We start from the raw sequence: 51,354 nt of genomic DNA on the forward strand, positions 1-51,354 counted from the left end.
TGGTCGGCTACGAACGCTATGACCGCACGGAACAGGTGGAGTGGCTCAACTCCATCTATGCTCTGCATGATCGGTACTTCAATTGCTGCTTGCCCACTCGCAAGCTGATCGGCAAGGAGCGTCGCGGGGCTCGTGTAAAGAAAACATTCGACACGGCCAAAACACCCGTTGCCCGGTTAATCGAATTGGGCGTGCTACGACCAGAACAAACCCAACGGTTACAGGCGTATCAGACTTCCCAAGATCCGCTTGCATTACACAATCAGTTGGAAGCGCTGCTTTCCCAACCCGTGACGTCTGCCTCCGCTACGCGCCCAGTGGAGGCTATGTAACAGCCTCCACTGGGTAACAAAATTACGTGAGTGAACCATTATCCTTCGGTAACATTTTATATGAGTTGACACGGTCATTACACGAGAAAAAACAAAGCAGGAGAGTTACCTCCCCTGCTTTGTTTACTTGTTAGGCGTTAATCCACGGATTCCGGCGTCCATTCGAGCTATTGGTACGTTGACGATTTTTTTTGCCTGCCGCTCCGTTACTCGATTTACTTTGTTTCTTCGGACTTGGCTGCGCGTCAGGGTTGCCCGAAATTTTCACGTTTTTTTTAGATGAGTTAGGCGTTTTTGATTTTGCCTCTGTTTTCTGGGACTCTCTCTCCTCCGTCTCGTCGCCGGAAGTAGAAGACTCCACCTCCCGATTAAAGTGCCCCTTCATGTTTTCGATCCCGCCTACTTCACCCTTCAAAGGTTCGTTAGCTAGCGGAGCCATGTTATTCGCTCCTGGATAGGCCATCGGATAATAGGATGACGGCATAACCGATGTTGGATAGCCTGGCACAGGTGGACCATAACAAGGCATCATTCCGGGATGATGTCCCCAATCCATCGTTTGTGGATAGAATGGATTGTTATTTGCTTCAGGAGATACGGATTGCGGTGATACTGCCTGAGGCTGCATATTCGGATTCGGATTTGCGTACGGGCTTACCGCTCCCATGTTCGGCATTTGTGAGACTGGCGCATTAGCATTAGATATCCCCGGATACTCCCCTTCCGCTGGTGACAATGCTGTTGGTGCCGGATTGCCATAATACCCAGATACGGGTTCAGCGGCAATGGGATACTGATAAAAAGGCGGATAGGCTTCCTGGGTCGTATACGGGTAAGGAGACATTGTTCCCGAGCAGCCACAAGGGGATGGAGCGTAACCCATGGCCGGAAGTGTATACTGTGGCATAACATGACCTGGATAGGATAAGTTCGGGGATGGGTTCGGGCCATAGGTGTAAGGACTGACTCCTGTCGGTTCGCCCTTCATCGGTTCATAACCATATGGGCTGACCCCTGCCGGCTCGCCCTTCATCGGCTCATAGCCATAAGGACTAACTCCTGTCGACTCACCCTTCATCGGCTCATAGCCATAAGGACTAACTCCTGTCGACTCACCCTTCATCGGCTCATAGCCATAAGGACTAACTCCTTTCGACTCACCCTTCATCGGCTCATAGCCATAAGGATTGACTCCTGTCGGTTCACCCTTCATCGGCTGATAGCCATAAGGGCTGACTCCTGTCGGTTCACCCTTCATCGGTTCATGCCCATAAGGGCTAATTCCCATTGGCTCGCCTTTCATCGGCTCATAGCCATAAGGACTAACCCCTGTGGGTTCTCCCTTCATGGGCACATGGCTATAAGGGCTGACGTTCTGCGGCCCATAATTTGCAGGAGAAATATTCGGTTGGTAAGGATAGGGCTGAATCTGAACAGGTTCATGCTTTTTCGGCTCGTGATGAATCGGTTGGAGTTTCGTGGATTCATATTGGATTTGCTCTACTTCCACTTTGATCTCCATCGGTACGACTTTAGGCGGTTGAACTTGCACCGGTTGTTGCTTTGGCGGTTCCACATTGATCGGTTGTTGTTTCGGTGGTGCCACGTTGATCGGCTGCTGCTTCGGCGGTTCTACGTTGATTGGCTGTTGTTTCGGTGGCTCTGTTTTCGCCGGGGCTTCCTTCGGCTTCTCGGTTTTCACCGGCTCCACCTTCTCCGGCTTTGGTGCTGTCATTTCTGGCTTGACGCCGGTTGGAGCTTTCTTTCCAGAACCGGCGATGGGAGCCGTGTTCTTCTTACCAGTTTGCACAGGAGACATCCCTACGTTCGGCGCAGAAGGGTTGTCGGCACCACCTGATGGATTTCCCATGCCCGTAGGTATGTTGACGATGTCCCCAACCTTCAATTGATTCGGGTCGCTAAGCTGTGGGTTTGCATCAATCAGACTTTGCAAAGGTAATCCCCAAGCTTTGGACAGCTTCCATAACGTGTCCCCCTGCTTGACGACGTGCTTGTAAACATTGCCCGTTTCACCGCCAATCGGTACGGCCACAGCTGGAATCTTTACTTTGTCACCGATGTTCAACTGATTTGGATTGGCGATCTGCGGGTTAGCTTCGATCAGTTTTTCCAGAGGCACGTTATACTTTTTTGAGAGCTCAAACAAAGTATCGCCTTTTTTCACAATATGGATTTTCACGCGATAAAGACCTCCTAGGTTTCTTCTCCGGTACGTGATGATCGCCCGGGGCCCATTTATTACATCCTATGCAGGAGCCCGGTTTTTGACATCCTAGAAAAGAAAAAATCCTATCTTCCTCTTAGACCAAGGAAAATAGGATTCTTGTCGGCCTTGTCAGATTATTACCAAACCTTCAATCCGTCCTTATCAACAATCGCGCGGAATTCTTCCAGCAGCTTCAGCGTAATTGGGCCCGCATGCCCTTCACCGATGATGCGGCCGTCAACTTCGCGTACTGCGATAACTTCGGCAGCTGTCCCCGTCAGGAACACTTCGTCGGCGACATAGACATCATGCAGCGTAAATGGCTGCTCTTGGATGTTGTAGCCTTTTTTGCGGCAAATTTCGATGATTGCTTGGCGGGTAATGCCGTCCAAAGCGCCTAAGTAGCATGGAGGAGTCGTAATAACCCCGTTCTTCACGATAAAAATATTATCGCCCGACCCTTCCGTAACGTACCCTTGCGCGTTCAGCATGATTGCTTCGCCCGCACCGGACAGGTTCGACTGAATTTTCACCAAGATGTTGTTCAAATAGTTCAGCGATTTGATCTTCGGATTCAAAGCGTCTGGGATATTGCGGCGCGTCGATACAGATACGGTCTTCAACCCTGTTTTGTAGGCTTCTTCCGAATAGATCGCCAGCTGCTCTACAATAATGATCACCGAGGCTTTCGGGCAACGGTTTGGATCAAGTCCGAGGTTGCCGGGACCGCGGGAGACAACCAGACGGATATAGCCATTACGCAGATCGTTGCGGCGAAGCGTCTCGACCAGCGCATCTTCCATTTCCTGATACGTCAGCGGAATGTCCAACATAATGGATTTAGCCGAATCGTATAGGCGGTCCAAATGCTCTTTGCATTTAAAGATGTTTCCGTTATAAATGCGGATGCCTTCAAAAATCCCGTCCCCATACAAAAAGCCGTGGTCATATACGGAAACCTTTGCTTGATCTTTTGTTACGAATTGTCCATCTAAATAAATCCATTGTTCTGCCATTATTTTGGCACCTCCGCTTTTTGTTCTCCAAATGACAAGCTGGGATAACTCCCCAGCACACGTACTTGACAGTTGAGCGCTTCGATTTCACCAATCGCTGAACTCAGCAGCACGGAATCAACCGCTTCGAGCACATCCATAATAAAATAGTAACTGCCCAGCCTCTTCTTCGTAGGGCGTGACTCGATGCGCGACAAATTCAGTTTACGCCATGCAAATGCAGACAATACCTGATGCAAGGCGCCCGGAAAATCCTCAGGCAACGTTACCAGCAGACTTGTTTTGCTTTGGGCTGCCGGGTGATTCAGTTCAAGCGGCCGCGGGCCGATCAGAACAAACCGGGTATAGTTATTATCGTGATCCGTCACATGGCGAGCCAGGACATCCAGTCCATGGCGCTTAGCTCCTAGTGCCGTGCCGATTGCCGTCCAGCCTTGTCCCGGATTTTTCTTCACCAGCTCTACCGCTTCTGAAGTGCTGCCGGTATGCTCCAGCTCCGCCTTAGGCATCTGCGAACGAATAAATTGCAAGCACTGCGCCATCGCAACCGGATGAGACAGCACCTTCGTCACTTTGCTGTAATCGATCTCGTCCGATGGATCGGCCGCTTGGAACTCTTCCTTCTTGCCAATCAAATTCTGCACGGAAGGGTATATCCATTCAATCTGCATCGGAATATCCACTTCGTGAATCAGCCAATCCATATGAAGGCTGACGGAGCCTTCAATTGTATTCTCCATCGGAATGACGCTGTAATCACTGTGTCCGCTGGCCGTGGCTAAGAAGACGTCGGATATCTGCTTGAAATGCAGCAGTTCCACAGGCTCATCGCCAAATAGATGCAGCGCCGCTTCATGAGATACCGAGCCTTCCGGCAGCAATGCTATTCGTTTCATCTCCTGACTTCCCCTCATAAGGTGCTTCAACCATTAATCTTAATCGATCACGAAGCTCTCACAAACCGTAGGCTTGAATGTGATCCAGAAAAGAACCTTCACTCTCCATAGTAAGCTCCACAGCCCCCGATGTGCAAGGTTTCAGCCGCATGGTCTGCGCAGAGATGCCTTCCCCGTTCAGCACTTCCGATAAAAACGACTCCAGCTGTTTGTCCGCTCCCTGACGGCAATCCGTCAGACAGAGCAGCGTCGGGCCGGCTCCGCTTAAGGCAGCCCCCAAAGCTCCATGGGCTGTCGCTTCCTCAAGGATCCGGGCCATTCCTGGCACGAGCGCAGCTCGGTACGGCTGATGCAGGCGATCGCGCATGGCAGCCGGGATCAAATCCAGCCGGCCAGCGGCTAACGCCGCAGTCAGCAGGGACGTGCGGCTGACATTGTACACCGCATCCTGCAGGCTGATCTGCTTCGGCAGCGCCTCACGCGCCTTGGAGGTGGACAGCTGGAAATCAGGAATGGCTACGAGCACCTCCAGATCGGCCGGCGGCTCAATACGCAGCACATCCGCATGCGCCCCGTCCCAGACCGCGGTAATAATCCCGCCGTACAGGGAGGCACCCACGTTATCGGGATGCTTCTCCAAGGCCGTAGCCATATCGAACAGCTTAGCCTTGCTCAAAGGCTCGCCAATCAGCAAGTTGGCTGCAAACAGCGCCCCGACGATCGCCGAAGCGCTGCTGCCAAGCCCGCGGGTTAACGGAATATCCGACTTCATCGAGATTTCCAGTTCCGGTAAAGCCACGCCGGCTTCAGCAAACACCGATTGCGCGACTTGATACACCAGATTGCTTTTATCGGTTGGCAATCCCTCCAGGTTCCCCCCATGCAGGGTGATTACCGTGGAGGTTGCCGGTTTCATTTCAATCCAAGCATAGAGGTTAAGTGCCATACCAAGCGTATCAAAGCCGGGCCCCAAATTCGCTGTGCTCGCCGGCACCTTGACCCGGACGCCTTCCCGGCGAATCATGCCCGTGCTCCTTGCAGCTTGGCAATCGCATCCAGTACCGCTTCCTCCGTATCCTGTACGACAAGCGGTTCGCCGCCAATGCTCTTAATCGCGATGTTTGGATCCTTCAAACCATGCCCGGTCAATACGCACACGACAGTCTCGCCGCCTTTGAAATATCCTTCCCGATGCAGTTTATATACGCCGGCGATTGAAGCAGCGGATGCTGGCTCAGCAAAGATACCTTCCTTGGCTGCGATGGTGCGATATGCATCAAGGATTTCGTCGTCCGTAACGTAGTTGATTTGCCCGCCGGATTCCTCCGCAGCGGCGACCGCTGTCTTCCAGCTGGCCGGATTGCCGATCCGAATAGCGGTTGCAATCGTCTCCGGCTCGCGAATAGGCTCGCCTTTCACGATCGCCATCGCGCCTTCGGCCTCGAATCCAACCATCCGCGGCAGGGAAGTTGATTTGCCACGCTCATAATATTCTTTGAAGCCTTTCCAATAGGCCGAAATGTTCCCCGCGTTGCCGACGGGGATCGCAAGGACATCCGGCGCTTTCCCCAGTTGGTCGCACACTTCAAATGCCGCTGTCTTCTGTCCTTCGATACGGTACGGGTTCACCGAATTGACCAGCGTGATCGGATGCTTGGCGGTGATGTCGCGTACGATTTCGAGCGCCCGGTCGAAGTTCCCTTCAATGGCGATCACTTTCGCCCCGTAAATCATTGCCTGTGCCAGCTTCCCAAGGGCAATATTGTTGTTCGGAATCAGCACGATGCAGTCGATGCCCGCCCGAGCCGCATAAGCCGCTGCCGCTGCCGAAGTATTTCCCGTGGATGCACACATGATCGTCGTGCTGCCTTCCTCCACTGCTTTCGCGACGGCCATCACCATGCCGCGGTCCTTGAAGGAACCGGTTGGATTCAGCCCTTCATACTTGAAATACAGGTCCAGGCCCAGCTCCTTCGAAAGGTTCTCCGCGCGAACCAGCGGGGTATTGCCTTCCTGCAGCGTCAGCTTCGGCGTCTTGTCGCTCACCGGCAAATATTCCTTGTACGTTTCCAGCAATCCGAGATATCTCATGCAAAAAGAACTCCTTTATTCTGAATTAATGTTATTATCCCTCTACGCGATACACACTTTTGATCCGATGAATGACGTCCAGCGATTCAAAATGGGCCAACACCTTATCCATGCTTGCTTTGCTCGCATTATGCGTCACGATCATAATTTCAGCGCCTTCCAAGTTCGTATTCGGCGACTGTACGACCGACTCCAAGCTCACCTCGTATTCGGCGAACACCTGGGTGATTTGTGCAAGAACGCCAGCTTTATCGTCAACGTGGAGCAATAGGAAGTTTTTATAGGCGATTTGATCGTCCGTTTTCAGCTTTTTGGGCTTATATGGGACGATGGCCTTCAAGCCGTTCACGCCAAGCTTCAGGTTCTTGACGACAGCGACCAGGTCCGCAACCACGGACGTAGCTGTCGGCATTTCGCCGGCTCCCGCACCGTAGAACATCGTTTCCCCTACAGCTTCCCCATACACATACACCGCATTGTATACGCCGTTGACAGCTGCGATCGGATGCGTCTTCTTCACCATCGTCGGTTGAACCGTAATGCTGAACTCGTCATCCTGCCGTTCCGCGATGCCGAGCAGCTTCATTTCATACCCCAGACGCTTCGCATACAAAATATCTTCCTTCGATACCGAAGTGATGCCTCGAACATGGACATCGTTCAGTTCCACATTGGTGCGGAAACCGAGGGTTGCGAGAATCGCCATTTTACGAGCGGCATCCAATCCCTCCACATCGGAGGTCGGATCGGACTCGGCGTATCCGAGCTGCTGCGCTTCCTTCAGCACATCTTCGTAAGAAGCGCCTTCCTGGCTCATTTTGCTCAAAATATAATTGGTTGTTCCGTTGACGATCCCCATAATTTTCATAATGCGATCCGAGGAAAAGCCTTCAATCAATGTGCGGATGATCGGAATACCGCCGGCCACGCTGGCTTCATAAAAAACGTCGCATTGATGCTCCATCGCCTTGGCCAGAATCTCTGAACCATACAGCGCCATCAGATCCTTGTTTGCGGTCACGATATGCTTGCCGCGCTCGAGCGCCTCCAAAATATAAGCCTTGGTCTGATCCACGCCGCCCATGACTTCCACAATTACGTCAATCTCCGGATCGCGGATGACCGACCAAGGGTCCTCTGTCAGCTTATGGGGCTCCACATGGATGCTGCGCGCTTTGTCTAAGGTCTTAACGGCAATTTTCTCAATGACGATCGGCGAACCCACCTGACTGCTGAGATCCTCCTGATGTCCTTCCAAGATCCGGACCACACCGGTCCCTACCGTGCCAAGTCCGAGCAGTCCTACTTTCACAGGCTTCACAGCCGTCCCCTCCCGTTATCCAATTACGGTTTTTTTCGTCTCATTTCTCCTCTTACCTTGTTAACCTTGACCAACGATCTGTGTTCTCCTTACGCCCGGAATGCTTTGTAACGAATCCAGCATCTCATCCAGCTCCTCAGTTAAGCGCGAGGTTTCCACGGAGATCACGACATTGGCTTTGCCTTGCAGCGGAATGCTCTGATTTATCGTCAATACGTTGCCGCCAGAACCGGCGATCAGCGCAAGCACCTTCGATAAGATCCCAGACCGGTGCTCCAAATCAAAGGAGATGGTCACAATGCTTTCCCGTTCGAATTGATTGAGTTGATGAATGCCGTCTTTATATTTATAAAAAGCGCTGCGACTTAACCCCACTTGAGCAACAGCCTCATGGACTGTTTTGGCGTCGCCGGAGGCTAAGAGCTGCTTTACCTGCAATGTCTTAACTACCGCTTCTGGCAAAATATCCTCACGAACCAAATAGTAATGCTCCTTCACGAACGTCCTCTCCTTAGAGACTTTTGTTTTCATATAGTGGACATTATAACGGATATGACGCAGGGTGGCAATGATTTTTTGTCCTGACCCATAGCAAAAAAAGCACCTAAAAGGTGCTCTTTTCCATCCTCAGTAGTAGCTGCTGCCTTCGACGAACTCAAACTCGAAGTCCCCGATGCGGACCAACGTACCATCCTTGGCCCCCCGCTTGCGAAGCTCATCGTCGACCCCCATATGCCGCAGCGTGCGAGCCAGCTTCAGGATGGCGTCATGCGAATTTAGCTGCATCCGTTTCATCATCCGCTCGATCTTCGCACTTTCCACCACGAAGGTCTCGTTCTCGCGGCGAATCGTGAAGCCTTCGTCTTCCTTCTTGTCCAATTTGTAGATTTTACGTTCCGCCAGTTCGGTAACTTCTTCAATCGCAGGCGCCTCCGGAATTTGCTCCAGCAGCTCCGCCACGCGGTAGAGCAACTCTTGGATCCCCTGACGAGTTAAGGAAGATATCGGCATAATCTCCAAATCCCCGCGCACCTTGGCGACTTCCGCTCGGAATTTCTCCAGGTTCGCTTCAGCTTCAGGCATATCCATCTTATTCGCAGCTACGATCTGCGGGCGCTTCTCCAAATCGGCATTGTATAGCCGCAGCTCGTCGTTAATTTTCTGCCAATCGTCAAAAGGATCCCGTCCTTCCGAACCCGCCATATCAACGACGTGGACGATCAATCGCGTCCGCTCAACGTGCCGCAAAAACTCATGACCCAGACCAACCCCTTCATGGGCCCCTTCGATCAAGCCAGGCAAATCCGCCATCACAAAGCTCCGTCCGTCACCTACATCGACAACCCCCAAATTCGGGGTGATCGTGGTGAAATGGTAGGCGCCGATTTTCGGTTTAGCTGCCGATACAACGGACAACAACGTCGACTTCCCGACGCTTGGGAATCCGACCAGGCCAACATCGGCCATCACCTTCAGCTCAAGCACGACCCAGCGCTCTTCGCCCTCTTCGCCATGCTCAGCCAGTTCAGGCGCCGGGTTGTTTGGCGTAGCGAACCGGATATTGCCTCGGCCTCCACGACCTCCGCGGGCAACGACAACCTCCTGCCCATGGCGCGTCAAATCGGCAATGATCTCTTGGGTATCGTCGTCGATGACAACTGTTCCCGGGGGAACCCGGACGATCATATTCTCCGCATTCGCACCGTGCTGGCTCTTATTCCGCCCCTTCTCTCCGCGCTGCGCCTTAAAGTGCCGTTGATAACGGAAATCCATCAGCGTTCTCAAGCCTTCATCCACGCGGAAGATCACGTCGCCGCCTTTGCCGCCATCGCCGCCGGCCGGGCCGCCTTCGGGCACATATTTCTCCCGGCGAAAAGCCACCAGCCCGTCGCCGCCGTCGCCTCCCTTAACATAAATTTTCGCTTTATCTACAAACATGCGTTCACCTCGTTTATTTTTCCACAAGCCACCCGGAGCCGCAGGGAACCGTCTTCCTCCTCACCACGGTCAGCTTTCACCCGCATTCCTGCCATTCCTTCATCAAGAAGACGAACAAGCACCTCCGGATTCCCCTTCGATCCGACCTGTTCAAACCGAACGATGACTTCGCCGTCCTCACGGTACATCGACATCTTTAATTGAAGCGTCTCTCCCCAAGAGGAACGCCCTTTATACTGGAAGATCCGCACCGTTTCCACGATGGCTTCCGTCAGTTCTTCCGCTTGCTCCGCAGTAAGCAATTGATCCAACTGCAGTTCGTCCTCAATCTCAACGTCCAGATGAACTGAACCATTGACCTCGCGGAACGATTGCAAATAGAAAACTAAGGCCGGAATGCCTAACCTGGAAATTTTACTTTCTACGGCCATTCGTTCTTTTATTCTTTCCACGCAATCCGCGAGTTTATCAATTTTCCGTAGTTGGATATACCCATACAAAATCTGCAGATCGTTCATCCAATCGTGGCGATGATGACCCAGCGTCGCAGAGGCCGTTCGTTGGACCGATTCCAGCAAATGCTTCCGCTCGATCTCGGCTCCTTTCCGAAGATGCCGTACATATAGCCCAAACAACACGAAAAGAGCCCCGCACAGGAGGACCTGTCCGATCGGCGACTTCAGAAAATAAGCAAGTGTTAGGCTAACGACCGCGATCAATCCGATCATTGCCCTCACCATGAACCGATGTTTCATATCTTCCCCGTTCCTCTAACAGATTGGGCGGAATGAGCTTCCCACCCTGGCATCCCTACCCAGTATAACATACCTCAACCAAGTTGGCTTCCGTTATGTATGTAAAAAAGTAAAGCCCTGACACCAACGTGCCAGGGCTCTTGATTCATAGCTCTTAAGCTTCGACTGTAGCCGCTACAGGAGCGGTTTCCACAGGGTAGACGCTCACTTTTTTGCGATCGCGACCCCAACGTTCGAATTTCACAACGCCGTCGATTTTCGCAAACAGCGTATCGTCCGAACCGATGCCTACGTTTGTACCTGGGTGGATTTTCGTACCGCGTTGGCGAACGAGAATGCTTCCGCCCGTTACCACTTGGCCATCAGCACGTTTCACGCCGAGGCGTTTCGCGATGCTGTCGCGTCCGTTCTTTGTGGAACCTACGCCCTTCTTGGAAGCGAACAACTGGAGATCCAATTTCAACATTGTAGTCTACCTCCTTCTTTAAATAATGACGTCCTGTATCTGAATATACTTCCCGTATGATTCTTCGATACTCTTCAGCATAACGACAAGCGAGGCAAGTAACAATTGCGCTTGCGCTCCAGCTTCTTCCGTATCGACCGTATCAGGAAGATCCGCGCTAAGAAAGCCGTTCTTCATCCTGGAGTCCATCACAATGCCCGTCAACGCCTCGATCGAGTTGACCGTTCCCACGGTCACAGCCGACACGCCCGCACAGACGATGTCCTCACCGGCTTTCGCATAGCCGGCATGGCCTTCCACTTTGAAGCCTGCAATATCATTATTCTTCCGGCGTAATATTGAAACGATAATCAAGTTATCGCACCTTCTTACGCTTGGATTTTCTCGATCGTTACTTTCGTGTAAGGTTGACGATGACCTTGTTTCTTGTGGTAGTTCTTCTTCGGCTTGTATTTGTATACGATCACTTTTTGGCCTTTGCCATGCTTCTCGACTTTCGCCGTTACGCTAGCGCCGGATACCAATGGAGTTCCCGTTACCAAACCTTCACCTTTCGATACTGCCAACACACGGTCGAACGTTACGCTTGCACCGTCTTCTGCGTTCAATTTCTCGATGTAAAGCACATCGCCTTCTTGAACACGGTATTGTTTACCGCCGGTTTCGATAATTGCGTACATTTGCTTGCACCTCCTCATGTCTCAGACTCGCCTGATTCAGGTGCCGTTAGACGCTTTGGTCCAGCGAACTTGTTAACCCGATCGGAGCGGTTGCAGCATGTGCACAAGCTAACTCATGACACATACCCTAATATACTATCATGCACCTTGCAAAAAATCAACTGATTACCGTAATCTCTTCCCGCATTCTTTTGCGTGTCATTTCCAGCAGGCCAAGCTTGGTCCATCCTAAAATATGGTGTTGCGTACGGTCGCCGGCCATCGCCTGCTCCAGCCGCTCCCAAACCGCCGATCGATGCTCGTCGCTGCTCATGTCGATAAAATCCACGATGATAATGCCGCCGGTATCCCGCAGCCGAATCAGTCGAGCCATCTCCTGCGCCGCCTCCAGATTGGTGCGGAAGACCGTATCCTCCAGGCTGTCTCCTCCGGTGAACTTACCGGTATTCACGTCGATCACGGTCAACGCCTCCGTCGTGTCCCACACGAGGTAGCCGCCACCCGGCAGCCAAATTTTTCGCTGAAAATCCTTCTCCAACTGCGGTCTCACTTCATAATAATCGAAGATCGGCACTTCGCTTTCGTGCACAATGATGCGCGGCGTCTCTCCCGGCAGCATCGCCTGCAGAAAAGCAAGCGCCTCCTCTGCCTGCTCCGGACAATCCATGATTAGCTCGTCCGTCTCCGGGCTATACACGTCGCGCATCAAACGTTGGATCATGCTCAAATCCTGGTGCAGCACAACCGGTGCTGACGCCTGCTTCGCCTTCTCCTGGATAGCAGCCCATTGCTTACGCAGCTGCGCAAGATCTTCGGCGATCGCCTTGCCGTCCTCTTCCTCGGCGACCGTGCGCAGAATCAATCCTTCCTCCTCACTGCGCAACTCCTCGCCAAGTTGCTTGAGGCGTTGCTTCTCCTCTTCACGTGCGATCTTCTTGGAGACCGCCACATACCCTGCCGTCGGCATGTAGACCAGCCAGCGCCCCGGCAAAGAATAATGCGTCGTCACCCGCGCACCTTTGTTGCCGATCGCTTCTTTCACCACCTGGACAACCAGCTCTTGCCCTGGCTTCAGGAGCTCTGAGATCGACGGTTTTGGCTTCGGCTGCTTCTCCAAATGAGGGTGCAGCACATCGTCGATATAGAGAAACGCATTCTTTTTTTGACCGATATCCACAAAAGCGGCCTGCATCCCCGAAATGACATTCGCCACTTTGCCTTTCACAAAGCTGCCAACCAATCCCCGATGTTGAGAACGCTCCGCCGCATATTCCACCAGTTTGCCGTTTTCGAGAAGCGCAATTTCGGTAGAGCCAGGTCCGCAGTGAACAATCATCCTCTTCATGATCTCACCCTTCATACTTTCGTCATCCATTGATCATGAACTCGCTCATTATCAAGTAACATGCCCGTTCCATTATATCACGTCTGTCGCGCTTCAAGCCCCGGACCCTCCCTGTAAGAAAGAGGAAATCACTCGTTGTTCCGGAACGACCGCCACGATATTCCCCTGTTGGTTCATCACATAGATGAAATGGTATTTTTCTCTCTTAAATAGACGCAAAATATGATCCAAAGGTTTCGTTTTCTCCGCGACGATTGGTTGGGCCAATGTCCCGTTCAGCAGATGTCTGGAAAAGCTGCGATCCCGGTTCACCAGGAAACGGATAAAACGATAGGGAATGTTCCGATAATCCATCAGATTGGAATATAGCAAGAAGAGGCCAATCAGCAGAAGATTCAGCTGCATCCCGCCTAATCCGAGCCATAGCGGTAAGAATGAGTAGGCGACCAGCAAGACGCTGAACAACAGACTGATACGATAAGACCAGAGCAACGTGGCATAATAAGGCATCACCAGGCTGCATAATGCCTGCGAGATTTTCCCGCCATCCAGCGGCAGGATGGGCAGCAGATTAAATAAAGCGATAAGCAAATTACTTTGAATAAAATAGCTCAAAAATGGCCCGTCCCAGATTCCGATAGCATGAAGAAGCAAGGAGGCACTGATCAGCATCAGGTTCTGCAGCGGGCCAGCCAAAGCGATGACGATCTCGCGACCCGCTGTAAGATTCCCGGAATCCTCCATGACCGCTACGCCTCCAAAGGGAAGCATTTGAACGGACAGCACTTTAATGTCGTACATGCGAGCGGCAAACACATGGCCCATCTCATGCACGAACACGATTGTGAACAAGGCAAGCAGCTCCAGAAAGTGGCCGGTCAGTACAGACATCAGCATAATGATGACGAAAAAAGGGTGGAACGAAATCGCGATGCCGCGCCACTTAATCAAACGGAATCACATCCGCCGGGTCGATATACCGGTCATCTTTTTTGATTGCAAAATAAAGCGTCGGCAAAGGCGACTGCGTTCGCGGCGGAAGGCTGCCAAGAACATCGCCCCCTTCCAGCCAGTCCCCTTTTTCCACGGAGATCTGCTCCAAATGTCCATACACCGAGAGGTATCCCCCCGCATGTTGTACCGTCACAGTTTGTCCGGTCTCGGCTTCCCGGGCAACGCGAACCACCCGTCCGGTATCGATGGCTTTGACCTGTAAGCTGCCGGTGTCAGGAATAATTTCAACCCCTTTAAGGCTCAAGGCAAATGGACTGGCAAGGCTTCCTTCAATCGGCAAGGAGAAAGCGGCTGTCGCGCCTACTCTCAGCCCATGATCTTCATTGGTTTTAAAAATGGGAATAAAGGATGGCGCCCCGCCGAAATACCGTTCATACCAGGCTTGGGCCGCTTGGAAATCCATCTCCACGGTCAGCGACTTAGCAATAAATGCGCGGATGGGCGTCGCCCAGGCTGGCTCATAGCGGTTCATGCCCCAGATCGCCGCAAACAGCAACGTACTGATCACTAGGCGAACGAACATCGCGGACCAGAACGTCGGACGTCTTCCTGATCCAGGACCCATGAGCTCGTCGTCACCTTTTCCGCCCCCATAGGCGCCTGCATAAGGATCCTGCCAGCGGCCTTGCCCGCGCTTCCATAACAACTCAGGATCGGGATCGCTGTCGTCCTGACCTGAACTCGCAAGCCGTGGCTTGCTTCTTGGAGGCGCAACTGCTCGTCCAGGAGCAGATCCCCAGCCCGGATCCGTCGGCAACGGCCCTACGGCGTCTTCCATCGTCAGTTGCCGGATCCGCTCCGCTCTCCGCTTTTTGACATTTGACTTCACGTCCATGCTCTTAACCCCCCACTCCGCTCCACAATATCGTGGTTGTCCCATAAGTCATCCGTTCTGCCGCTGCCTGCTCTCTGGCAGGGCCTGTACTTCATACTTATGAGCCACAGGAATGGAATATGAACAAGCTTGGGGTTATCGAATCGCACCTGCGAAATCACCCAGAAGTCGGTAGCCCAGCCCATCAAAAAAACCGGTGCTCCCGGCACCGGTTTATCCTAATCCACCTTATATTTCTCCTGATGCAGCTTAATGCTGAACACCAGTCCGATACATAACATATTGATCAGCAGCGAAGTTCCTCCATAGCTGATGAACGGCAGTGTAATCCCGGTAATCGGCATCAGACCGATCATCATCCCGACGTTCTCGAAAATTTGAAACAGAAACATCGCTACGATCCCCACAATCATGTACGCGCCTCGTTTATCGATACAATGCAGGGCGATTAAGATCATCCTGTAAATGAACAAGAAGTAGAGCAGCAGCAGCACGGAAGCCCCGATGAACCCAAACTCCTCGCCAACGACAACAAAAATCGAGTCCGAATACGGATACGGAACGAATTTCTTATTCTTTAAGTCGCCTTTCATGTAACCGTCGCCGAGCAGTCCCCCGGAGCCGATAGCGATCTTGGCGTAGTTGGATTGGTGCCGATCGTCGCTCGACGCTTGATCCGGGTTGATAAACGTGTTGATCCGCTGGTACCAGTGAAGCTTCCGATGTTTCTCCAAATAGTCTTGAATCTGCGTATTATAGGCGTTAAACAATGTGACAAACAATATCAATCCCGCGACCGCCGCAGCTAAACCGATCAAAACATGGCTGTATCTGGCATTGCCAATCCACAGCATCCCTACTAACACGACGAGATAAATGATCGCATTTCCCAAGTCCGGTTGAATCAACACCAAAAAAAACGGCAGCAGCGTCACCAGCGTGATCGGAATAATATCGCGCCGGAAGTGAAGCGGTTGCCCCATTTTTTTGCCTAATAAATAGCCTGTCGTCAAAATGAGAATAACTTTAACCAATTCGGCCGGCTGAAATTGTAACCCGCCAATCTTGAACCAGCTGCGCGCCCCGTTGATTTCCGGCGCAAACAGGTAGACGAGCACCAGCAGCACGCAGCCTGCCCCGTACACATACCAGCTGTACCGAAGCAACGTACGGTAATCCACCAAAGCCATACCGAACACGACCACGAACCCTAGCAAGTAAAAGATGATCGTCTTCAGATCATTCCCCTGGAATTCCGTCTCATAGGGAGCAATGGCACTGCGCACCAGGAGGGTACTAAACACCATAAACAATGCGAGTATCCCTACCATCAGCCAGTCCACATGTTTAAGTTTAAAAAACAACGGTTATCCACCCATTCCAAAAAACTTCTTAAAGCGCGTAAATACACCCTTCTTCTGATCCAGCAGCATCAGCGGCACCGTGTCGCCCAAGATCCGCCGCGCGATGTTGCGATAGGCGATCGCCGCCGGAGAATCCGGATTCATCACCGTCGGCTCCCCGCTGTTAGCCGCTTTGATGACCTTCTCATCGTCTGGCACAATGCCGATCAGATCGATGTTTAGTACCTGTAAAATGCCTTCAATATCCAACATATCCCCGGATTTCATCATATTGATCTTAATCCGGTTCACCACCAGCTTCGGTGAAGAAATATGCGAGTTCTCCAAGAGCCCGATAATTCGATCCGCATCGCGTACAGCAGCATGCTCCGGTGTCGTGACCACGATCGCCTGGTCCGCCCCGGCAATCGCGTTTTTGAACCCTTGCTCGATTCCGGCCGGGCAGTCGATAATCACGAACTCAAATTCTTTCTTCAGCTCCAGAATAATATCCTTCACCTGGTCTGGCGAAATCGCGTTTTTATCCTTCGTTTGCGCCGCCGGCAGCATATACAGCTCATCGAACCGCTTATCCTTCACCAGCGCTTGATTCAGCCGGCAGCGGCCTTCGGCCACGTCGATCAAATCATAGATGATCCGATTTTCGAGCCCCATGACCACGTCCAAATTCCGCAAACCGATGTCCGTATCCACTAAACATACTTTTTTCCCCAGAAGCGCAAGCGCCGTGCCGATATTGGCTGAGGTTGTCGTTTTGCCTACCCCGCCCTTACCGGACGTAATTACGATAGCTTGTCCCATGATTCACACCCCTTTAAACACGTTAAGGTCCGGTCTCACCCGGGTGATATTGATGATTTTGTCGATCTGCATCTTCCCTTCCCGTAGAAAAGCGAACTCCATGCTTGTCTCCCGGTTCTCCCATTCATCCGGGGGGCGGCTGATCGTTTCCGCGATTCGAAGCTGCGTTGGAGACAAGTACGAAGCTGCAATGATCGAGTTCTCATTGCCCTCAAAGCCTGCATGAGCCATCCCGCGCAGAGCGCCGAGAATCAGAATGTCGCCGGTACAGCGAATCGTCCCCCCGGGATTCACATCGCCAATAAACAGCAGATTGCCCTCATGATGCAGCACCTGACCCGAGCGGACAATCCCCGCAATCGTCGTCAGCGCTCCCGGCGCATCTGCCCGAACAACTTCCGGCATCTCAAAGGAGCGGACAAGCAGATTGCCTTTTTGCTTCAATATATCAAGAATCATTTCCTTTTGATCCTCAGTGACGAGTCTCATCCCCAGCTTCACATCAACATGGATGATCGGCCCGGTTAAAATATGTTGATGGCTAAACTCCAATTTATACTTTAATTCCTCTAGAAGACTCGAAAAATCACATTTGTCGTCCAGCAGGAAAACCAGGCCATCTTTTACGCCTTTAATCGTCACGTGGTTGGATTTTACTGTCATGAGCCTGTCCCTCCCCCCTAATCAATTCGCGCCGAAGCAGAAAAGTTCCTGCTTACGGCAAGCAAAATAAGCGGGAAGTCAAGCGTTCTCCTCGGGAGAGCGTCTGCGGGTAATGATTTCGAGCTGCCGTCGCAGCGGTACGTAGATCGCCAAAGCAAATCCAAACTGCACGAGTACGTTTGGGATAATGTGATTTTTCAACGCCCATGTATACGGCTGGTGAATCAGTTCAAACAGCGTGTATGTCCCGAACAGAATCGAATCCAGCAACAGGCCGCCCAGCAGCACCACGATCATCATCAGCGGCAACGGTGCCCGCTGGTTGCGGGACAAGAGCCCCAGCAGATACCCGGACAACCCCATCGCGAAGGAGTAGGCTCCGATCAATGCTCCGTAAAAAACGATATCGTGCAACATCCCAAACACCAGGCCAAGGATTAACCCGGAATGCCGATTCTCATAAACCGAGAAATAAAGAATAACGACGAAAACCAGATGCGGGGCAATCCGCGTCTGCCATGCCGCAGGGATTAGCCAAGGAACTAAAGTTCCCTCCAGAATAAACAAGAGGAACAGCAGCAGGAACAAAATCAATTTGCGCTTGTTCACTCGCCTTCACCTTCCGGTTCGAACACGATAAACAGTTCCTTCCAGTCAGTAAAGTTCGCAGCCGGTTCCACTGTAGCCGTATACGTCAGCCCATATTCGCCAACCTGAATGTCCTTCACCGTGCCAATCACCATGCCGCGCGGAAATACGCCGCCAATCCCGGAGGAGACGATCGTATCTCCTGTCTTTAGCGGAGTCGCATCTTCAATGCGTGTCATGAGGAACATTCCCTGCTCGCGATCGAACGTTTCGATCATGCCAAAGACGTCGTTCTCCTTCCCTTGCGCCGTCACGGCAATGCCGTTGGAATTCGGGTCCTTGGCATCCATTGAAGTGGCAAGTCGGACCGTGGACGTAAAGTTGCTGACATGACTGATCACGCCAACCAACCCTTTCTCGGAGGTCACGGCCATCCCCTCTTTCACGCCTTCCCGAGCCCCTAAATTAACCACGATCGTGCGATTGACGGGATCGTCATTCACACTGATGACCTGGGCAATTTTCCAGGTGTAATCATAGAGCCTTTTTTGCGCTTCCGTGAAATCGAGCTTATTCTGCAATCGTTCGTTTTCTTGAGCGATCCAGTTATACGTCGCTTTGTCACGTGTATAGTGAGCTAAAGCAATCTTGAGCTGCTCGTTCTCCTCCTGCAGCGCACGCAGGTTCGAAATATCTTCAAAGAAGCCCGCTACATAGCTAGCGGGCTTGTAAAACACGTATTGCACGAAGCCAACCGTGTCCTTGACGAATTTCTCCGGCCAGGACAAGTTGGTTCTTGGCCCCAGCGTAAACCCCATCACCGCAATAAACAAAATAAGTCCCATCAACAAAATAAATAATCTTTTGTTGCCAAGCAGCTTAAACAGTTTTCGCACCCTCCAACCATACATGATTTCTTGGAAAAACGGCATTGGCCGTCCAATTCAGGACGGCGCCGCTTTGATATCAGGGGTGCCTTCTTCCGTGCGAATTATCGCTTGGAACGAAGGGCTGAACTACTTTTTGATTTGAATAAATGGATATTATCCAAAGCCCGGCCCGTACCGATCGCTACACAGTCGAGTGGATTCTCCGCCACAATCACCGGCATGCCGGTTTCGCTGGCCAGCAGTTTATCCAGATTACGCAGCAACGCGCCGCCGCCAGTCAGCACGATCCCCCGGTCCATAATGTCTGCCGCGAGTTCCGGCGGACATTTCTCCAAGGTGACCTTCACCGCGTCTACGATCGCACCAACTGTATCGCTCAGCGCTTCGGAGATCTCATCGGAAGTGATCGTGATCGTCTTCGGCAGTCCTGTCACAAGATCGCGACCGCGAATCTCCATCGTTTCGACCTTCTCCAAGGCAAGTGCGGAGCCGATATCCATCTTCAGCTGCTCGGCCGTTCGCTCCCCGATCATTAAATTATATTGGCGCTTGATGTATTGAATGATAGCCTCATCCATCTCATCACCTGCTACGCGGACGGATTTGCTCGTGACGATCCCGCCCAACGAGATCACCGCAACTTCCGTCGTCCCGCCGCCGATATCCACGACCATGCTGCCGGTTGGTTCCCAAACCGGCAAATCCGCACCAATCGCCGCGGCGAACGGCTCCTCAATCGTATAAGCCTCGCGTGCGCCGGCTTGCTTCGTCGCGTCCTCAACTGCCCGCTGCTCAACGGCTGTGATGCCCGACGGTACGCAAACCATGACGTTCGGGTGGCGCTGGAACAACGAACGCTTCTTCTGCGCTTGACCAATAAAATATTTAATCATCGTTGCCGTTGTATCGAAATCCGCGATCACGCCATCCTTCATCGGACGGATCGCCCGAATGTTGCCGGGGGTTCTGCCGATCATCTTCTTGGCCGATTCTCCGACGGCCACGATGTTTTTCGTGTCGGTATGGATCGCTACCACCGAAGGCTCGCGGACGATAATGCCCTTGCCTCTCGTATATACCAACGTATTTGCCGTCCCTAAATCAATACCCAAGTCTTTTGTAAAGCCACCCAACATGCTGCTTCTTCCTTTCCTTCTGTATCTAACCTATTATATTAGAGGTTGTTCAAAAAGTCATCTTCCGATCACGGTGTTTTATCTTCGATGCAAGCTCGACGGCGAATCTTGAATTCAGCCGGGACTTCCGTTGCTCACGTACCTCTATGTACGCTCCGCTACTCAGTCCCTAGCTTCATCCAACCTTCTGATATCACATTAAGCCCCGCTCTTTCAAACTGACGAACTTGCCGTCCCCGATGACGATGTGATCGAGCACATCGATGCCGATAATTTCCCCCGCCTCACAAAGCCTCCGCGTCATCCGGATATCCTCCGGGCTTGGAGTAGGATCCCCGCTGGGATGATTGTGGGCACAAACGACAGAAGCGCTGCTGCATTTGATCGCAGCCCGAAACACCTCACGCGGATGCACAATCGATGCGTTCAAGCTTCCGATCGAAAGCGTCTCTTGAGCAATAACATGATTTTTTGTATTCAAAAAAAGACATACAAAATGCTCTTTCTGCAAATAGCGCATTTGCTCCATTAATAGCTCGGCCGCATCGTGCGGACTGCGGATGACTGCTTGATCCGGCAGCCGCGATTTGGCCAGTCGCTGCCCCAACTCAATCCCTGCCTTCAGCTGGACCGCTTTCGCAGGTCCGATGCCTTTCAGGCTCGTCATCTCTTCCAGGCTGACATCAACCAGCCCGCGCAGCCCGCCTAATTCGGCGAGCAATCGCTGGGCCATATGAACTGCCGATTCCTGGCGTGTTCCTGTGCGGAGCAGGATCGCCAGCAATTCCGCATGGCTGAGCGCCCCCGCTCCGTATTTGATCATTCGTTCCCTTGGCCGCTCCTCAGAAGGAAGATCACGCAGCATATAGGGAGTTTGTGCTTGCTCCATCGCTATCCCTCGCTTCCGAAATAGTATCAGGCCGCTCCCGGTTATTCCGAGTCCGCCCGTCCTTGGTTTCGGAAGGATATGCTTTATCACTTCCCGATGACCTGCCAAACGCGGCAAGCTCAGTCCCCTGCTTACAGTACCTGAATGTCGAAATCCTTCAACATGTCCACAAGCAGCGAAACCGGCAAGCCCACAACATTAAAATAACATCCTTCAATTCCAGTAACGATCGTAGCGCCAAGGCCTTGAATCGCATACGCTCCAGCCTTGTCCAATCCTTCCCCGCTACGAGCATAGGCTTGAATTTCCGCTTCGGTTAAAGCCTTCATCCTTACGGTCGTCGCTCGGTAATCCACGTGGCGTCGCCCCGTTAAGGCGTCTATGCAGGCTACGCCGGTATACACCACATGCGCGCGTCCCTGCAGGCTTCGCAGCATATCCGCTGCCTCTTGGGTGTCCTTCGGTTTACCCAATACTTCGCGGTCTCGGACCACGATCGTATCGCTTCCAACGATCACTGCATTACGGTCTGCCGAAGAATCAAGCTCCCGGTAAACGGCTTCCGCTTTGCGCCCGGCAAGCTCCATCACGATTTGCTCCGGCGATAACGATGCTTCGAAGGATTCCTCGGCATGGCTCGGAACCACTTCGAAAGGAATCGCTAGAGACGCGACTAATTCACGCCTGCGAGGTGAAGTGGAAGCAAGAATAATCCGGCGCAAATTTGCGGTATCCATTATGGAACTCTCCTTTGTAGAAAACGAATTGATGTCCTGAATGGTTACATGCATAAGTTGGTAAAAAATAGATAAGAATCGACAGCGGTTTGCTGTCATCCCCGCCATTTTTTGACACTAACCTATTATAAGATTATTATGGCCCCAGGCGCAAACACAAAAAGGACAGGGGAAACTATTTCCAGCCCCTGTCCTTGGTCCTATTTTTCTACTGCATATTTATGCTCCGGCGTGAACGAGGGATTGCTCGGCCATAATGAAGCGCATCATCTCATTTTGCACTTCCCAGAGCAGCGTTTTCGCCCTGTTTTTCTGATATTCGCTCATGGCCTCGACCGCCCCGTTGATCGCTTTCTCCATTTCCCCGGCTAGGGCGGCTCCCTCCGCGGACCATTTGCCGCGGATCGCCGAAGCCCTTTCTGTCCAAGCTTGGTGCTTGGCACCCAATTGTTCCAATTCCGGATGCTGCTGCGGTTGCGGGTCCGCTTCGGTTAATAGCGCAGCGGATGAAGTGCTAAGCAGATCAACCAGCTCTGCACTTTGCGCCATAAACCCTTCCAAAGCTTCACGTTCGCCGGCAAAAGGAACATTGGCCACTGCTGGTAACGAAATCTCGTGCAAAATCAGCTCCACGCCTGCCGCCTTGAGTTGGCCGGTCAGCAGTTTCGACTGCTCACGATCCGTGGAAACCCCGGCATATACCCGCTTCTCGTCGACCGTATCCCGCGCCGCTGCAATGCCGGACGCCTGCAGCTCTTCTTGTGCCAGCTGTACACCCTGGGCTGTGCTAAACACGCCATATTGCAAAAAGTAGTAGGTCTGTTCCGGCAATGCGACACTAATGAGCGGAGCGTTGTCCTCTTTGGCGGGGTCCTCTCCTTCAATCTCCCCCATGGCCGGCTGGCTTGCGGTGTCTCCCTTTTCCTCCTGCTGCGTCGTGTTCGTATTGATTCCCGGAAGAGGGAGCTCGACCTCCTGATTAAATAAAGATAGCACGACATACCCAAACAGTGCGCCCGTAACAATCGCTCCGGTCAAAGAGCCGGCCACCTTCCACCAGGAGGTTCGGTGTGGACGGGTATAGATAGGAGGGGCATCTTCCTGCCACTCTGTTTGCCAAGGATCATTGCCGTAAATCTCTTCCCACGCCTTATCAGCCGCAGATGCAGTAGAGTAAACAGACATATCCGCCTTCTCCATTGCCCAATCATCCCGATCGGTTACCGTCGGATCTTGGCGTCGTCTCTGGTCTTGACCGCCCGGGAAAACAGTGAGCCCCATCCCGGTATGGTCTGTGAAGGGATCTCCCCATTCCTCCACCGTTTCTACCGCGCGATATTGGGGTGTCGTCCTCCGCATTGGCTCCTCCGCAATCTCCCGTTCTGGCCGGATTTCCCGGCCATCCCTGTCAAACCGGAATGTCATTTTGGCTTTGTTCACGGTCCGCACGCTCCTTGTCCATTCTTCTACCCTATCCATATGAGAGCGATCCAACGGTTATGCCAAGCCTGTACAAGGGTGAAGCTTCTATTTGGTCAGGAACGAAAAAACGGTCTTTACCGGGAACCTCATCCCGGTAAAGACCGTTCATATTAAGTGTCAAGCTGGGGATTTAGTTAGACAACCCTTTGGCCAGCTCGTAACCCACTTTGTAAATGTCGCCTGCTCCCATCGTCAGCACGAGATCTCCAGGCTTCAGCCGGTGCTGTAAATCGGCAATCACGTCCTGCTTCGTTGGCAAGTAACGGGCGCCGGCATTGCTGTTCTGCTTAATCAATTCAACCAGCTTGGAGGAGCTTACACCTTCGATCGCTTTCTCTCCGGCCGGTGAATAAATGTCGGTGATGATCACCTCATCCGCATCTCCAAACGCCCGGCTAAACGCATCCAACAAGAAAAAGGTCCGCGTATACCGCTGCGGTTGGAAGACGGCGATAATTCGCTTGCCGGTTGCCTTGGCCGCTGCGATCGTCGCTTGGATTTCCGTTGGATGGTGTGCATAATCGTCGATAATCAGAATTCCGTTCTTCTCTCCAAGCACCTGGAAACGGCGTTTCGCGCCATGGAAGTGGCGCAACGCTTTGACAACTTCATCAAACGGAATGCCGGCCTCCATGCATACGATCACGGTAGCCATCGCATTGTAAACATTATGCCGACCAGGCACAGACAATTCCACTGTTCCGAGCTCCCGGTCATCTTGATACATTTTAAAGGTAACACAGCGATCTCCAAGCTCGATCTCCCGGGCCGTATAGTCGCAGTTGGTTTCGATGCCGTACGTAATCGTCGGACTTTGTACCCGAGGAAGCAATTCACGTACGTTTGGGTCGTCTCCGCATACGACCGCCTTGCCGTCCGGTTTGATCTGATTCAGAAACTGCACGTAGGCTTCCTTCAAGCGATTGAAGTCACCGCCGTAGTTTTCCAAATGGTCGGCCTCGATGTTGGTCACGACGCCAAGTGATGGATAATACTGCAGGAAGGAGCCGTCGCTTTCGTCAGCTTCCGCAACCACGCATTTTCCTTGTCCGGCTTTGGCATTTGTGCCCATGTCCACAATTTCCCCGCCGATAATGTAGGTAGGATCGGTACCGCAAAGCTCCATCGCCAGCGCGATCATCGACGAGGTTGTCGTTTTGCCATGAGCTCCGGCAACAGCAACACCGTTACGCTCATTCAAAAGGCGGGCCAGCATCTGAGAGCGATGCAGCACCGGTATGCCTTGCTCTTGCGCTTCCAAACGCTCCACATTATCCTGCGGCAGCGCGGTAGAGTAAACGACCAAATCCGCCCCATGCACGTGTTCGGCGGTATGGCCGATATAGATTTTCGCTCCCTTCGCGGCGAGCTTCTCCGTCAACTCTTGGGAGGCAACGTCCGATCCCGTGACGGTATACCCCATTTCCAGCATCACGCGGGCAATGGCGCTCATGCCATATCCGCCGATACCGATAAAATGTACGTGTTGTTCGGTCGTATTTAACAAAATGGTCACCAGCCTTTTTCAGAATCGGTTTGATGCAAAAGGGCCGCCCGCACGTCCGAGATCAGATACAACGTGCCGGTGACTACCCCAAGATCCTCCCGTTCCGTCCGTGACTCCAAAAGCGAAAGGGCTTTTCTCCAGTCACGTTCCACGATGATTTCCAAATCCGCTTTCGCTTCTGTCCCCTGTAGTTCGGCCACGAGTTCATACAACGCATCGGCGTCCATTTTCCGGCGAAAATCGGGCTCGGTCAGAATTAGCGTATCCACTATTGGTAATATATGCTTCAAGTAGCCCTGATGATGCTTGTTGGCCAGCATCCCCATCATCAAATGCAGCTTACGGTATTGGAACGCTTCAGGCAGGCTTTTCGCCAGCGAAGCAGCCCCCTCCGGATTATGTGCTCCGTCCAATACAAGGCGAGGTTCCTCCCGCACCACTTCCAGCCGTCCAGCCCAGAAAGCGGTACGGAAACCGTCCTGCACCTGTTCATCCTCGAGGATAAAAGCCATATACTGCCGCAACACTTCCAGCACCATCATGACGCCGGCGGCGTTCTTGCATTGATGCTCCCCAAGCATGCGAATTGTAAAATCCATCTCCCGGAATGGACCTTGAAAATGCAACTGCTGCTCCTTGGCATCCACGGCCACCCGCTCGTACCGGAACTGTTCCCCCATCAGATACAGGGTAGCATGTTTGGCTGCCGCCGTTTCCTTCAGTACGGCAACGGCCTCCGGTTGTTCGGCACAGCTGACTACGGGCACTCCCGCCTTGATAATGCCAGCCTTCTCACGGGCGATTTGCTCGATGGTATCGCCAAGGACGTCCATGTGATCCATGCCGATGTTCGTAATCAAAGAGACGATCGGCGTCACAATATTGGTCACATCCATCCTTCCCCCAAGCCCGGTCTCCCATACTACCACATCGGGATAACACACTTCCGCAAAATATAAAATCGCGATCGCTGTGCTCACCTCGAACATGGTTGGGGATCCGAGTTCAGTCTCGGAAATTTCAGCCACCAATGGAGCAATCCGGTTCGCCAGATCGAGCAGCACCGTCTCAGGGATATCTTCCTCATTATATTGGAAACGATTTGTGAACTTAGTGATATAAGGGGACGTAAAAGTCCCCACTTGATAACCGCATTCCCGGAGTGTCCGGGTCAGGAAAGCGCAGGAGGAGCCTTTACCGTTCGTCCCCGCCACATGGATAAATTTCAGCCTCCGTTCGGGATGGCCTAACTTTTCCATCATGAGCTCGATCCGTTCCAAGCCGGGACGGATGCCAAACGGCAACAGCCCGTTGATCCAATCAACCGCTTCAGCGTAGCTCTTGAGCGGCCGTGCTTCTTCCTCTGTACGATCCCCCATGTCAGTCACCTTCATTTAATATTAGTGTAGTTCAAAAAGTCATCTTCGGATCACGATGTAGTTCAATGAAGCAGAGTCGGCGTCGAATCTTGGATTCAGCCGGGACTTCCGTTGCTCACGTAGATCTGTCTACGCTCCGCTACTCAGTCCCTAGCTTCATCCAACCTTCTCGGTGCTCCAAACCTAACTTTTTCAACCTTTATTGAACAGTAGTTCAAAAAGTCATCTTCGGATCACGAAGTAGTTCAATTAACCTTTCAGTTCCGCAATTCGAGCCAGCACCTTGTCGCGTTTCTCAGAATAATCGGCCATCTTCGCCCGTTCTTCCTCGATCACTTTAGCCGGTGCTTTGGACACGAAGCCTTCATTAGCCAGCTTCTTCTCGACACGTTCCACTTCTTTGTTCAAGTGGTCAAGTTCCTTTGTCAAACGCTCAATTTCCTGCGCGATATCAATGAGACCCGATAGCGGCAGGAACAGCTCGGCCCCCGTTACAACGGCGGTCATCGCTTTATCCGGCACATTTGCGTTCAGCGAAGCCTCGTACTCCGAAGTGTTGCAGAACCGGCGAACGTAATGCTCGTTGCGGGACAACACTTCCAGCACTTCCGCGCTGCCTGGCTTGATGACGAGCTCGACCTTTTTGCTCATCGGCACATTCACTTCGGCACGGATATTCCGCACCGCGCGAATGACATCAATCAGAAGGTTCATTTCCTGAACGGCGTCTGACGCTTCCAGCGCTGGGTCGTATTCCGGCCATGCCGCCAGCATAATCGTTTCGCCAGAATGCGGCAAATGCTGCCATATTTCCTCGGAAATAAACGGCATAAACGGATGAATCATGCGCAGCGTGCGATCGAGTACATAGGCCAGCACAGACTGGGTTTTCTTCTTCGCCGCGGCATCTTCCCCGTACAGGGATAGCTTGGCGAACTCGATATACCAGTCGCACAGATCGTCCCAGATAAAGTTGTACAGCAATCGACCCGTTTCCCCGAATTCGTAAGAATCGATCAAGCGCGTAATTTCCTTGGCTGTTTCGTTCATCCGGTGCAAAATCCAGCGATCCGCCGTCGACAGCTCACCGCTGATATCGATATCCTCGTACTTCACGCCCTCCAGGTTCATCAAAGCAAAGCGCGAAGCATTCCAAATCTTGTTGGCGAAGTTGCGGGCTTGCTCAACGCGTTCCCAACGGAACCGCAGGTCTTGACCCGGCGTGTTGCTGGTGGACAGCATGTAACGCATGGCATCAGCGCCGTACTTCTCAATAACTTCAATTGGATCGACGCCGTTCCCCAGCGATTTGGACATTTTGCGCCCTTCACTGTCGCGGACGAGGCCGTGGATCAGGACATCCTTGAACGGAACTTGACCGGTGAATTCCAACGAAGTGAAGATCATCCGGGCAACCCAGAAGTAAATGATATCGTAACCAGTGGAAAGAACAGACGTTGGGAAATAGCGCTTGAGGTCCGCGCTGTCCTCATTCGGCCAGCCCAGTGTAGAGAATGGCCAAAGTGCAGAGCTAAACCACGTATCCAGCACATCCTCGTCTTGTCGGATATCGTCGCGTCCCAGCTTGGCCCGTGCTTCTTCCTCACTGCGGGCAACAACCATTTCACCGGTCTCGTCGCAATACCAAGCCGGAATACGATGACCCCACCACAACTGACGGGAAACACACCAATCGCGGACGTTCTCGATCCAGTTCAAATAGATTTTCTCGAACCGATCCGGTACGAAGTTCACGCCGTTCCCCGATTTTTGCGCTTCAATTGCTTTTTCTGCGAGCGGCTTCATCTTCACGAACCATTGCGTCGACAAATACGGCTCAACCACAACGCCAGTCCGTTCACTATGACCAACTTGATGCACGTGGTCTTCAATTTTGATCAGCACGCCCATCTCTTGCAAATCCTTCACGATCTGCTTGCGGCATTCGAAGCGGTCGAGTCCTTGATACTTGCCGGCTTCCGCGTTCATCTTGCCGGTCTCGTCCATCACGTTAATTTGCGGCAGGTTATGGCGCAAACCAACCTCGAAGTCATTCGGGTCATGTGCCGGGGTGATTTTTACCGCGCCGCTGCCAAACTCTTTCTCAACGTATTCATCGGCAATAATCGGGATTTCACGGTCAACGATCGGCAGGCGAAGCGTCTTGCCAACCAAATGACGATAACGTTCATCCTCAGGATGAACGGCAACTGCTGTATCGCCAAGCATCGTCTCTGGGCGAGTTGTCGCCACGGTAATATATCCGCTGCCATCACTCAGTGGATACTGCAGATGGTACAGATGCCCGTTCACTTCTTTATATTCTACCTCGATATCGGAAAGCGCCGTACGCGCCGCCGGATCCCAGTTGATGATATACTTGCCGCGATAAATCAAGCCTTTCTCATAGAGCTTCACGAACACTTCGCGAACCGCTTGAGACAAGCCCTCGTCCAAGGTAAACCGCTCGCGCGAATAATCGAGCGAAGCACCCATTTTGGCCCACTGTTCATGAATCGTTTCCGCATATTGGTCCTTCCAGGCCCAGACTTGTTCGAGGAACTTCTCACGGCCCAGGTCGTATCGGGATACGCCTTGCTCTCTAAGCCGCTGCTCCACTCTTGTTTGAGTTGCAATCCCCGCATGGTCCATCCCAGGCAGCCACAACGCATCATAGCCTTGCATCCGCTTAGTCCGGGTCAAAATATCCTGCAGCGTCAAATCGAGCGCATGACCGATATGCAGCATCCCGGTTACGTTAGGCGGCGGAATCACAATCGTGTAGGGCTTGGCATCCGGCCGTTGTCCGGCTTTAAAGAAGCCGTTCTCCAACCAATAACGGTGCCATTTCTGCTCCGCTGCTTTCGGATCGTACGTCGTTGGCATTTCTACCGACGAAGTTTGTTGACCTTGATTTTCTGTCATCCTATTCAACCTCCGTTACAAATAAGCATAGCCTTAGCTATCCCAAGATAGTCGACTGGCGTTATCGGCTCCACCCGTGTGCATAAGACTTCGGACGGGCTTTCGCGCCTGCTTCATGATGCCTAAGAAAAAAACAAAAAGCCCTTCGTCTCAAAGGACGAAAGGCTTTACTTTCGCGGTACCACCTTTGTTTCGCATCAATGGCATCCGGCTCCTTCAGCATCCGGTGCAAGAAATGCGACACTCATGCAGATAACGGCTGCGGCCGGTCCGTTCTAACCTCATATCAGATGCTGCTCAAACGGACAACTCCCGGGCGACTTCGGCGAGCTACATGTCCTGCAGAATCTCTCAGCCGTGGATTCCGCTCTCTGAAGGGTACGCTGCCTACTCTTCCCGTTCCAAGTCTTTGCCATAGATCTTATTACTTTAATCTATATTATCATAACTTGGAAAGGAACGGGAGTCAACAATCTGCCTGATTTCACGGGAAGGTCCTCACGGAATGTACAAAACTTGCCCTTCATTCACCTGATGCTCGGACAGACGGTTGTACAGCTGCAACTCCCGCGTACTCAGGTGGTAGCGTTGGGCGATATCATCCAGCGTCTCTTCACGCTGCACGATCACGAGGCGCACTTTGCGGAAGGGATTTTGATCCTCATTGCTGATGAACAGGTTCTTCCACCGCAGCTCCTCACCCTCACCTTGGTCTCTGCTGTCGTCCAGGCTCGCCTGATCCGAAGCTTCCTCCTGCGGTTCCTGAGCAGGCCGGGCCGAAGAGGAAATCAACTTCGTTAAGCCAAAGTTGTCTCGATCTCCCTCGTCATCCCCTTTTTTGGCCCCCAACGCAATCTTCATTTCCTTCTTCTCTTCTGGTTGGGCAGGTACAACTTGGTCCGCTTCAACCTCCGCATTCGCCTCCAAAACAGGTTCGTTCGCCGTATCGTTTGACACGGCGGCGACTTCTTCGCCAACCCCATCCGAAGCCCGTTCCGGTTCAGCATATTCCGCCTCTACAGCTTCACTCGCATGTTCAATTGGCGCGGATTCCGCGAACGGGCGAATCTCCTCCTCAAATGTTGCGCCTGCATCCAACTCCTCTGTCTGGTCAGCAAAAACCTCTGCAGCAGCGTCAAAATCCGATTCAGATTCCTTGTCCGCCCAAGGACTAGCTTCCTGGAATGCAGGGACATCCTCTCTCCAGGCGGCGGGTTCCTGCGGCTCGTCCGCACTTCGTTTTTGCGCGGTAAGGACTTCATCCGGGAACGCCTGCCATGAGGCAAATTGCGGAATGGGCTGTGGTTCTTCGTCCTGCTCCTCTTGCTGCAGCTCGAGTTCCGGCTCCGGCTGAGATTCTTCGTCTGTCGTATCGCGGATTAACGAATTCCACGAGAACGTCGGCTCCGACTCTTGGCGCACTTCTTCCGTCAGCAATGGCGCTGCCGGGATCGATTCAGGCTCGGTCACCGCCGAAGTGTAATCCTCCGATTCCTCCGCGCTGAAATTCGATTCGGCTTCCGGTTCATCCTCTCGCAGATCCGGTACAACATGGGCAGTCGTAAACTCGCGATCTTTCCATGCATCTTGCTCGGACACGAGGGGGGTAGTCTCCACCCCTTGAAGCGACAAGACCCCTGTAATATTCAAGCTGCGCGAGCTAAGCAGGTCAACATCGAAGTTTTCAATTTCAACCGTGATATCCTCCAACCGGTTCACCCGGCTTAGCGGTATCGTAATTTCGACTGGAATATAATGTTCCAGCTTCTGCGTTTCTCCTTCTCCCCGATACACCCCCGACAACAGCAAATGGCCGCGCAGCGCGGCATACTCCTCCCCGGGAATCACCTGGATTTTCGGATAGAGCTCGATCTCCTCCAGCTCTTCAATGCCGATCACATCTTCAGAAAGATGTATCCGCTCATAAATATCAAACCTGAGACCATAGGATTGATCAGCCAACTCGTTACCTCCTTTCAGCATATCCAAACCTGATTTAGAAATCGATGAATCTTGATCCAAATCATCCTCGTTTAATCTATATGCTACAAAAGAGAGTGCATGCCAGCTTTTTGCCGATTGGAGGGTACAGACCTTCTCACATTAGGTAAAAAAATAAGCCAGGCTGCCATCAGACAGCCCGGCTAGTCAACGAAAGCGATCTCTCAGCTGGATCATGGCCGACGGCCAAGGATCGTCCAGCTCCACCGTTTCTCCGGTGAGCGGGTGCGGGAACACCAGTCGCTCCCCATGTAGCGCTTGATAAGGCATCCACTTCGTGCTGCCGCCATACAGCGCATCCCCTACGAGCGGATGGCCCGCCGCGCTCAAGTGAACGCGAATTTGATGCGTGCGACCGGTCTCCAGGGTCAACCGAACAAGGCTCACCTCGTGTTTGGGGTATACCTCCAGCAATTCCACATGGGTGATCGCCGGTTTGCCCGTTGGGGACACCCGGCGCCGCTGGTTATGGTGGCGATCCCGACCGATCGGCTGATCGATCACTTTAAGCGCAGGACTGACCACGCCTTGTACAAACGCGATGTACGTTCGTCCGATCTCCTTGCGGCTCATCGCTTCATCCAGCTTCAAATGGGCGTATTCGTTCTTGGCGAACAACACCGGTCCTGACGTATACTCGTCTAATCGGTGAATATGCGCCGCAGCAATCGGCTGACCGAGACCCGCGTACCATCCCGCCACGCGGTTGGCAAGGGTGTCCGGCGGAGCAGAATTCCTGCGGGAAGCGTCCCCCTCATGGCCATCGGGATGGACTTTAAGCCCTGCCGGCTTGTGCACGACAAGGCAAAAATCATCCTCATATATAAGCGAAACCTCTGCCTCAACCGGAGCATATTGGGAGGCCCTGGCCGGAAAAGCCAACAGCCTTAACCGATCCCCGGCAAGCTTGATGCCGCCTTCCGTCCGCAGCCGGCGCAGCAGCTTGGGAGGAGCCTGCAGCCCCTCCTCCAGCCATACCATCGCCGCATCCAGGCGGTCTTGCCCCTCACGTACAGGCAGCTTGCCTGGCATCAGCTCGAGCCAGTCGCCGCGCCGCGTCCAGGTTAGCTTACCGCTCACAGCTTTTGCAGCGCCAAGCGATGCGCTTCGATCGTCAGCTCAATGTCCTCATCGGTATGCACGCCCGAAACGAACATCCCTTCGAACTGCGAAGGCGCTACGTTGATGCCTTGCTCAAGCAACGCCGCGAAGTAACGGCGGAACAGGTCGAGGTCGCTTGTTTTTGCCGTTTCGTAATTGATGACCTTCTCTTCGGTAAAAAACGGACAAATCATCGAACCCACGCGGTTAATCGTACACGGAATCCCTTTTTCCTTGGCATTGCGCGTAAAGCCTTCCTCCAGCTTCGCCGACAACCGTTCCAGACGGTCGTACACCTCCGGAGTAAGCAGCGACAGCGTCGTGTAACCTGCTACCATCGCCAGCGGGTTGCCGCTCAGCGTCCCGGCCTGATAAATCGGCCCGCTTGGTGCGATTTGCTCCATGATCTCGCGTTTTCCGCCGTACGCTCCCACCGGCAGACCGCCGCCGATGACCTTGCCAAGGCAAGTTAAGTCCGGCGTCACGCCAAAGCGCCCCTGTGCACAATTGAGACCTACGCGGAAGCCCGTCATGACCTCGTCAAAAATGAGCAAGCTGCCGTACTGCTCGGTAATCCGGCGCAGACCTTCCAGGAATCCCGGCAACGGCGGCACAACGCCCATGTTCCCGGCTACCGGCTCGACGATGACGCCGGCAATCTCTTCGCCAAAGCGTTCAAATGCAAGCTCCACCGAAGCCAAGTCGTTATAAGGCACCGCAATCGTGTTGGAGGCAACGCCTTCAGGCACGCCTGGACTGTCCGGCAATCCCAGCGTCGCTACGCCAGAGCCTGCTTTAATCAACAAACTGTCGGCATGGCCGTGATAGGAGCCTTCGAATTTCATGATTTTGCTGCGGCCTGTATATCCCCGTGCCAGACGAATCGCACTCATCGTTGCTTCCGTTCCCGAGTTTACCATTCGCACCACGTCAATCGACGGTACCCGTTCCGCAACCAGCTTGGCCATTTGCGTCTCCAGCAGCGTTGGCGCTCCAAAGCTCGTCCCTTTCGCAGCCGTCTCCTGCAACGCACGCACCACCTCTGGATGAGCGTGGCCCATAATCAACGGCCCCCAGGAGCCCACATAATCGATAAAGCTGTTGCCGTCGATATCGTAAATTCGGGATCCTTCCCCGCGTTCGATATACATCGGCGTCAACCCAACGGATTTAAACGCCCGCACCGGGCTGTTGACGCCGCCGGGCAAGACCTGCTTCGCTTCTTCGAAAGCCAGGCGCGATCGTTCTTCGCCCCGCCGGCCAATCATGTCCTTGCTCATCGATACCCCTCCTTAACTGTTTAAACCCCGTTCTCGGTTCTAGGTTTACTGCTTCTCGCGCAGCCAACGTGCCATATCCTTGGCGAAATACGTGATAATGATATCCGCACCCGCCCGTTTCATGCCTAGCAGCATCTCAGTAACGATGGCCCGCTCGTTAATCCAGCCTTGCTGAGCCGCTGCCTTCACCATCGAATACTCTCCGCTTACGTTGTATGCGACCAGCGGAAGATCAAATTGATCCCGCAGCATCCGCAAAATATCCATAAAAGCCAAAGCCGGCTTCACCATCAGCATATCCGCGCCTTCCAGCACGTCAGATTCCGCTTCTCGCAAAGCCTCGCGGGCGTTAGCCGGGTCCATTTGATAAGTCTTCCGGTCACCGAACTGCGGTGCGGAGTCCGCCGCTTCACGAAACGGCCCGTAGAAAGAAGACGCGTATTTAACAGAATACGACATAATCGGCACATGGCTATAACCCGCTTCATCAAGCCCAGCACGAATCGCTTGTACAAAACCGTCCATCATATTGGACGGAGCGATAATGTCCGCACCAGCACGCGCTTGGGAGACAGCAGTCTTCACCAGCAGCTCCAGCGATTCGTCGTTCATCACGTCGCCGCAGACATGCCCGTCGCGTTCAAACGTATGTACCATCCCGCAATGGCCATGATCTGTAAATTCACATAGGCAAGTGTCCGCTACAACCAGCAAGTCCGGATACCGTGATTTGATGATCCGCGTCGCTTCCTGTACGATCCCGTCCTCCGCATAAGCCGAAGTGCCCACGCTGTCCTTCGTTTCCGGAATGCCGAACAGCAGAACTGCCGGAATACCTAAATCAACGATTTCTTTAACTTCCTCTTCCAGCGTATCCAACGAAAAATGAAACACGCCAGGCATCGAAGAAATCTCATTTTTGACGCCTTTACCATAAGTGACAAAGAGCGGTTGAATCAAGTCGTCCACCGTCAGGACAGTTTCACGTACCATCCCGCGAATCGCAGCCGACTGACGCAGCCGGCGATGTCTTACGATTGGAAAATTCATATTTAATTCCCTCCTAAGTATGCAGCACAGGGTGAAGCCCCGTGTTAACCAACAAAACTCACTTCGCCGACGCCGTCCGCATTTTCCAGTCACAGAGCGCTTGGATCAAGCTGTCGATCGTTGCTTCTTCCGCAAGTATTGATACCCGCAAGCCGGCATCCTCCGCCGTCTTTGCCGTAACCGGCCCGATGCAGGCGATGTCCACGCCTTGCAGGGCAGCGACCGGATCGGCCACCCCCATGCCGCCCAGCGCAGCCAACAGATTCGTTACCGTGGACGAGCTGGTAAAGGTGACGGCGTGGATCCGGCCTTTCTCGAGCAGCTTCAACAGCTCGTCATCCGTCTCCCCGGCTGGCACCGTCCGGTACATCACCGCCTCGGTGACGGTCAAGCCTTTCTCGCGCAAGGCAGCAGGCAACCACGCGCGAGCCAGATCGCCGCGCGGCAACAGCACGTGCTGTCCGGACTTCAACTCGCTGCCGTACGCTTCCATCAGGCCCTCGGCCTGGAACTTGCCCGGCAAGCCCTCCGCCGCAATTCCGCGTTGGCGCAACGCCGCCTGCGTCGCCGGCCCTACGGCAGCAATTCTTGCTTTATGCAACCCTCGGACATCTTCCCCCAGTCTCTCCAGGTGCGAGAAGAAATACTCCACGCCATTCACGCTCGTGAAGAACACCCAATCGTACTGTTCGAGCTGATGGAGCGCTTCGTCCGTGCCAGCCAGTTCCTGGCCTTCCGGCATCACGATGTCGATCACAGGGAACTCGTAAGGCTCACCGCCAAGCTCCTCGATGCCGCGCACCAACTCACTGGCTTGCGAGCGCGAACGAGTGACGAGAATTCGCTTGCCGAACAACGGCAACGATTCCGCCCACATCAGCTGCTCCCGTTGAGCCACGACCTCGCCAACGACCGTGACGGCCGGCGGCTTGAAGTCCGCTTCGCGTACCTTTTGCTCAATATCCGCCAACGTCCCGACCAGCGTCTCCTGTTCGGCTCTCGTTCCCCAGCGAATCAGCGCAACTGGCGTTTCGGGCGGGCGTCCGTAATGGATCAGCTGTCTGCTGATATGACCAATATTGGCTACGCCCATCATAAACACCAGGGTGCCAGTCGCATTGGTCACCTTCTCCCAGTCAATGGACTGATCCAGCTTATCCGGGGTTTCACGCCCCGTAATGATTGACACTGAGGAAGCCATATCCCGGTGGGTGACAGGAATACCGGCATAAGCCGGCACCGAAATGGCCGCCGTAATCCCCGGCACAATTTCGTAAGGAATCCCGTGCTGCCGCAGCAGCTCCGCCTCCTCCCCAACGCGGCCGAAGATCGTCGGATCGCCGCCTTTTAAGCGAACGACGGTCTTTCCCTCTAACGCCAAATCAACTAACAGCTGATTGATATGCTCTTGCTTCATCGTGTGACGGTCGGTTCGTTTCCCGACATAGATTTTCTCTGCTCCGGGCTTCGTTCTTCGCAGCAGGCTGGGATTGGCCAGACGATCGTAGACGATCACGTCGCCCTTCTCCAGACAATCAAGCCCTTTCAGCGTAATCAATCGCGCATCTCCAGGGCCTGCGCCAACCAGATACACCTTACCAGCCATATTCGTTCACTCCCCGGTTTCTTGTAATAATGCAGCCGCTCCCATCGAGATCAGGCGGCCGGCAAGCTGCTCTCCCAGCTCGACCGGATCTGATCCCTCGGCACTTTCTTTCAAAATCGTCGTTCCGTCTGCTGAACCAACCATCCCCGTCAACCGCAAACGCGGATGACCAGTCTCCCCGCTTGTCCCTTCCTCTGGCAACAACGTCGCATACGCTCCAATCGGCACCTGACAGCCGCCATTTAGCACGCCAAGGAATCGGCGCTCTGCAGCCACCGTCACCGCCGTGTCCGGATCATTGTATAAGGACAAGAGACGGCGCACCTCTTCATCATCCTCGCGGCATTCGATGCCAAGCGCGCCTTGACCTACAGCTGGCAGGCAGACCTCTGCAGGAAGAAATACCGTAATCCGATGTTCCCAGCCCATGCGAAATAATCCCGCCGCAGCCAAAATGATCGCGTCAAAACCTTCCTCCTCCAGCTTGCGCAACCGGGAATCGATATTGCCGCGAATGGGCTCCAACACGAGATCCGGGCGATAAGCGCGCAGCTGACTGGCACGGCGTAAGCTGCTCGTCCCTACCTTCGCCCCCTGCGGCAATTCGTCAAGACTCCGTCCATCTCTTGATATCAACGCATCTCTCGGATCAACGCGACGCGGCACCGCACCGTTCATCAATCCGTCCGGCAACACGGAAGGCATGTCTTTCATACTATGGACCGCCAAATCGATCTCTCCATTCAGCATCGCCTGCTCGATTTCCTTCACGAACAGTCCTTTGCCGCCTACTTTGGACAACGTCACGTCCAATATCCGGTCACCCTTGGTTACGATCTTGCGGATTTCAAAATCAAAAGGCAGGTTGTGCTCCTTGCAGATCGCTTTTAAATCGTCGATAACCTGTCCCGTCTGGGTCAGCGCCAGCTGGCTTTGTCTCGTACCCACCACTATCGTTCGCTTCGTCATGCTTATTCCTCCGTCTGTTCCTCAATCCAGGCGATCATCGTTGCTTCGCTCCACGGCTCAAAGCTTCCTTCCCGGATCAAGGTCAATATATCGGTCTCGGCCAACTTCCGAAACAGACGTTTCCGTCTTACGGGATCGTCGATTCGCGCCTTAATAAAAGCCCGCGCCGAGCTTAAAAAGTCAATGTAACGCTCGTAATCCTCGCCAAATTGTTCGTCAATCTCGCGGATCAGCTCCCGTGCGGCCGTGGGTCCCGCTCCCGAGGTGGAGACGGCTACAACCAGATTCCCGCGGCGCAAAACGCCAGGTGTAATCATACTGCCTCGCGACCCTTCGCTCGCGTCATTCATCGGGATGCCCTCTGCGTCAGCTTCGGCGACTACAGCGGCGTTTACCTCCGGGCGATCGGTCGCAGCAAAAGCAAGAAACGCTCCGGCTAAATCCCCTTGTCGATACTCCCGTTGGATCCACTCTACCTGCACCATCTCGTGATGGAGCCGCCGCAGGCCTTCAGTTACGGTGGGACTAATCACCACGGTTACCGCTCCAGCCTCTGCCAGCATCGTCGCCTTCCGTTCGGCAACTGGTCCGCCGCCAATCACGACACAACGACGACCGGCCAAATTTAATAGGACAGGCACATAATGAGGTATGACGCATCCCTCCTGCTTCAACTGATTATTAGCATACCTTACCCTGCCGCAATTTTCCATGTTCGTCCCTTCAAAAAAAGCCCTTCCCCCTCCGCTTCAGCGTCGAATCAGCCATGATTCGGGTGCATCCGGCAGAGGGCTCAGGGCGTTCTCGCGGTTTCACTTATCCAGTTATACAGACACCTTCGCTAGCGGCAATGAAGGTTCCGGCTCAAAGGGGGCCTGTTTTGGGGGCTCGTCTTCAAGTCCTGCCAACCCTTCAGACGCCCGGGACGCTAATCGTTCTTGGGCTTCCCGTGAGGCAGAGATCTCCTCGCCGGATCCGGAAGGGGCGTTGTCTTGTTCTTCCAAACGATCCTCCAGCGCAAAAATCTGCGTAAACAGCTCCAGCGCGTTCGTGCCTTGACTTTCGCCAGCCAGCTCCTTGATCCGATTAATCGGATCATGCAGCATTTGGTTCAAAATGCTCTTGGTGAGACGACGAATCACCTTACGTTGCCGTTCATCCAGTTCCGGCAGCTTGTTAAAGAGACTGTCCAACGTATTCTGGTGAATGTCAGAAGCCTTCTCCTGCAACGCGCGAATGACCGGCTTCACACCCAGCGTCTGCAGCCATGTTCCGAAGGCGGCGATTTCGTCCTCGATCATCGATTCAATCTTGACCGCTTCTGCGCGGCGCATCTCCATGTTGCTCTCTACGATACCTTCGAGATCGTCGATGTCATATAGGAATACCTGATCCAACTCACCGATTGCCGGTTCGATATCCCGCGGCACAGCGATATCGATCATAAACAACGGGCGGTCCATTCGCCGCTTCATACTGCGGGCAACCTGCGCCGAAGTGATCACATACCCTTCCGCACCGGTCGAGCTGATCAGAATGTCCACCTCTTCCAACCGCTCCATCGCTTCCTGCATGGTGCACGGCACGCCATGAAACTTCGCAGCAAGCTCCTGAGCCCGGGCGAAGGTCCGGTTGGCCACCAGCACTTCTTCCGCACCCGCACCGCTCAAGTGCTTGGCCGTCAATTCACTCATCTTGCCGGCGCCAAGGATCAGCACGCGTTTGCCTTCAAAGCTGCCAAATATCCGCTTGCCCAGCTCCACGGCAGCATAGCTGATCGAAACAGCACTTTCCCCGATGGCGGTTTCGGAATGGGCACGTTTGCCCAGTGTGACCGCTTGTTTAAACAACATATTAAACCATGTTCCGGTGCATTTCTCCCTTTGCGAGAGCAAGAACGCATTTTTGACCTGGCCGAGAATTTGGGTTTCCCCTAACACCATCGAATCCAAACCACACGCAACGCGGAACAGATGGCGAATCGCTTGTTCATCTTCATATATATATAAATGGCGGGTAAATTCTTCGCGAGGAACCCCAAACCAGCGTTCCATAAAACTGCGAACGAAGGACCCGCACATGTGCAGTTGATCAACTACGGCATAGATTTCCGTACGATTGCAGGTGGCAATAATTACGCCTTCCAATACACTCTTGGTACGTAAGAGCTCCTGCAGCGCTTGCGGCATGTCCGTATCTGATAAAGAAAAGCGTTCCCTGACTTCCACAGGCGCCGTGCGATAGTTTAACCCAACTACGACGATGTGCATTGCAAGTTCACCTGCCTTGAAAGAAGTATCTATAGCATGTATCACAAACAAACTATGTTAATTATATCACAGTAGCCTTCGGCTCCCCTGGGATTTCTATGAGTTTTTTATGAATTATTTATGAATTTCATTCATTCAAAACAAATAACCATGGATGACCCATGGTTAAGTTATTTTCCCCAATTTTTAGAATATCTAACCTAGCTTAAACAAATTCAGCGCGATTCGAATCCGCTTCAGCTACTTCCAGCTCGCCTACGCCCCGAATCAGCTTCTTCGCGTACGTTTTCTCCGGATTCAAGACGGACACCAGGTAATCGATTGCCAGCTGCGGATCTACAAATTCCCCGCAGGTGTAACAATCAATCGCAGCAAACCCTCTCTCAGGATACGTGTGAATCGAGAGGTGGCTTTCCGACAACATTACAAGCACAGTGGCTCCTTGCGGTTCGAACTGTCTGGACTGAATCGACAAAATGGTGGCTCCGCAAGCTTCCGCCGCTTCAACCAAGTGAGCTTCCAACAACCCGGCGTTGTTCAGCACCTCATAGTCGATTCCCCAAGCATCAACCGCAACGTGTCTTCCGAAAGTTGAATATTCCATCTTTCGGCTCCCCCTTCCTAGGAATAAAATGTTTGAAAAAATTTCATCCGCTAGGACCTACGTCATTCACTTCTCGAGGGAAACATCTCTCGCAACATCTCCATGTCCTGAGTGAATCCTGGTTCCTATATTCTTTTCAACGAGATTAAAAATAACATCTCTTGCGGACAAATGCAACCTATTTTTTCAGCGAAAACCTGCATCCGTTCGCGGTTCAGGCATAAAAAAACTACCCTGTAACAGGGTAGTTATCATTAGTACATTATGTTGTCGCCCTCACTCTGGTGACACCAGTGGTCGGGCCTTAATGATCTTGATTTAAGCCTCCAGCACAAACAGTCTGCGTGAGCATTGACGCAGCTCATTATCGATGCGTTCCACATCCGCTTCATCGGCGATAAACCGCTGGTCAAGCAGCGCATTGATGTCCTTGCGGATCCGGGCGATCTCCAGCTCAATATCGTTATTCCGATATATCTGCTGCAGTTCCGCCGCTGCATCCTTGTATTCAAACACAAGCTTGTAGGAGTCCCGGGAATATTCGACGATTTTGCGAACCCGGCCTTCCTGATAATAATACATCATCATGAATCCGTTATAAATTCGGGTGACCATGCCGGAGCCTTTAAAGGCGGCGAACAACAGTCTCATCACGTTGGTTAAATGGGGTTTTTCCAAGCGGAAAGACATTTCACAGACATAGAACCCGTCAACACGTTCAAATGGAAGATGCACTTCCTCGCCGCCATCATCCTCCAATACGACCTCTTGCCCGCCGTTGTCCAGCACTTTGACTCGCTGACGCACATGGGGATCGTAGACTTTGTGAATAAACTGCGACATTTGGACTTCCGTTAAACGCATACTTGCATTGACATACTCTGTGGCTAACCGCTGAGCCATACAAATCTCCTCAATTCTTCATCGCTTTATTATAATTATACACTACGATTCCAACCGTACGCTCAGCGGCCAAAACGTGAATTCTTGCCATTTTCCAGAAAAAACGGCATTAAGCCGTTTTTAACCCGAACAATTTCGCTGCATGCTCACTTTCCTGCCGAAACTGCTCCAAATCCCTTTCGTATTCACCGAATTCTTAGCTTTTCCCATTTTCTGTATCGGAGGTGTCCAGGCTTGCAGCCTCGGTTCCTTCCGTCAGCCCCGCATACCGCTCGATTTGTGCCCACAGCTCATCTTTGCCAATCCCCTCTTCCGAAGAGAACAGGATCAACGGATCCCCGGCCCGCAGCACCAGCGCTTCCTTGATGATTTTCAGGTGTTTCTGCCAACGCGATTTCGGTACCTTGTCGGCTTTGGTGGCCACGACGCAGACCGGAAGCTCGTACGCCTTCAGCCAGTCATACATCAGCTCGTCGTCCTTGGTCGGCGGATGGCGCAAATCGATGATCTGCAGCACCAGCTTCAGCGTCTCCCGCTCCTGCAGGTATTTCTCAATCATTTTGCCCCAGACCTCGCGCTGCGACTTGGATACTTTGGCATACCCATAGCCTGGTACGTCAACAAAATAGAGCTGATCATTCACCCGGTAATAATTCAGATGTTGCGTTTTTCCGGGAGTTGAGCTGGTACGCGCTAAGTTTTTGCGGTTAATCATCCGATTGATCAGCGACGATTTGCCCACATTGGAACGCCCTGCCAGAGCGATCTCCGGCAAGGCGTCCTCAGGATATTGATTGGGGCCAACGGCGCTGATAATAAATTCAGCCTTGGTTACCTTCATCGTTCAATTCCTCTCTTGAGCGTTGACGCACCTCTGCGCCACGCTTTAACATGCTAGTGCATCCCTGGACGCTCGACGAGCGCATGCTCGAGCACTTGGTCCATATGTGACACCGGTACGAACTCCAGGTCCTCCTTCACGCTGTCCGGAATATCGCGCAGATCGCGCTCATTGTCCTTCGGCATGAGGACTTTACGGTAGCCCGCCCGATGCGCGGCAAGTGACTTCTCCTTCAAGCCGCCAATTGGCAGTACACGACCGCGCAGCGTAATTTCGCCAGTCATAGCGACGTCCTTGGAGACGTGGGTGTTCGTCAACGCTGAGATCAGCGCGGTTGCAATCGTAATGCCCGCCGACGGACCATCCTTCGGAATCGCTCCTTCGGGAATATGGATATGAATATCGTTCTTCTCGTGAAAATCCAGCGGAATCCCCAGCTCCGCCGCCTTGGAGCGAGTATAGCTGAAGGCAGCTTGCGCCGATTCCTTCATCACGTCGCCCAGCTTACCGGTCAGCGTCAGCTTCCCAGATCCCGGTACGACGGTCACCTCGATGACGAGCGTCTCCCCGCCGACCTCGGTCCAGGCAAGTCCCGTGACGGTACCAATCTGATCTTCCAGTTCAGCCACCCCATAGCGGAATTTCGCCGGGCCAAGGAAGTCCTTGAGATTGTCCGCTGTAATGATAATTTTCTCCTTGTTCTCGGACACGATCTGCTTCGCCGCTTTGCGGCATAATGCAGCCACTTGCTGTTCCAGATTCCGCACGCCGGATTCACGGGTATATTCGCGGACCACTTGCAGCAGCACGTCTTCGCCGACCTCTAGCTGTTCAGGCTCGAGCCCGTGCTCGCGTTTTTGCTTAGGCAGCAAGTAACGGTTGGCGATCTGCAGCTTCTCCAGCTCTGTGTACCCAGGAATAAACAATGTCTCCATCCGGTCAAGCAGCGGCCGCGGAATATTATGTACCGCATTCGCAGTCGTAACGAACATCACGTTGGACAGATCAAACGGAACTTCAATAAAATGATCGGAGAATGTATTGTTTTGTTCCGGATCCAACACCTCAAGCAACGCCGCAGAAGGATCACCGCGGAAGTCCGAAGCCATCTTATCGATCTCATCCAGCAAGAACACCGGGTTCAGCGTGCCTGCCGTTTTCATGCCTTGAATAATTCGTCCTGGCATCGCGCCGACATAGGTGCGGCGGTGTCCCCGAATCTCTGCTTCATCCCGCACGCCGCCCAGCGAAATACGGACGAATTGGCGTCCCAATGAACGGGCGATGGAGCGAGCCAGCGACGTTTTCCCGACCCCTGGCGGTCCGACCAGGCACAGGATGGGGCCTTTCAGCTTCTTGACCAGCTTCTGCACAGCCAAGTATTCCAGCACCCGTTCCTTTGGCTTATCGAGGCCGTAATGGTCCTCATTCAACACTTGCTCCGCTTTGGCTAGGTCGAGGTCGTCTTCCGTCTTGTTGTTCCACGGCAGACTAAGCAGCCAGTCCACATAGTTGCGGATAACGCCGCCTTCTGCCGAGCTGGCTGGCATTTTCTCCAGGCGGTCGATTTCCTTCTCGACCTTCTCCCGGACGTTCTCCGGCAGCCCTTTCTCTTCGAGCTGCGCTCGCAGCTCTTCCGCTTCACCGGCCCGGCCTTCCTTCTCGCCAAGTTCCTTCTGGATCGCCTTCATCTGCTCGCGCAAATAATATTCCTTCTGCGTCTTCTCCATCTGCTTCTTGACGCGTTGGTTGATTTTGCGCTCCAGTTCCAGCACTTCGCGCTCATTATTTAAGATGTCGAGCAGCTTCTCCAATCGTTTGCGGACATCGATGGTTTCCAAAATTTCTTGTTTATCCTTGATCTTCAAGGACAAATGGCTGGTGATGACGTCCGCCAAACGCCCGGCTTCTTCAATGTCTGATACAGCTGCCAGCGTCTCCGGCGTGACCTTCTTAGATAAATTGATATAATGTTCGAATTGGGTTAGTACCGTACGCATTAGTGCGTCCACTTCCGGATCCACCGTTTCTTCCTCTGGACGCTCTTCGGCGATAACCTCATAATATTCGTCATTATCCAAATATTCGATAATTTCAGCGCGTTCCATGCCTTCCACCAGCACGCGAATCGTGCCGTTAGGCAGTTTCAACATCTGGCGCACCTTTGCGACGGTGCCGATGCGAAAGATATCTTCTTGGGTTGGTTCTTCTATGTTCACTTCCGATTGAGAACAGAGGAGAATCAGATTATCTTCGACCATAGCTTTTTCCAGCGCTTTCACCGACTTCTCTCGTCCCACGTCCAAGTGCAGCACCATGCTTGGATAGACGAGCAGACCGCGCAGCGGCAGCAGCGGAAATCGCCGGCCTTTGGATTTATGGGGTCCCATCGCGTATGCACCTCCAAACGTTCTCTGTTGATTTCATTGATATTTTAGCAAATGTTACATAAAAACACCAACGAGGAGCGACCGCCTCAAGCAGCCGCTCCCCGGAATGTGTACGAGCATGACGCTTAGTAAACTCTGCCGGCCCGGCTTACATCGCCCCGCCTTGTGAAGGTGACTCTGCGTGCAGAAAAGGCGCGGGAGCTGTTGCCGGAGCAAACAGGTCGCCGCCGATCGGCAGCTCCAGATTCTTCTCGGCCTCGGGTCCAAAGACGTGGCGGAACACTTCACCTAACGTCTCGACCGGGATCACCCGCAGGCCTTCCAAGCCTTCAAACAACGATTGCCAGTTGTCCTTCGGAATCAGCACCGTCGTCGCACCGGCTTGGAATGCCGCCTCCACCTTCGCCACGACGCCGCCAACCGGCTTCACCTTGCCGTGAATCCCCAGTTCGCCGGTCATGGCGATCTGATTGTTCACCGGCACCTGCTTAATTGCTGAGGCGATTGCCGTCGCGATAGCTAACCCGGCGGAAGGACCATCGATGGGGGTGCCTCCCGGGAAATTGATATGAAGGTGATAGTTCGACGGATTCAGACCGATCCGCTGCAAGACGGTCAGGACGTTTTCCACCGAACCTTTGGCCATGCTCTTGCGGCGCAGTGTTCGGCTGCCTCCGCCAATTTCCTCTTCGTCTACGACACCGGTGATGTTGTAGGTGCCTTTGCCTTTCTCGGCTGGGACCGCCGTCGCTTCAATCTCCAGCAGCGTGCCCATGTTTGCCCCGTATACGGCCAGGCCGTTGACGACGCCAACTGCAGGGTGATCCGGTACTTTGCGATCCGGACGCGGCGCCAGCTGACTGCTCGTCGCCACCCATTCCAAGTCCGAGGCCAGCAGATGATCGCGCTTCTCGGTGAGGGCCAGACCGGCAGCCAGTTGCACCATATTGACGGCTTCCCGGCCGTTCGTCGCATATTTCTTGATCACTTCAACGGCTTCAGGACATGGTTGGAAGCCAATCCGCTTCACCGCATCCTCTGCAATCTGGGCAATTTCCTCCGGTAACAGGGGCCGGAAATAAATCTCCATGCACCGCGAGCGTAAAGCTGCCGGGATCTCCTGCGGCGAGCGAGTTGTTGCACCCACCAAGCGGAAATCCGCAGGCAAGCCATTTTGGAAAATATCGTGGATATACGCCGGTGTATTGGAATCTTCAGAGTTATAATACGCGCTCTCCAAAAACACCTTGCGATCCTCTAAGACCTTCAACAGTTTATTCATTTGGATCGAATGCAATTCACCGATCTCATCAATAAACAAGATCCCGCCATGCGCCTTCGTTACGGCACCGGGCTTCGGCTGCGGAATGCCGGCAACCCCCATCGCACCCGCCCCTTGGTAAATCGGATCATGCACAGAACCAATCAGCGGGTCAGCGATGCCGCGCTCATCGAAGCGGGCGATCGTTGCATCAATTTCAACAAATTTGGCATCGGATTTAAAGGGAGATACCGGATTTTTCTTCGCTTCTTCCATCACAACGCGTGCTGCCGCCGTCTTCCCTACACCCGGCGGACCGTAAATGATTACATGCTGCGGGTTGGCGCTGCAAAGCGCCGCTTTCAGCGCACGCAAACCGTCTTTTTGCCCAACGATGTCGTTCATCGAAGCCGGACGGGTACGCTCCGCAAGCGGCTTGGTGAGCGAGACGGCCCTAAGCTTGCGCAATTTCTCCATTTCTTTGCGCGATTCCCGGTCTACCGCCAGCCGGTTGCCTTTTTGACTGCGCAGTTGATTCCAGAAATAAAGCCCAATCACGACGGCAAAAAACATTTGGACCGCCATCAGGATAACATTTAGATCCATACGCGTTACGCCTCCCACTCTTATACTGATACTTGGTAGTATAGCCTTTTCGCCCCAAGGTAAAACAAGGATTTTACAATTGGATATGGTCAGAGGGTGAAAGGCGCAAAGGGGGCTTAGGGCCGCTTACTTCGTCAACAAAAAAACCGCAGCCTGCATCCAAGCAGACTGCGGTATGGATCTATCAATCAAGACTTCACACGGGCCCGGTGCTCCTTGCGTCCCGGGATTTCTCCGGTCGCTTCGTACACCTCCACGATATGGTCAATTTCTTTCTTTAATTCGCTTAACAGCTCGGCTTCCGGAACTTTCCGGATCATTTCCCCATAACGGAACAGTAACCCTTCCCCGCGAGCCCCGGCGATCCCGATATCAGCTTCGCGTGCTTCACCCGGGCCGTTGACGGCACAACCAAGCACGGATACCTTAATCGGCACCTTCAGGTTGGCGATATACGCCTCTACCTCGTTGGCGATGGAGAACAGGTCAATATCCAGCCGACCGCAGGTCGGACAGGAGACAAGCGTCGCTGCATTCGTGATCAATCCAAACGTCTTCAGCAGTTCGCGCGCCACCTTCACTTCCTCGACCGGATCCGCACTCAGCGAAATCCGTACCGTTGAACCGATGCCCATCGACAAGAGGGCGCCGATCCCGGCTGCGCTCTTGACCGTACCGGAGAACAAGGTTCCGGCTTCCGTAATGCCCAAATGTAATGGGTAAGGAATGACCTCGGCCGCTTTGGTGTATGCTGCAATAGCCATTGGCACGTCTGAAGCCTTCAACGACACGATAATGTCATGGAAGTCCAGATCTTCCAAGATTCCAATATGGTACAAGGCGCTTTCGACCATTGCTTCAGGCGTTGGGTAGCCGTATTTCTCCAATAGGTGGTTCTCCAGCGAACCGGCGTTCACGCCAATCCGAATCGGTATACCGCGTTCCTTGCACGCTTTGACTACGGCTTCAACCTTTTCCCGGCGACCGATATTTCCCGGATTAATCCGGACTTTATCGATGCCGTTCTCGATCGCCAGCAAAGCCAGCTTGTAGTTAAAGTGAATGTCAGCGACCAGCGGGATATGAATCCGTTTCTTGATCTCCTTGATCGCCGCAGCCGCTTCCTCGTTATTCACCGTCACGCGTACCAGCTGGCAACCCGCTTCCTCCAACCGGAGGATCTCGGCCACCGTTGCCTCGACATCTGCCGTTTTAGTCGTACACATGCTTTGGATGATGACTTCGTTGCTGCCGCCGATCGTCAGATTTCCGACTTTAACCGGCCGCGTATCTTGTCTCAAGAATGTCATGTCTGGTCTCTCCCATAACGATCAAAGCTCCACCCCCGCAGGCGCGTCCCAAATAGAGGGCACGACAACCGCAAAGGTGGAGAACCTTGACCTTTATTTTAGCGCACCCGGCGGTTGTCCGCTTACGCGCTTTCTTCTTGTTTCTTGTTCGGCTTGGCAGCCAATTCCGGCACCGTCTTCTCCAAAACGACCTTCTCGGTGATCACGCAATCCGTAATATCGTCACGGGACGGCACTTCGTACATCACGTCAAGCATAATGCCCTCAATGATGGCGCGAAGTCCGCGGGCTCCGGTATTCCGCTTGATCGCTTCCCGAGCGATCGCTTCCAGCGCCTTCGGTTCAAACTGCAGGTTCACGTTGTCCAGCTCCAGCAGCTTCTGGTATTGCTTCACCAAAGCGTTCTTCGGCTCAGACAAAATGCGCACCAGCGTCTTCTCATCCAGCGGCTCGAGGGTCGAGATGACCGGCAGACGGCCTACGAATTCCGGAATCAATCCGAATTTCAGCAGGTCCTCCGGCAATACCATCGACAGGTATTCGCCCGGTTTGAGCTCTTTTTGCCCGTCGTTCGCCGCGTTAAAGCCGATTACCTTCTTGCCGATCCGACGCTTGATCATTTGCTCCAGGCCGTCAAACGCCCCGCCGCAGATGAACAAAATGTTCGTCGTATCGATTTGGATAAATTCTTGATGCGGATGTTTACGTCCGCCTTGCGGAGGAACGGAAGCGACCGTACCTTCCAAAATTTTCAGCAGCGCTTGCTGCACGCCTTCGCCGGAGACGTCGCGGGTAATCGAAGGGTTCTCCGATTTGCGCGCCACTTTATCGATCTCGTCGATGTAAATGATGCCGCGCTCCGCTTTTTCCACGTCATAATCGGCAGCTTGAATCAGTTTCAGCAGAATATTCTCTACGTCTTCACCGACATAGCCGGCTTCCGTCAAGGAAGTAGCATCGGCGATCGCGAATGGAACGTTCAAGATTTTGGCCATCGTTTGGGCAAGGAGTGTTTTCCCCGAACCGGTAGGGCCTAACAGCAGGATGTTACTCTTCTGCAGTTCAACATCCTCGATCTTGTTCTGCGTATTGATCCGCTTGTAGTGGTTATACACTGCAACGGACAGCGATTTCTTCGCTTGCTCCTGACCGATGACGTACTGGTCCAAAATATCGCGAATTTCCTTTGGCTTCGGAATTTCCTTCAGATCCAGCTCTTCCTCGTGGCCAAGTTCCTCCTCCACGATTTCCGTGCACAGCTCAATGCATTCGTCGCATATATAAACGCCGGGTCCGGCAACAAGCTTGCGTACTTGCTCTTGCGATTTGCCGCAGAACGAGCATTTTAGTTGGCCTTTTTCATCGTTAAACTTAAACATGTAAACACCCCTTTATAGATTAGTGGGCTTGGAGATCACCTGATCGATAATCCCATAGGCCTTAGCCTCTTCCGCGCTCATGAAGAAGTCGCGGTCTGTATCGCGCTCGATTTTTTCAAGGGGTTGACCCGTCCGCTCTACATAAATCTGATTCAGCTTCTGTCTCGTCTTAATGATCCAGTCGGCATGAATTTTGATATCCGTAGCCTGACCGCGAACGCCGCCAAGCGGTTGGTGAATCATCACTTCGCTGTTCGGAAGCGCATAACGTTTGCCAGGGGCCCCTGCCGTCAGCAGCAATGATCCCATGCTGGCCGCCATCCCTACGCAGATGGTGGACACATCGGGCTTGATATATTGCATCGTATCATATATACCCATCCCCGCGGTAACAGAACCCCCCGGAGAATTGATGTACAGGTGAATATCTTTCTCAGGATCTTCAGCTGCCAAGAACAACAGTTGGGCAATCACGAGATTGGCAACTTCATCATCAATTGCGTTGCTGAGAAAAATAATGCGATCTTTAAGGAGTCTCGAATAGATGTCGTACGACCGTTCTCCTCGATTCGTTTGTTCTACGACCATAGGTACCAGACTCATGCGACCAACCTCTTTTCCTTTTCAATTTCCCTTGCGCTTACGTAAAACATTCTATCATGTTCGAAGCCCCGTGTCATTTTTCGCCCAGTACAGTTTATGTTCGTTTTTACACATTATATAACCTTAGGCTTGTCCCGTGCGCGATGGAAATAAATGTATCATCTGAAGATGAAAAATTAAGGCACGCATTTAATCATACGTGCCCTAACTTTTATCATGATGTATACAAAGAAGCGGGACCTGGCTGGAGTGAATTATTCCTCGCCTTGGGCTTCTTCGGCTTCAGTTTTGTCAGCGTCTGCTTTCGCTTCAGCTTTGGTCGACTTCTTCGTCGTTTTCTTTGCAGCTGGCTTCGTTTCTTTGGTTTTTGCTTCCGCTTGTTCAGCCGGAACTTCCTTGCTGTTATCCACCAAGAACTGAACTGTCTTGCGGATCAGGATTTCCTCATTCAAGCTGCCCAAAGAACCGCTCGCTGCCAAGATGTTGCGAATTTCTTCCGGCGTACGCTTGTAAGCTTCCGCCATATCGTTCAGCTCTTTGTTGATTTCGTCTTGAGTAACTTCAATCTTCTCGGCTTTTGCGATAGCTTCCAGCACCAGGTTGTTGCGAACGCGTTTCTCAGCGTCCCCTTGCATTTGTGCTCTGAGGTCGTCCACCGATTGACCGGAGAAGCCCAGGAACATATCCAAGTTCATACCTTGTGCGCGCAGACGGTTGTCGAAGTCGCGAACCATGTTCTCAACTTCGCCTTTGATCATCGCTTCCGGAATTTCAACTTCCGCATTCTCGCCGACTTTATCAACGATAGCCCCTTCGCGGGCTGCTTTAGCTTCTTGCTCTTTGCGAGCTGCCAGCTGTTTCTTCAGATCTTCTTTGAACTCGTCCAACGTATCAAATTCGCTAACGTCTTTCGCGAACTCGTCGTCCAGTTCAGGCAGTTGCTTGCGTTTGATTTCGTGAACTTTGACTTTGAACACGGCTTCTTTGCCAGCCAGTTCTTCTGCATGGTACGTGTCCGGGAAAGTTACCGTAACGTCCTTGAAGTCGCCGGTAGCCATGCCTACAACTTGATCCTCGAAACCTGGGATAAAGGTGTTGCTTCCAAGCTCCAAGGAATAGCGTTCCGCTTTGCCGCCTTCGAAAGGCACGCCATCTACGGAACCGTCAAAGTCGATCACAACGGTGTCGCCGTTCTTCGCTGGCTCTTCGTCGATGACAACGAGCTCAGCATGGCGTTGTTGCAGACGCTCCAACTCGTTGTTCAGCTCTTCTTCGCTGACTTCAACGTTAACAGCAGGAACTTCTACGCCTTTGTAGTCGCCAAGCTTCACTTCAGGTTTAACCGTGATTTTTGCTTTGAACTTGAAAGGTTGTCCTTTTGCAAATTGCTCGATGTCCACTTCAGGACGATCTACCGGAAAAATGTCCGTTTGATCAACCGCTTCCGTGTACACTTCAGGCAACAAGATGTCGATAGCATCTTGATACAAGCTTTCCACGCCAAAACGTGCTTCGAAGATCGGCCGAGGCACTTTACCTTTACGGAAACCAGGTACGCTTACTTTCTTAACAACCTTTTGGAAAGCTTTATCCAGTGCGGCGGCTACGCGTTCCGCCTCCACCTCAACCTCGAGGACACCGAGGTTCTTCTCTATTTTTTCCCAAGTTGCTTTCATTTTATGCCTTCCCCTCCAAATTTCACATATACTTTAAATACTGAAACCGAATCGCGACTAAAGCAGCTATGTTCAAGGTGTCTTGCTCTTGGGTTCCAGTATAGCTGTCTCTATGAACACGATCAGAATAACCATTATATTATAAACAACAATACATCTTTTTACAAGAGCCCGCGATCACTCAGTTAAAATGTTACTAAAGAGGCATCGGTTCACTCACATCGAAA

General features: G+C 52.9%; 44 protein-coding genes, 1 pseudogene and 2 other annotated features. Of the genes and pseudogenes, 1 reads left to right on the forward strand and 44 read right to left on the reverse strand.

Features of this window, described 5'->3' with window-relative positions:
- A pseudogene (locus RW092_RS05850) lies at nucleotides 1-332 on the forward strand (DDE-type integrase/transposase/recombinase); the annotation flags it as partial.
- A 130-nt stretch (nucleotides 333-462) separates the two neighbouring features.
- Here the strand turns inward: RW092_RS05850 and RW092_RS05855 are convergent.
- The 44 genes from RW092_RS05855 to tig form a co-directional block, all read right to left on the reverse strand.
- Complete coding sequence (locus tag RW092_RS05855) at nucleotides 463-2,532, reverse strand: LysM peptidoglycan-binding domain-containing protein (RefSeq protein ID WP_316009760.1); 2,070 nt, start codon at nucleotides 2,530-2,532, stop codon at nucleotides 463-465.
- 164 nt (nucleotides 2,533-2,696) lie between these two features.
- Nucleotides 2,697-3,575, reverse strand: coding sequence for a branched-chain-amino-acid transaminase (gene ilvE, locus RW092_RS05860; RefSeq protein WP_009225188.1), 879 nt, complete (start codon nucleotides 3,573-3,575; stop codon nucleotides 2,697-2,699).
- The gene (pheA, locus tag RW092_RS05865) at nucleotides 3,575-4,471 is read right to left on the reverse strand and encodes a prephenate dehydratase (protein WP_028539275.1); all 897 of its coding nucleotides are present in this window, start codon (nucleotides 4,469-4,471) and stop codon (nucleotides 3,575-3,577) included. The genes ilvE and pheA overlap by 1 nt, the downstream gene beginning before the upstream one ends.
- A 58-nt stretch (nucleotides 4,472-4,529) precedes the next feature.
- Entirely contained in the window at nucleotides 4,530-5,495 is a 966-nt protein-coding gene (gene thrB, locus RW092_RS05870) for a homoserine kinase (protein ID WP_316009761.1), read from the reverse strand.
- Complete coding sequence (gene thrC / locus RW092_RS05875; RefSeq protein ID WP_085279366.1) at nucleotides 5,492-6,562, reverse strand: threonine synthase; 1,071 nt, start codon at nucleotides 6,560-6,562, stop codon at nucleotides 5,492-5,494. The genes thrB and thrC overlap by 4 nt, the downstream gene beginning before the upstream one ends.
- Before the next feature lie 34 nt (nucleotides 6,563-6,596).
- Complete coding sequence (locus tag RW092_RS05880) at nucleotides 6,597-7,883, reverse strand: homoserine dehydrogenase (protein ID WP_016311134.1); 1,287 nt, start codon at nucleotides 7,881-7,883, stop codon at nucleotides 6,597-6,599.
- A gap of 60 nt (nucleotides 7,884-7,943) precedes the next feature.
- A complete protein-coding gene (locus tag RW092_RS05885) occupies nucleotides 7,944-8,381 on the reverse strand; it encodes an ACT domain-containing protein (RefSeq protein ID WP_016311133.1) in 438 nt (145 codons plus the stop codon).
- A 129-nt stretch (nucleotides 8,382-8,510) separates the two neighbouring features.
- Complete coding sequence (obgE, locus tag RW092_RS05890) at nucleotides 8,511-9,821, reverse strand: GTPase ObgE (RefSeq protein WP_016311132.1); 1,311 nt, start codon at nucleotides 9,819-9,821, stop codon at nucleotides 8,511-8,513.
- The gene (locus RW092_RS05895; RefSeq protein ID WP_016311131.1) at nucleotides 9,812-10,576 is read right to left on the reverse strand and encodes a Spo0B domain-containing protein; all 765 of its coding nucleotides are present in this window, start codon (nucleotides 10,574-10,576) and stop codon (nucleotides 9,812-9,814) included. Before RW092_RS05895 ends, obgE begins: the two co-directional genes overlap by 10 nt.
- Before the next feature lie 154 nt (nucleotides 10,577-10,730).
- Nucleotides 10,731-11,042 (reverse strand): 50S ribosomal protein L27, encoded by a 312-nt coding sequence (gene rpmA, locus RW092_RS05900; RefSeq protein ID WP_016311130.1) that lies wholly within the window; start codon nucleotides 11,040-11,042, stop codon nucleotides 10,731-10,733.
- Nucleotides 11,043-11,060: 18 nt separating this feature from the next.
- On the reverse strand, nucleotides 11,061-11,396 hold the full coding sequence (locus tag RW092_RS05905) for a ribosomal-processing cysteine protease Prp (protein WP_016311129.1): 336 nt from the start codon (nucleotides 11,394-11,396) through the stop codon (nucleotides 11,061-11,063).
- A gap of 14 nt (nucleotides 11,397-11,410) precedes the next feature.
- Nucleotides 11,411-11,722 (reverse strand): 50S ribosomal protein L21, encoded by a 312-nt coding sequence (rplU, locus tag RW092_RS05910; protein ID WP_009225178.1) that lies wholly within the window; start codon nucleotides 11,720-11,722, stop codon nucleotides 11,411-11,413.
- A gap of 13 nt (nucleotides 11,723-11,735) precedes the next feature.
- Nucleotides 11,736-11,824: a sequence feature (ribosomal protein L21 leader region), on the reverse strand.
- A gap of 55 nt (nucleotides 11,825-11,879) precedes the next feature.
- Nucleotides 11,880-13,067 (reverse strand): Rne/Rng family ribonuclease, encoded by a 1,188-nt coding sequence (locus RW092_RS05915; RefSeq protein WP_316009762.1) that lies wholly within the window; start codon nucleotides 13,065-13,067, stop codon nucleotides 11,880-11,882.
- A 93-nt stretch (nucleotides 13,068-13,160) separates the two neighbouring features.
- Nucleotides 13,161-14,018: a M50 family metallopeptidase gene (locus RW092_RS05920; protein WP_316009763.1), complete on the reverse strand. Its 858-nt coding sequence runs from the start codon at nucleotides 14,016-14,018 to the stop codon at nucleotides 13,161-13,163.
- Complete coding sequence (locus RW092_RS05925) at nucleotides 14,011-14,916, reverse strand: peptidoglycan DD-metalloendopeptidase family protein (RefSeq protein WP_316009764.1); 906 nt, start codon at nucleotides 14,914-14,916, stop codon at nucleotides 14,011-14,013. Before RW092_RS05925 ends, RW092_RS05920 begins: the two co-directional genes overlap by 8 nt.
- Nucleotides 14,917-15,134: 218 nt before the next feature.
- The gene (locus RW092_RS05930) at nucleotides 15,135-16,280 is read right to left on the reverse strand and encodes an FtsW/RodA/SpoVE family cell cycle protein (RefSeq protein ID WP_016311124.1); all 1,146 of its coding nucleotides are present in this window, start codon (nucleotides 16,278-16,280) and stop codon (nucleotides 15,135-15,137) included.
- A gap of 3 nt (nucleotides 16,281-16,283) precedes the next feature.
- The gene (gene minD, locus RW092_RS05935; protein ID WP_016311123.1) at nucleotides 16,284-17,081 is read right to left on the reverse strand and encodes a septum site-determining protein MinD; all 798 of its coding nucleotides are present in this window, start codon (nucleotides 17,079-17,081) and stop codon (nucleotides 16,284-16,286) included.
- Between the two features lie 3 nt (nucleotides 17,082-17,084).
- Nucleotides 17,085-17,744 carry a septum site-determining protein MinC gene (gene minC, locus RW092_RS05940; protein WP_016311122.1) on the reverse strand — a complete coding sequence of 220 codons (660 nt, stop codon included), beginning with the start codon at nucleotides 17,742-17,744 and terminating at the stop codon, nucleotides 17,085-17,087.
- Nucleotides 17,745-17,822: 78 nt separating this feature from the next.
- Nucleotides 17,823-18,353 carry a rod shape-determining protein MreD gene (gene mreD / locus RW092_RS05945; RefSeq protein ID WP_016311121.1) on the reverse strand — a complete coding sequence of 177 codons (531 nt, stop codon included), beginning with the start codon at nucleotides 18,351-18,353 and terminating at the stop codon, nucleotides 17,823-17,825.
- Nucleotides 18,350-19,228, reverse strand: a complete 879-nt coding sequence (gene mreC / locus RW092_RS05950; protein ID WP_028539267.1) for a rod shape-determining protein MreC — start codon at nucleotides 19,226-19,228, stop codon at nucleotides 18,350-18,352. Before mreC ends, mreD begins: the two co-directional genes overlap by 4 nt.
- A 95-nt stretch (nucleotides 19,229-19,323) precedes the next feature.
- The gene (locus RW092_RS05955; protein WP_016311119.1) at nucleotides 19,324-20,358 is read right to left on the reverse strand and encodes a rod shape-determining protein; all 1,035 of its coding nucleotides are present in this window, start codon (nucleotides 20,356-20,358) and stop codon (nucleotides 19,324-19,326) included.
- 193 nt (nucleotides 20,359-20,551) lie between these two features.
- Nucleotides 20,552-21,247 (reverse strand): RadC family protein, encoded by a 696-nt coding sequence (gene radC, locus RW092_RS05960; protein ID WP_316009765.1) that lies wholly within the window; start codon nucleotides 21,245-21,247, stop codon nucleotides 20,552-20,554.
- A gap of 131 nt (nucleotides 21,248-21,378) precedes the next feature.
- The gene (locus RW092_RS05965; RefSeq protein WP_316009766.1) at nucleotides 21,379-21,984 is read right to left on the reverse strand and encodes a Maf family protein; all 606 of its coding nucleotides are present in this window, start codon (nucleotides 21,982-21,984) and stop codon (nucleotides 21,379-21,381) included.
- Between the two features lie 219 nt (nucleotides 21,985-22,203).
- The gene (locus RW092_RS05970; protein WP_232228346.1) at nucleotides 22,204-23,424 is read right to left on the reverse strand and encodes an SPOR domain-containing protein; all 1,221 of its coding nucleotides are present in this window, start codon (nucleotides 23,422-23,424) and stop codon (nucleotides 22,204-22,206) included.
- A 172-nt stretch (nucleotides 23,425-23,596) separates the two neighbouring features.
- A complete protein-coding gene (gene murC / locus RW092_RS05975; protein WP_316009777.1) occupies nucleotides 23,597-24,919 on the reverse strand; it encodes a UDP-N-acetylmuramate--L-alanine ligase in 1,323 nt (440 codons plus the stop codon).
- A gap of 59 nt (nucleotides 24,920-24,978) precedes the next feature.
- Nucleotides 24,979-26,367, reverse strand: coding sequence for a bifunctional folylpolyglutamate synthase/dihydrofolate synthase (locus tag RW092_RS05980; protein WP_316009767.1), 1,389 nt, complete (start codon nucleotides 26,365-26,367; stop codon nucleotides 24,979-24,981).
- 234 nt (nucleotides 26,368-26,601) lie between these two features.
- On the reverse strand, nucleotides 26,602-29,277 hold the full coding sequence (locus RW092_RS05985) for a valine--tRNA ligase (protein ID WP_316009768.1): 2,676 nt from the start codon (nucleotides 29,275-29,277) through the stop codon (nucleotides 26,602-26,604).
- 150 nt (nucleotides 29,278-29,427) lie between these two features.
- Nucleotides 29,428-29,690: a binding site (T-box leader), on the reverse strand.
- An 85-nt stretch (nucleotides 29,691-29,775) separates the two neighbouring features.
- The gene (locus RW092_RS05990; RefSeq protein WP_316009769.1) at nucleotides 29,776-31,239 is read right to left on the reverse strand and encodes a LysM peptidoglycan-binding domain-containing protein; all 1,464 of its coding nucleotides are present in this window, start codon (nucleotides 31,237-31,239) and stop codon (nucleotides 29,776-29,778) included.
- 186 nt (nucleotides 31,240-31,425) lie between these two features.
- The gene (locus RW092_RS05995; RefSeq protein WP_028539260.1) at nucleotides 31,426-32,358 is read right to left on the reverse strand and encodes an RluA family pseudouridine synthase; all 933 of its coding nucleotides are present in this window, start codon (nucleotides 32,356-32,358) and stop codon (nucleotides 31,426-31,428) included.
- Complete coding sequence (gene hemL, locus RW092_RS06000; RefSeq protein ID WP_016311110.1) at nucleotides 32,355-33,659, reverse strand: glutamate-1-semialdehyde 2,1-aminomutase; 1,305 nt, start codon at nucleotides 33,657-33,659, stop codon at nucleotides 32,355-32,357. Before hemL ends, RW092_RS05995 begins: the two co-directional genes overlap by 4 nt.
- Before the next feature lie 45 nt (nucleotides 33,660-33,704).
- Nucleotides 33,705-34,709 carry a porphobilinogen synthase gene (gene hemB, locus RW092_RS06005; protein WP_316009770.1) on the reverse strand — a complete coding sequence of 335 codons (1,005 nt, stop codon included), beginning with the start codon at nucleotides 34,707-34,709 and terminating at the stop codon, nucleotides 33,705-33,707.
- A gap of 58 nt (nucleotides 34,710-34,767) precedes the next feature.
- On the reverse strand, nucleotides 34,768-36,315 hold the full coding sequence (gene cobA / locus RW092_RS06010; RefSeq protein ID WP_316009771.1) for a uroporphyrinogen-III C-methyltransferase: 1,548 nt from the start codon (nucleotides 36,313-36,315) through the stop codon (nucleotides 34,768-34,770).
- Between the two features lie 6 nt (nucleotides 36,316-36,321).
- Nucleotides 36,322-37,284: a hydroxymethylbilane synthase gene (gene hemC, locus RW092_RS06015; RefSeq protein WP_316009772.1), complete on the reverse strand. Its 963-nt coding sequence runs from the start codon at nucleotides 37,282-37,284 to the stop codon at nucleotides 36,322-36,324.
- 2 nt (nucleotides 37,285-37,286) lie between these two features.
- Nucleotides 37,287-37,997, reverse strand: coding sequence for a precorrin-2 dehydrogenase/sirohydrochlorin ferrochelatase family protein (locus RW092_RS06020; RefSeq protein WP_316009773.1), 711 nt, complete (start codon nucleotides 37,995-37,997; stop codon nucleotides 37,287-37,289).
- Nucleotides 37,998-38,108: 111 nt separating this feature from the next.
- Nucleotides 38,109-39,554, reverse strand: a complete 1,446-nt coding sequence (hemA, locus tag RW092_RS06025) for a glutamyl-tRNA reductase (protein ID WP_016311105.1) — start codon at nucleotides 39,552-39,554, stop codon at nucleotides 38,109-38,111.
- 205 nt (nucleotides 39,555-39,759) lie between these two features.
- Nucleotides 39,760-40,158, reverse strand: coding sequence for an adenosylmethionine decarboxylase (speD, locus tag RW092_RS06030; protein ID WP_016311104.1), 399 nt, complete (start codon nucleotides 40,156-40,158; stop codon nucleotides 39,760-39,762).
- 318 nt (nucleotides 40,159-40,476) lie between these two features.
- Nucleotides 40,477-41,061 (reverse strand): hypothetical protein, encoded by a 585-nt coding sequence (locus tag RW092_RS06035; RefSeq protein ID WP_016311103.1) that lies wholly within the window; start codon nucleotides 41,059-41,061, stop codon nucleotides 40,477-40,479.
- 196 nt (nucleotides 41,062-41,257) lie between these two features.
- The gene (gene yihA / locus RW092_RS06040) at nucleotides 41,258-41,902 is read right to left on the reverse strand and encodes a ribosome biogenesis GTP-binding protein YihA/YsxC (protein WP_028539254.1); all 645 of its coding nucleotides are present in this window, start codon (nucleotides 41,900-41,902) and stop codon (nucleotides 41,258-41,260) included.
- 53 nt (nucleotides 41,903-41,955) lie between these two features.
- The gene (gene lon / locus RW092_RS06045; protein ID WP_316009774.1) at nucleotides 41,956-44,292 is read right to left on the reverse strand and encodes an endopeptidase La; all 2,337 of its coding nucleotides are present in this window, start codon (nucleotides 44,290-44,292) and stop codon (nucleotides 41,956-41,958) included.
- Nucleotides 44,293-44,440: 148 nt separating this feature from the next.
- Nucleotides 44,441-46,159 carry an ATP-dependent protease LonB gene (gene lonB, locus RW092_RS06050; RefSeq protein ID WP_028539252.1) on the reverse strand — a complete coding sequence of 573 codons (1,719 nt, stop codon included), beginning with the start codon at nucleotides 46,157-46,159 and terminating at the stop codon, nucleotides 44,441-44,443.
- Between the two features lie 188 nt (nucleotides 46,160-46,347).
- A complete protein-coding gene (gene ispG / locus RW092_RS06055; RefSeq protein WP_009225149.1) occupies nucleotides 46,348-47,469 on the reverse strand; it encodes a flavodoxin-dependent (E)-4-hydroxy-3-methylbut-2-enyl-diphosphate synthase in 1,122 nt (373 codons plus the stop codon).
- A 122-nt stretch (nucleotides 47,470-47,591) separates the two neighbouring features.
- Complete coding sequence (gene clpX, locus RW092_RS06060; RefSeq protein ID WP_316009775.1) at nucleotides 47,592-48,848, reverse strand: ATP-dependent protease ATP-binding subunit ClpX; 1,257 nt, start codon at nucleotides 48,846-48,848, stop codon at nucleotides 47,592-47,594.
- A gap of 12 nt (nucleotides 48,849-48,860) precedes the next feature.
- Entirely contained in the window at nucleotides 48,861-49,451 is a 591-nt protein-coding gene (clpP, locus tag RW092_RS06065) for an ATP-dependent Clp endopeptidase proteolytic subunit ClpP (protein WP_009225147.1), read from the reverse strand.
- Between the two features lie 254 nt (nucleotides 49,452-49,705).
- Nucleotides 49,706-51,127, reverse strand: coding sequence for a trigger factor (gene tig / locus RW092_RS06070; RefSeq protein WP_316009776.1), 1,422 nt, complete (start codon nucleotides 51,125-51,127; stop codon nucleotides 49,706-49,708).
- Between the last annotated feature and the right edge of the window lie 227 nt (nucleotides 51,128-51,354).

The sequence above is a fragment of the Paenibacillus sp. 3LSP genome (assembly GCF_032465655.1).
GTDB lineage: Bacteria > Bacillota > Bacilli > Paenibacillales > Paenibacillaceae > Fontibacillus > Fontibacillus barengoltzii.

Bases quoted from the DNA above. Each gene is read 5' to 3' on its own strand.
- ilvE (WP_009225188.1), bottom strand. From the start codon at position 3,575: ATGGCAGAACAATGGATTTATTTAGATGGACAATTCGTAACAAAAGAT.
- pheA (WP_028539275.1), bottom strand. From the start codon at position 4,471: ATGAAACGAATAGCATTGCTGCCGGAAGGCTCGGTATCTCATGAAGCG.
- thrB (WP_316009761.1), bottom strand. From the start codon at position 5,495: ATGATTCGCCGGGAAGGCGTCCGGGTCAAGGTGCCGGCGAGCACAGCG.
- thrC (WP_085279366.1), bottom strand. From the start codon at position 6,562: ATGAGATATCTCGGATTGCTGGAAACGTACAAGGAATATTTGCCGGTG.
- obgE (WP_016311132.1), bottom strand. From the start codon at position 9,821: ATGTTTGTAGATAAAGCGAAAATTTATGTTAAGGGAGGCGACGGCGGC.
- RW092_RS05895 (WP_016311131.1), bottom strand. From the start codon at position 10,576: ATGAAACATCGGTTCATGGTGAGGGCAATGATCGGATTGATCGCGGTC.
- rpmA (WP_016311130.1), bottom strand. From the start codon at position 11,042: ATGTTGAAATTGGATCTCCAGTTGTTCGCTTCCAAGAAGGGCGTAGGT.
- rplU (WP_009225178.1), bottom strand. From the start codon at position 11,722: ATGTACGCAATTATCGAAACCGGCGGTAAACAATACCGTGTTCAAGAA.
- RW092_RS05915 (WP_316009762.1), bottom strand. From the start codon at position 13,067: ATGAAGAGGATGATTGTTCACTGCGGACCTGGCTCTACCGAAATTGCG.
- RW092_RS05925 (WP_316009764.1), bottom strand. From the start codon at position 14,916: ATGGACGTGAAGTCAAATGTCAAAAAGCGGAGAGCGGAGCGGATCCGG.
- minD (WP_016311123.1), bottom strand. From the start codon at position 17,081: ATGGGACAAGCTATCGTAATTACGTCCGGTAAGGGCGGGGTAGGCAAA.
- minC (WP_016311122.1), bottom strand. From the start codon at position 17,744: ATGACAGTAAAATCCAACCACGTGACGATTAAAGGCGTAAAAGATGGC.
- RW092_RS05955 (WP_016311119.1), bottom strand. From the start codon at position 20,358: ATGTTGGGTGGCTTTACAAAAGACTTGGGTATTGATTTAGGGACGGCA.
- radC (WP_316009765.1), bottom strand. From the start codon at position 21,247: ATGGAGCAAGCACAAACTCCCTATATGCTGCGTGATCTTCCTTCTGAG.
- RW092_RS05965 (WP_316009766.1), bottom strand. From the start codon at position 21,984: ATGGATACCGCAAATTTGCGCCGGATTATTCTTGCTTCCACTTCACCT.
- murC (WP_316009777.1), bottom strand. From the start codon at position 24,919: ATGAGCGCCATTGCCCGCGTGATGCTGGAAATGGGGTATACCGTCACG.
- RW092_RS05980 (WP_316009767.1), bottom strand. From the start codon at position 26,367: ATGAAGGTGACTGACATGGGGGATCGTACAGAGGAAGAAGCACGGCCG.
- RW092_RS05985 (WP_316009768.1), bottom strand. From the start codon at position 29,277: ATGACAGAAAATCAAGGTCAACAAACTTCGTCGGTAGAAATGCCAACG.
- hemL (WP_016311110.1), bottom strand. From the start codon at position 33,659: ATGAGCAAGGACATGATTGGCCGGCGGGGCGAAGAACGATCGCGCCTG.
- hemB (WP_316009770.1), bottom strand. From the start codon at position 34,709: ATGAATTTTCCAATCGTAAGACATCGCCGGCTGCGTCAGTCGGCTGCG.
- cobA (WP_316009771.1), bottom strand. From the start codon at position 36,315: ATGGCTGGTAAGGTGTATCTGGTTGGCGCAGGCCCTGGAGATGCGCGA.
- hemC (WP_316009772.1), bottom strand. From the start codon at position 37,284: ATGACGAAGCGAACGATAGTGGTGGGTACGAGACAAAGCCAGCTGGCG.
- RW092_RS06020 (WP_316009773.1), bottom strand. From the start codon at position 37,997: ATGGAAAATTGCGGCAGGGTAAGGTATGCTAATAATCAGTTGAAGCAG.
- hemA (WP_016311105.1), bottom strand. From the start codon at position 39,554: ATGCACATCGTCGTAGTTGGGTTAAACTATCGCACGGCGCCTGTGGAA.
- speD (WP_016311104.1), bottom strand. From the start codon at position 40,158: ATGGAATATTCAACTTTCGGAAGACACGTTGCGGTTGATGCTTGGGGA.
- RW092_RS06035 (WP_016311103.1), bottom strand. From the start codon at position 41,061: ATGGCTCAGCGGTTAGCCACAGAGTATGTCAATGCAAGTATGCGTTTA.
- yihA (WP_028539254.1), bottom strand. From the start codon at position 41,902: ATGAAGGTAACCAAGGCTGAATTTATTATCAGCGCCGTTGGCCCCAAT.
- lon (WP_316009774.1), bottom strand. From the start codon at position 44,292: ATGGGACCCCATAAATCCAAAGGCCGGCGATTTCCGCTGCTGCCGCTG.
- lonB (WP_028539252.1), bottom strand. From the start codon at position 46,159: ATGGATCTAAATGTTATCCTGATGGCGGTCCAAATGTTTTTTGCCGTC.
- ispG (WP_009225149.1), bottom strand. From the start codon at position 47,469: ATGACATTCTTGAGACAAGATACGCGGCCGGTTAAAGTCGGAAATCTG.
- clpX (WP_316009775.1), bottom strand. From the start codon at position 48,848: ATGTTTAAGTTTAACGATGAAAAAGGCCAACTAAAATGCTCGTTCTGC.
- clpP (WP_009225147.1), bottom strand. From the start codon at position 49,451: ATGAGTCTGGTACCTATGGTCGTAGAACAAACGAATCGAGGAGAACGG.
- tig (WP_316009776.1), bottom strand. From the start codon at position 51,127: ATGAAAGCAACTTGGGAAAAAATAGAGAAGAACCTCGGTGTCCTCGAG.